This window comes from Pseudofrankia coriaricola (assembly GCF_032027725.1).
Lineage (GTDB): Bacteria > Actinomycetota > Actinomycetes > Frankiales > Frankiaceae > Pseudofrankia.
The window spans coordinates 57,672-115,342 of sequence record NZ_JASNFO010000016.1; the positions used below are offsets into that span (position 1 = coordinate 57,672).

At 69.5% G+C, this 57,671-nt stretch carries 44 protein-coding genes and 1 pseudogene (2 of these 45 cut by a window edge); 20 read left to right on the forward strand and 25 right to left on the reverse strand.

Features of this window, described 5'->3' with window-relative positions; genetic code table 11:
- From QOZ89_RS09705 to QOZ89_RS09725, 5 genes are all read right to left on the reverse strand, one after another.
- Positions 1-284: the start of an NAD(P)-dependent oxidoreductase gene (locus QOZ89_RS09705; RefSeq protein WP_312623603.1), read on the reverse strand. 523 nt of this gene lie to the left of the window's left edge; only the first 284 of its 807 coding nucleotides appear in the window; it begins with the start codon at positions 282-284; its stop codon lies off the left edge, out of view.
- A 204-nt stretch (positions 285-488) separates the two neighbouring features.
- Positions 489-1,313 carry an SDR family oxidoreductase gene (locus tag QOZ89_RS09710; RefSeq protein ID WP_071051265.1) on the reverse strand — a complete coding sequence of 275 codons (825 nt, stop codon included), beginning with the start codon at positions 1,311-1,313 and terminating at the stop codon, positions 489-491.
- The gene (locus QOZ89_RS09715; RefSeq protein WP_071051266.1) at positions 1,303-2,328 is read right to left on the reverse strand and encodes an alpha/beta hydrolase; all 1,026 of its coding nucleotides are present in this window, start codon (positions 2,326-2,328) and stop codon (positions 1,303-1,305) included. The genes QOZ89_RS09710 and QOZ89_RS09715 overlap by 11 nt, the downstream gene beginning before the upstream one ends.
- A gap of 312 nt (positions 2,329-2,640) precedes the next feature.
- Positions 2,641-3,426 (reverse strand): SDR family oxidoreductase, encoded by a 786-nt coding sequence (locus QOZ89_RS09720; RefSeq protein WP_071051267.1) that lies wholly within the window; start codon positions 3,424-3,426, stop codon positions 2,641-2,643.
- 32 nt (positions 3,427-3,458) lie between these two features.
- On the reverse strand, positions 3,459-4,130 hold the full coding sequence (locus QOZ89_RS09725; RefSeq protein ID WP_071051373.1) for a TetR/AcrR family transcriptional regulator: 672 nt from the start codon (positions 4,128-4,130) through the stop codon (positions 3,459-3,461).
- A gap of 89 nt (positions 4,131-4,219) precedes the next feature.
- On the opposite strand from QOZ89_RS09725, the gene QOZ89_RS09730 reads away from it, so the two are divergent.
- The 3 genes from QOZ89_RS09730 to QOZ89_RS09740 all read left to right on the forward strand — a co-directional run bounded on the left by QOZ89_RS09730 (position 4,220) and on the right by QOZ89_RS09740 (position 7,218).
- Positions 4,220-4,984, forward strand: coding sequence for a carboxymuconolactone decarboxylase family protein (locus tag QOZ89_RS09730; protein ID WP_071051268.1), 765 nt, complete (start codon positions 4,220-4,222; stop codon positions 4,982-4,984).
- Between the two features lie 113 nt (positions 4,985-5,097).
- Positions 5,098-5,502 (forward strand): MBL fold metallo-hydrolase, encoded by a 405-nt coding sequence (locus tag QOZ89_RS09735; protein ID WP_083419277.1) that lies wholly within the window; start codon positions 5,098-5,100, stop codon positions 5,500-5,502.
- A gap of 366 nt (positions 5,503-5,868) precedes the next feature.
- Complete coding sequence (locus QOZ89_RS09740) at positions 5,869-7,218, forward strand: ABC transporter substrate-binding protein (protein ID WP_071051270.1); 1,350 nt, start codon at positions 5,869-5,871, stop codon at positions 7,216-7,218.
- A gap of 179 nt (positions 7,219-7,397) precedes the next feature.
- Here the strand turns inward: QOZ89_RS09740 and QOZ89_RS09745 are convergent.
- The 5 genes and pseudogenes from QOZ89_RS09745 to QOZ89_RS09765 form a co-directional block, all read right to left on the reverse strand.
- Positions 7,398-7,554: pseudogene (locus tag QOZ89_RS09745) on the reverse strand (acyl-CoA dehydrogenase family protein); the annotation flags it as partial.
- Between the two features lie 286 nt (positions 7,555-7,840).
- A complete protein-coding gene (locus QOZ89_RS09750) occupies positions 7,841-8,401 on the reverse strand; it encodes a dihydrofolate reductase family protein (protein WP_071051271.1) in 561 nt (186 codons plus the stop codon).
- A 450-nt stretch (positions 8,402-8,851) separates the two neighbouring features.
- The gene (locus tag QOZ89_RS09755) at positions 8,852-9,220 is read right to left on the reverse strand and encodes a nuclear transport factor 2 family protein (protein WP_312623579.1); all 369 of its coding nucleotides are present in this window, start codon (positions 9,218-9,220) and stop codon (positions 8,852-8,854) included.
- Between the two features lie 455 nt (positions 9,221-9,675).
- The gene (locus QOZ89_RS48230) at positions 9,676-9,960 is read right to left on the reverse strand and encodes a hypothetical protein (RefSeq protein WP_071051272.1); all 285 of its coding nucleotides are present in this window, start codon (positions 9,958-9,960) and stop codon (positions 9,676-9,678) included.
- 41 nt (positions 9,961-10,001) lie between these two features.
- On the reverse strand, positions 10,002-11,198 hold the full coding sequence (locus QOZ89_RS09765) for a cytochrome P450 (RefSeq protein WP_241842024.1): 1,197 nt from the start codon (positions 11,196-11,198) through the stop codon (positions 10,002-10,004).
- Between the two features lie 439 nt (positions 11,199-11,637).
- Between QOZ89_RS09765 and QOZ89_RS09770 the strand changes: the two genes are divergently transcribed.
- Complete coding sequence (locus QOZ89_RS09770; protein WP_071051274.1) at positions 11,638-13,221, forward strand: sulfatase family protein; 1,584 nt, start codon at positions 11,638-11,640, stop codon at positions 13,219-13,221.
- 221 nt (positions 13,222-13,442) lie between these two features.
- On the opposite strand, the gene QOZ89_RS09775 is transcribed toward QOZ89_RS09770, so the two are convergent.
- Positions 13,443-13,619 (reverse strand): hypothetical protein, encoded by a 177-nt coding sequence (locus tag QOZ89_RS09775; RefSeq protein ID WP_312623581.1) that lies wholly within the window; start codon positions 13,617-13,619, stop codon positions 13,443-13,445.
- Between the two features lie 154 nt (positions 13,620-13,773).
- Here QOZ89_RS09775 and QOZ89_RS09780 point away from each other — a divergent pair, with 154 nt between their 5' ends.
- From QOZ89_RS09780 to QOZ89_RS09795, 4 genes are all read left to right on the forward strand, one after another.
- Positions 13,774-17,568, forward strand: a complete 3,795-nt coding sequence (locus QOZ89_RS09780) for a putative inorganic carbon transporter subunit DabA (RefSeq protein ID WP_312623582.1) — start codon at positions 13,774-13,776, stop codon at positions 17,566-17,568.
- A 47-nt stretch (positions 17,569-17,615) separates the two neighbouring features.
- On the forward strand, positions 17,616-19,151 hold the full coding sequence (locus QOZ89_RS09785) for a proton-conducting transporter transmembrane domain-containing protein (protein ID WP_071051276.1): 1,536 nt from the start codon (positions 17,616-17,618) through the stop codon (positions 19,149-19,151).
- Complete coding sequence (locus tag QOZ89_RS09790) at positions 19,151-20,542, forward strand: proton-conducting transporter transmembrane domain-containing protein (RefSeq protein ID WP_312623583.1); 1,392 nt, start codon at positions 19,151-19,153, stop codon at positions 20,540-20,542. Before QOZ89_RS09785 ends, QOZ89_RS09790 begins: the two co-directional genes overlap by 1 nt.
- Before the next feature lie 426 nt (positions 20,543-20,968).
- On the forward strand, positions 20,969-22,204 hold the full coding sequence (locus tag QOZ89_RS09795; RefSeq protein WP_071051278.1) for a cytochrome P450: 1,236 nt from the start codon (positions 20,969-20,971) through the stop codon (positions 22,202-22,204).
- A gap of 159 nt (positions 22,205-22,363) precedes the next feature.
- Here QOZ89_RS09795 and QOZ89_RS09800 read toward each other — a convergent pair whose 3' ends face one another.
- Both QOZ89_RS09800 and QOZ89_RS09805 read right to left on the reverse strand, forming a co-directional pair.
- Positions 22,364-23,458 (reverse strand): aminoglycoside phosphotransferase family protein, encoded by a 1,095-nt coding sequence (locus QOZ89_RS09800; RefSeq protein WP_312623585.1) that lies wholly within the window; start codon positions 23,456-23,458, stop codon positions 22,364-22,366.
- A gap of 173 nt (positions 23,459-23,631) precedes the next feature.
- A complete protein-coding gene (locus tag QOZ89_RS09805; protein ID WP_157910575.1) occupies positions 23,632-24,633 on the reverse strand; it encodes an SDR family oxidoreductase in 1,002 nt (333 codons plus the stop codon).
- A gap of 267 nt (positions 24,634-24,900) precedes the next feature.
- Here QOZ89_RS09805 and QOZ89_RS09810 point away from each other — a divergent pair, with 267 nt between their 5' ends.
- The 3 genes from QOZ89_RS09810 (at position 24,901) to hrpB (ending at position 31,245) form a co-directional block, all read left to right on the forward strand.
- Positions 24,901-25,914, forward strand: a complete 1,014-nt coding sequence (locus QOZ89_RS09810; RefSeq protein ID WP_071051280.1) for an LLM class F420-dependent oxidoreductase — start codon at positions 24,901-24,903, stop codon at positions 25,912-25,914.
- Positions 25,915-26,259: 345 nt separating this feature from the next.
- A complete protein-coding gene (locus QOZ89_RS09815) occupies positions 26,260-28,353 on the forward strand; it encodes a molybdopterin-containing oxidoreductase family protein (protein ID WP_312623586.1) in 2,094 nt (697 codons plus the stop codon).
- A gap of 183 nt (positions 28,354-28,536) precedes the next feature.
- The gene (gene hrpB, locus QOZ89_RS09820) at positions 28,537-31,245 is read left to right on the forward strand and encodes an ATP-dependent helicase HrpB (protein ID WP_071051282.1); all 2,709 of its coding nucleotides are present in this window, start codon (positions 28,537-28,539) and stop codon (positions 31,243-31,245) included.
- 490 nt (positions 31,246-31,735) lie between these two features.
- On the opposite strand, the gene QOZ89_RS09825 is transcribed toward hrpB, so the two are convergent.
- On the reverse strand, positions 31,736-32,635 hold the full coding sequence (locus QOZ89_RS09825; RefSeq protein ID WP_071051283.1) for an NmrA/HSCARG family protein: 900 nt from the start codon (positions 32,633-32,635) through the stop codon (positions 31,736-31,738).
- A 118-nt stretch (positions 32,636-32,753) separates the two neighbouring features.
- On the opposite strand from QOZ89_RS09825, the gene QOZ89_RS09830 reads away from it, so the two are divergent.
- The 3 genes from QOZ89_RS09830 (at position 32,754) to QOZ89_RS09840 (ending at position 37,511) form a co-directional block, all read left to right on the forward strand.
- Positions 32,754-33,467 carry a TetR/AcrR family transcriptional regulator gene (locus tag QOZ89_RS09830; protein ID WP_312623587.1) on the forward strand — a complete coding sequence of 238 codons (714 nt, stop codon included), beginning with the start codon at positions 32,754-32,756 and terminating at the stop codon, positions 33,465-33,467.
- A gap of 670 nt (positions 33,468-34,137) precedes the next feature.
- Positions 34,138-36,441, forward strand: a complete 2,304-nt coding sequence (locus tag QOZ89_RS09835; protein WP_071051284.1) for a molybdopterin guanine dinucleotide-containing S/N-oxide reductase — start codon at positions 34,138-34,140, stop codon at positions 36,439-36,441.
- A 470-nt stretch (positions 36,442-36,911) separates the two neighbouring features.
- Positions 36,912-37,511, forward strand: coding sequence for an ATP-binding protein (locus QOZ89_RS09840; protein WP_241842025.1), 600 nt, complete (start codon positions 36,912-36,914; stop codon positions 37,509-37,511).
- 145 nt (positions 37,512-37,656) lie between these two features.
- Here QOZ89_RS09840 and QOZ89_RS09845 read toward each other — a convergent pair whose 3' ends face one another.
- The 3 genes from QOZ89_RS09845 to QOZ89_RS09855 are packed head-to-tail and all read right to left on the reverse strand — an operon-like array spanning position 37,657 to position 39,465.
- Positions 37,657-37,902 (reverse strand): MoaD/ThiS family protein, encoded by a 246-nt coding sequence (locus QOZ89_RS09845; protein ID WP_071051286.1) that lies wholly within the window; start codon positions 37,900-37,902, stop codon positions 37,657-37,659.
- 19 nt (positions 37,903-37,921) lie between these two features.
- Positions 37,922-38,935: a GTP 3',8-cyclase MoaA gene (moaA, locus tag QOZ89_RS09850; protein ID WP_312623588.1), complete on the reverse strand. Its 1,014-nt coding sequence runs from the start codon at positions 38,933-38,935 to the stop codon at positions 37,922-37,924.
- A complete protein-coding gene (locus QOZ89_RS09855) occupies positions 38,932-39,465 on the reverse strand; it encodes a molybdenum cofactor biosynthesis protein MoaE (protein ID WP_071051287.1) in 534 nt (177 codons plus the stop codon). Before QOZ89_RS09855 ends, moaA begins: the two co-directional genes overlap by 4 nt.
- A 306-nt stretch (positions 39,466-39,771) precedes the next feature.
- On the opposite strand from QOZ89_RS09855, the gene QOZ89_RS09860 reads away from it, so the two are divergent.
- Positions 39,772-40,743 carry a helix-turn-helix domain-containing protein gene (locus QOZ89_RS09860; protein WP_071051378.1) on the forward strand — a complete coding sequence of 324 codons (972 nt, stop codon included), beginning with the start codon at positions 39,772-39,774 and terminating at the stop codon, positions 40,741-40,743.
- On the opposite strand, the gene QOZ89_RS09865 is transcribed toward QOZ89_RS09860, so the two are convergent.
- Positions 40,722-43,556: an MFS transporter gene (locus tag QOZ89_RS09865; protein WP_312623590.1), complete on the reverse strand. Its 2,835-nt coding sequence runs from the start codon at positions 43,554-43,556 to the stop codon at positions 40,722-40,724. The genes QOZ89_RS09860 and QOZ89_RS09865 overlap by 22 nt on opposite strands.
- A gap of 392 nt (positions 43,557-43,948) precedes the next feature.
- On the opposite strand from QOZ89_RS09865, the gene QOZ89_RS09870 reads away from it, so the two are divergent.
- The gene (locus tag QOZ89_RS09870; protein ID WP_312623591.1) at positions 43,949-44,416 is read left to right on the forward strand and encodes a hypothetical protein; all 468 of its coding nucleotides are present in this window, start codon (positions 43,949-43,951) and stop codon (positions 44,414-44,416) included.
- 351 nt (positions 44,417-44,767) lie between these two features.
- Here the strand turns inward: QOZ89_RS09870 and QOZ89_RS09875 are convergent, their stop codons facing one another.
- Together QOZ89_RS09875 and QOZ89_RS09880 are read right to left on the reverse strand one after the other, a co-directional pair.
- Positions 44,768-45,904 (reverse strand): Fic family protein, encoded by a 1,137-nt coding sequence (locus QOZ89_RS09875; RefSeq protein WP_312623592.1) that lies wholly within the window; start codon positions 45,902-45,904, stop codon positions 44,768-44,770.
- A gap of 652 nt (positions 45,905-46,556) precedes the next feature.
- The gene (locus QOZ89_RS09880) at positions 46,557-47,186 is read right to left on the reverse strand and encodes a TetR/AcrR family transcriptional regulator (RefSeq protein WP_071051291.1); all 630 of its coding nucleotides are present in this window, start codon (positions 47,184-47,186) and stop codon (positions 46,557-46,559) included.
- A gap of 50 nt (positions 47,187-47,236) precedes the next feature.
- On the opposite strand from QOZ89_RS09880, the gene QOZ89_RS09885 reads away from it, so the two are divergent.
- The gene (locus tag QOZ89_RS09885) at positions 47,237-48,751 is read left to right on the forward strand and encodes an MDR family MFS transporter (RefSeq protein ID WP_071051292.1); all 1,515 of its coding nucleotides are present in this window, start codon (positions 47,237-47,239) and stop codon (positions 48,749-48,751) included.
- A gap of 309 nt (positions 48,752-49,060) precedes the next feature.
- Here the strand turns inward: QOZ89_RS09885 and QOZ89_RS09890 are convergent, their stop codons facing one another.
- Entirely contained in the window at positions 49,061-49,624 is a 564-nt protein-coding gene (locus QOZ89_RS09890) for a TetR/AcrR family transcriptional regulator (RefSeq protein WP_157910576.1), read from the reverse strand.
- Positions 49,625-49,733: 109 nt separating this feature from the next.
- On the opposite strand from QOZ89_RS09890, the gene QOZ89_RS09895 reads away from it, so the two are divergent.
- A complete protein-coding gene (locus QOZ89_RS09895; RefSeq protein WP_312623593.1) occupies positions 49,734-50,564 on the forward strand; it encodes an SDR family NAD(P)-dependent oxidoreductase in 831 nt (276 codons plus the stop codon).
- Positions 50,565-51,354: 790 nt separating this feature from the next.
- Positions 51,355-52,839 (forward strand): diguanylate cyclase domain-containing protein, encoded by a 1,485-nt coding sequence (locus tag QOZ89_RS09900; RefSeq protein WP_312623594.1) that lies wholly within the window; start codon positions 51,355-51,357, stop codon positions 52,837-52,839.
- Between the two features lie 359 nt (positions 52,840-53,198).
- Here QOZ89_RS09900 and QOZ89_RS09905 read toward each other — a convergent pair whose 3' ends face one another.
- The 3 genes from QOZ89_RS09905 to QOZ89_RS09915 form a co-directional block, all read right to left on the reverse strand.
- The gene (locus tag QOZ89_RS09905) at positions 53,199-53,621 is read right to left on the reverse strand and encodes an SRPBCC family protein (protein WP_071051295.1); all 423 of its coding nucleotides are present in this window, start codon (positions 53,619-53,621) and stop codon (positions 53,199-53,201) included.
- Positions 53,622-53,949: 328 nt separating this feature from the next.
- Positions 53,950-55,239: an ABC transporter substrate-binding protein gene (locus tag QOZ89_RS09910; protein ID WP_312623595.1), complete on the reverse strand. Its 1,290-nt coding sequence runs from the start codon at positions 55,237-55,239 to the stop codon at positions 53,950-53,952.
- Positions 55,240-55,286: 47 nt separating this feature from the next.
- Positions 55,287-56,048 (reverse strand): SDR family oxidoreductase, encoded by a 762-nt coding sequence (locus tag QOZ89_RS09915; RefSeq protein ID WP_071051296.1) that lies wholly within the window; start codon positions 56,046-56,048, stop codon positions 55,287-55,289.
- Positions 56,049-56,774: 726 nt separating this feature from the next.
- On the opposite strand from QOZ89_RS09915, the gene QOZ89_RS09920 reads away from it, so the two are divergent.
- Positions 56,775-57,470, forward strand: coding sequence for a TetR/AcrR family transcriptional regulator (locus QOZ89_RS09920; protein WP_312623596.1), 696 nt, complete (start codon positions 56,775-56,777; stop codon positions 57,468-57,470).
- 61 nt (positions 57,471-57,531) lie between these two features.
- Here QOZ89_RS09920 and QOZ89_RS09925 read toward each other — a convergent pair whose 3' ends face one another.
- Positions 57,532-57,671, reverse strand: the 3' portion of a protein-coding gene (locus QOZ89_RS09925) for a hypothetical protein (protein ID WP_312623597.1). The gene runs 574 nt beyond the window's last position; 140 of the gene's 714 nt are visible here — the last part of the coding sequence; the start codon falls outside the window, past its right edge — the gene reads right to left on this strand; it ends in the stop codon at positions 57,532-57,534.

Sequence of the window (57,671 nt, forward strand, 5' to 3'; positions counted from 1 at the left end):
GTGCTGTGCACGAGCACGACGGCGCCTGGGCGCAGTGTCTCGGCCAGGCCGGCCGGCCCGAACATGACCTCCTCGACTCCCGCGGCGTCGAAGACGCACATGCCGACGGCGTCGACCGCTGCGCCCATGGCGGCCGGGGTCGCCGCGATGGTGGCGTTCGTGCCTCGGAACGGTTCGATCGAGGCAGCGCGGCGGGCGTAGACCGTGAGGTCGTGCCCCGCGGCCTGGAGCCGTTGCGCCATGGGCAGTCCCATGCTGCCGAGACCGATGAACCCGACCTTCACCATGTCCTCCTGGTCTGGGTAGCCGCTGGCCGTTCGCCGTGTTCCCACGGGGTCTGTGGCTTGTTCGGGCCGGCTGGGTCTTCAGGTGTGGCTGGTCTGGAGGCCCTGCCACCCATGATGACCGGTCGCGGCTGGCGGTGGCGGATGGCCACGTTGGTCCCCCGTGGGCATCGTGGCCGGGGGCCGTGGTGCCTCACACCTCAGTTAGCCGAGCTGTCCTGTCTGGATGGCGGCGACGGTGCCGCCGTCGACGAGCAGGTCGGTGCCGGAGAGGAAGCTGGCGGCGGGGCTGAGGAGGAACTCGGTGGCTGCGGCGATGTCGGCGGGTGTTCCGAGCCGCTTCGCGCTGGAGATGTTGATCATCATCTGCATGTGGCCGCCGTGGTCGGTCGCGAGTTCCGCGGTGCTCATCGGGGTGGCGATGACGCCGGGGCTGATGGAGTTGATCCGGGCGCCGTGGGCGCCCCAGGTGGTGCTGGCGGCCTGTACGCGGATCTGGTTCGCGCGCTTGGCGAAGGTGTATGCCTGGCCGCTGTCGGGAAACTGGTCCGGGCTCGCCGCCGGGAGTGCCAGCAGCTCGCTGGCCGGGGCCGTGGCGAGGGCGCGAGCCACGTCCGGCGCGAGGGGTGGGGCGAGGTGGCCGGCCATGCTGGCGATCACGACGCCCGCCGCGCCTGGGGCGACGACGTGGGCGAACTCCTCCAGGACCAGGGCGACGCCGAGCAGGTCGACGGCCAGGACCGCTCGTACCGGAGCCTGGGCGGGGGACAGCCCGGCGGTGTGGACCACGGACCGGACCGGGCCCAGGGAGGCCGCGTGCTTGGCGAGGGCCACCACCGACTCACGGGAGGTGACATCGACGACGGCGGTGGCCGCCGCATAGCCCTCGGCCTCCAACTGCCCGGCGACCGTGTGCAGGATCGCCTCGTTGACGTCGGCGATCAGAACCTGGGTGCCGGGACCGATACGTCGGGCGATCGCCTGTCCCATCGCCCCGATACCGATCACCACCGTGACGTCACGTTCCATTGTCTGTGTCCCTGAAGGACGTCCGGCCGCGGCCGGCGGTAGCGACTGGCAGCGTTCGGACCCACCGTGCGAGGCGGTTCCAGAGGTCGTGGCGGGTGCCGGCGGTGTTGTGGCAGTGCGCGGACCTCGGGAGCCGGAACAGGGTGATGTCGTCGGAGGAGCTGTAGGCGCGGGCTTCGTCGTGGTGGTCCGGGGTCGAGTCCCGTTCTCCGAGGCCGATGAAGACCGGGCAGCGGATTCGGCCGGCGTGGTCGGAGGCGATGTACGGGACGATCGACAGCGGCCCGGTCACGCCGGGAAGGTGGGTGCTGGTGAGGTCGTCGGCGGCGATGACGTCCGCGGGGACGTCGTCCCAGTAGAAGTGGCGGCGGATCGCGGGATCGGTGCGGTCGGACAGGAACGGTTCGTCGAAGGCACCGGCCCGGGCCGGGACCATGATGGCCTCCAGGCTGGGGATCCTGGTGCGGTCGTTTCCGACGAGATGGGCGGCGAAGGGGCCCACCGTGCCGTAGCCGAGCGGAGCGATCGCATCGAAGCTGCCATGCAGTGACTGTTGGAAGATGGCGAGCATGCCGCCCATGGAGTGACCGACCGCGACGACCGGGCCGATGTCGATCGGACCGAGGCCGGGCAGGAGCGTGCCTTTCGCCGCGCGTTCGACCAGGTCGGTCAGCGCCGCGTTGTTCGCCGCGGCAACGACGTCGGGGGTGAGCTCGGCGGCTCGCGGGTGGCGGGAGCTCTCGCCGGTGGCGAGGTGGTCGACGGCGATGACGAGCATGCCCTGGGCAGCGAGGTGCTCGCCGAAGCTGTAGCCGGTGCGGCCGGGGACGTCGAGATGCCAGTAGGCCTTCGTGTAGCCACCGCCGGGAAGGCAGAACAGCAGCGGCACCGGGCCATCCGTCGACGCCCGCGGTGGGAAGATCCACGTCGCGATGTAGTGGTCGCCGTCGATCGGCACGCGGCCGGTCACGTCGACGACGACGGTCGGCGGGGCGGACGCGGCCGGCGCGCTCATCGGGCGCCCCCTCGCGTCAGCGGCTCCATGCCCCCGGCCCGGCCCCGCACCGCCGTAGACGGCGCAGTGGCCTGCGGGCGGTGCGCCCAGGCGGTGAGCTCGTAGTCGTCCCCGACGGTCCGCGGTAATAGCCCGTCGCGCCGCATTTCGACTCCCACGTATTCGTTTCCTGCCATCGGACAACCTCCTCGGATGCTGCTGTTGCTGCGTGCGTGCAGTGGTCGTGAAAAGGCACCGCAGCTGACACCGTTCACGGTCACGCCGGGAACAGATCGACAGACGCCCGGTCCGGGTATTGGAGCAGGGCCGGCGTTAGGCGTGTTCCGCGATGATCTTGTCCAGGTAGGCGTCGATGTCGGCGGCATGTTCGCGTAGCTCGTGTGCGGCCTCGGGGGCGGTGAGGACCAGGAACCGGTTCGTCGCGACGGCGTCGGCGACCAGTTCACCGACCATGTCGGCGTCGACGACGGGGAAGCTCGGGCCGCGGGGTGGCGTGGGGGTGCCGAAGAAGCTGACCTGTTCGATGATGTTGGTGGCGACCCCCGCGGGGCACAGGCAGGTCACTCCGATGCCCCGAGGCCGCAGACTGATGGCCAGTCCCTCGGAAAGGCCGACGATGGCGTGTTTGGTCGCCGTGTAGGGGAGGCGGTCGTAGCCGTAGGGCAGCAGCCCGGCGGTGGACGCGGTGTTGACGATGTGTCCGGATCCCTGCGCGAGCAGCACCGGCAGGAACACCAGGTTGCTGCGTACGACGCTGAGAAGGTTGACGTCCACGACGCGTTGCCACGCCTCGAAGGGGATCTCCTCGACGGCGCCGACCGCGAGGATGCCCACGTTGTTCATCACGACGTCGACCCGGCCGAACCGGTCGACGGCAAGATCACGGACGGCTTCCAGGTCGCCGAGGCTGGTGACGTCGCACCGGGCGGCGGCGGCCTGGGCGCCGATCTCGGCGGCCACGGAGTCCGCGCGGTCAGCGTCGATGTCGGTGACCACCACGCGGGCGCCGCGGCGGGCGAGGGCGCGTGCCGCGGCACGTCCGATGCCGCTACCACCGCCGGTGATCACGGCCACGGCACTGCTCAGATCAACACTCACGAGTCACTCATCGCGCAGGGTCACCTGTCTCGTCAGAGGAACGGCGGCCAGATCAGGCTGGCCGGGTCGGTGTCGTCGAGGGCGGCGAGGGTCGCTGGGGACACCGGCGCCGAGAGGAAACCGACCAGGCCGTCGAGCAGGTCGGTGACCGCGACGGCAAAAGGGACCACCGGCCGGTCCGCGGCGCGCGCCAGCTCCCGGTCCGCGGCGGCCTGGACCATGAACGTCATCGCCCAGGAGATGCGATGGGGCCGCAGCGGCTCCGCGATGTGCGGAAGAATCCCCGACAGGCGCTCCTGGAAGCGCACCGCCGACTGGCGGATCTCGTCCGGCAGCTGCTCGAACACGTCCCGGCGACCGTACTGGCGGAGCATCCCGACAAAACTCAGGTAGTGGCTGCCCGGCCGTTCGCTCTGTTCCATCACCACGCGTAGCTGGCACTCCAGCCATGAGCGCAGATCGTCCGGACGGCGTTCCGCGATCAGCAGCATCCGTCGTTCATGCAGCCACGCCAGCCGGTACTCGAAGATCGCCCGGATCAGCTCGTCCTTCGAGCCGAAGTGGTACTGCACCGCCGAGTTGTTGCCACTCCCGGCCGCCGCCCCGATCTGGCGCAGCGAAACCCCCTCGATCCCGTGCAGAGCAAACAACTGCTCGGCCACGCGGACGATCTGCTCTTTCGTCGACGGAGCTACCACCGGCATGGCGCCATCGAAGCATCTGGACATCTGACAGTCAAGCGCCTTAGAGTCCAGACGTCCGTCTTAATCAGCGCTGATGTGGAGGCTCGTCCATGAGCGACTCAGTCACCGACCAGACCTACCGGGAGGTCATGACCGTCGACCCACCGGCGGCGAGCACACCCTTCGAGCAGGCGACCCGTGAGTTCGTCTTCGGCCAGGTGTGGTCGCGCCCTGCGCTTAGCCGCCGCGACCGGCGCTTAGTCACGCTGACCTGCGTCGCGGCGGCGGACGCCCCCCAGCCGATCGACGACCACGTCTACGCCGCGCTCGGCAGCGGTGATCTCACGCTGCCCGAGCTCCTGGAGTTCGTCCTGCACTTCGCCGTGTACTGCGGATGGCCCAAGGCGTCCCACGTCGAAGGGGTGATCCGCCGGCAGTGGGCCCGCCTCCAGACCGAACGCGGCGAGCCGGTGACGCCCTGGCCCGCGCTGGACAACGCCACCCTCGGCCCGAACGACTGGGATGCCCGGCTCGAACGCGGCGTCAAGGAGTTCATCGACGTCAACCTGCTCCCAGCCCCTCCGCCCGACACGCCCTACACCCACGCCGGCATCCTCAGCTACGTCTTCGGCCACCTCTGGCAGCGCCCGGGGCTGACCCGCCGCGACCGCCGGATCATCACCGTCGCCTGCGTCGCCATCGACGACTCCCCCATGCCCCTGCAGACACACGTCGGGTCGGCGCTCGGATCAGGCGACATCACCAAGCCGGAGATGAACGAGATCGCCCTGCACTTCTCCGTCTACTACGGTTTCGCCAAGGGCGAGGCCCTCCAGGCCAGCGCCGATGCCGGCTGGGCCCGGCTACAAAGCTGAACCGACCCGGCACACGTCCACCGCGGCCACCGCGGCCACCGCAAAGCAGAAGCCGCTGATTGCCTGGCGGCAGAGCAGCCGCGTCGCCCTGGCGACCGGCGTCGCCCTGATGGTTGGTCCCGTGCCGACGCCGTCGGGCACTGTCTCGTCGCACGCTGCAAGAAATCGGAGGCGGGTTCGGTGAACGTCGGTGCCGCGGTGGTGGACCGGGTGGAAGAGCAGGCGAGCCGGGCGCGGGACACACCACCGGGCACGCCATGATGCGCCTGGCGTCCGAGGGCGTACGCGCCTACTTCACCGGCGACGCCTTCCACCACCCGGTCCAGTTCACCCAGCCAGAATTGCACCTTCCGGGCTGCGACGACCTGGCCACGGCGATCGAAACCCGCAGATCCCTGGTGCGACGCCTCCAAGAAGAGGCAGCGTTCGTCCTGCCAGCCCACTTCCCGTCACCACACTACGGCCGGCTAGGTCTCGACGGCAGCGAGGTCTGCTTCCTACCCGGCGGCGCGACGTGAACCATCGCCAGTGGCCGTAACCTTGCCACCCCGTTCCGAAATCGCCCCGAATCTTCCCGCGCCAGCCTGCGACGGTCTTCTTCGCGACCCTCAAAAGGGAATCGACCGGCGCCGGGAAAACTCGCAGGAACGCGACTGCGAGCCACCTGTCGATTTCCTCGCAGACGCTCCGTGACCACAGGGCTCACCCAGCGGCCCAGGCGATCGGGAACAAACCTGCGCAGGTCCTCCGCTGCCGACCTGTGCGCGAACCGCCGCGGGTGGACAGGCATCCAGGGATGCAACACCCCAAAGAGTCGCCAGCCAACTCGGGCCAACACCACGGCCACCTCCGCAAGCACTGGCCGTCCGACGAAAGGTGACGAGATGTCGCACACCCGCCAAACGACCAGCCGACGGGCGGGAGCCCATCCGCCCTCAGCCTTCGCACGCGTACGACCATCCACCCGCACGGCCCGGTTACGGCTCGCCGGCGTCGCCGTGCTGGCCGCCAGCCTGGCCTTCGTCTCGGCCTGCGGCAGCGGCTCCGACGACAACGGCCCCACCCCCACGGCCAGCGGCTCAGCGGGCGCCACGGGCCCCGCGGACGTTCTTGGCCCGATCGACAAGGCGACCGGCGCCCCGGTCAAGATCGGTGTGATCACGGAGGGCGCCAGCCCGACCGCCGACCACACCAACGACAAACGGGTAATCCCGGCCGTCGTCGAGTACCTCAACGAGCACAAGGGCGGGATCGGCGGCCGGCCCATCGAGGTGACGGTCTGCGAGACCCTCAGCGACCTGTCCAAGGCCACCGACTGCGGCAACCAGCTGGTCGACGACGGCGTCTCCGCGGTCCTCATCGGCACGTCCGCCGTCGTCGAGGCCGCGTGGAAGCCGCTGAACGACGCCAAGATCCCCGTCATGCTCTACAGCTCGGGCGAACCAGCCCTGCTGGCCAGCCCGACGACCTTCGTCCTGGGCAACCCGACCTTCGGCTTCGTCGACCTGGCGATCCAGGTCGCCAAGGACGCGGGCAACAAGAAGGTCTCCGCGATCGTCGTCGACGTCCCAGCGGCCCTGCACTCCGCGCAGGAGGTCGCCCCGCCCCTGTTCCAGAAGGCCGGCATCGGCTACGAGCTCGTCCGCGTCGCCCCCGGCACCGCCGACATGACGCCCCAGATGCAGCAGATCGTCGCGAACGGCTCGGACCAGGTGTTCATCATCGGCAACGACGCGTTCTGCATCAGCGCCATGAACGGCCTCAAGGCCGTCGGCTTCACCGGCACCATCAGCGGCATCTCCCAGTGCATCACCGACGCCACCCGCAAGTCGGTCGACGGCGGCACCCTCAAGGGCATGGTCATCAGCGCCAGCGCGCCAGTCGGCCCCGACAGCCCCTCGATGCGGCTCTTCACCACGGTCGCCGAGACCTACGGCAAGGACATCGACCTCAGCAACCAGGACGGCATGATCATGTTCATGCTCCTCGCCGGCCTCCAGACAGCGACACAGGGCATCACCGGCGACATCACCCCGGAGACCATCACCTCGGCCATCAAGGCCATGAAGGAGACCGAGCTGCCCGGCGGAGGCGGTATCAGGTTCCGCTGCAACGGCAAGGCCGTCACCGATTCCCAGGCCGTCTGCGTCCGCGGCGGACTGTCGACCACCCTCGACGACAAGGGCCAGCCCGCCGCATACAAGGTCCTCGGCAGCACCCCCATCCCCGACTGACATCCCACGCGGGCCGGAGGGCGGGCACCACTCGACCAGCCGCCCTCCGCCCGCCGTGACCCACCATCCCCGACCGCATCACCCGCGACATTCCGGCAGCGAGACCTCAGGCTGCCCCCTTGCCAGCTCGCTCTGGCGCGAGGTGTCGAACGTGGCCTTGGTGTCGCTGCGCAACTGCATTCCTTCATCGCGTCGACGATCTGGTCAGGAAACTCGTCCTTGCGCTCGAGATCCGTCGCGTAGGGAAGGATCTCCTTGTCCACGAAACTGCGCACGCCGGGCCAGGATGTCGGCCTGAACGTCGGTCAGGCCCTCGGTCCGCGCGATCCTGCCCATGGGATCTCCGTGCCCCTCTCACCCGTGTGTCCGAACGGCGGGCGACGACGCAACGCGGCGCCCCGCGCAACCCCGCCGATCGAGAGCGCGCGCCGAACCACGGACCGTCACACCCGGCCGGCAGCCCGACCCGGCACCGGCAGCGCCGGCACCAGCCCGCGGACGGTTCAGGTGGTCAGCCGGTCGATCGAAGTTCTTGATCACGAAAAGATTTGCGACCAAGATTTCTTGGCCTCGCTCGATACAACAGTGCCGCTACGACCGAATCACCTGGATCTTCATCCACTTAGAGGCTGATCCCGTAGTGGAGGTGTACGACACCGCTCTTGAAACGGCGCTCGTTGAGCAGTCGGAGCGACACCCGCACGTTGTCTGGTAGCGCCCGCTTGCCGCCACCCACCAGGATCGGGCCGAGGAAGAGGTGGCACTCATTGACCAGGCCAGCCGCAATCGCCCTGCCAGCGAGCCCGGCACCACCGACGGAAATGTCGTGTCGTGAGTTCTCCTTGAGCCACTGGATAGCCTCAGGGTCGAACTCGCGCTCGATCCGGGTGCTCGCGCTCGAGACGGTCTCAAGAGTGCGAGAGTACACGATCTTATCGGCAGCCCGCCAGATCGTCGCGAAGTCCCTGACCGCAGCCGGCTGATCGACACCGGTATCCACGGTCTCCCAGAAGACCATCGTCTCGTACATCCGGCGTCCGTACAGATAGGTCCCGATCGGCCGTTCAAGATCATTGACGAACGCGTGCACCTCGGGATCCGGAGCCGCCCAGTCGAAACTGCCCTGTTCGTCCTCGACATAGCCGTCGAGCGAGGCGATCGCCGAATAGATCAGGCTGGCCATGTGCGCCTCCTGTCACCGTTGCGCAAGGGAGTCCTCCTGATCGGTGGTCATGGGTGGTGGCGGCCCTGGCCGCACACTCCTGAGACCGCGACACAGAGCGAAACTCATCGGTCGTGGCTCTGACCGCCCGATCACCGGATCTTGCCCGCCAGCCCCCCGCCATGGCGCCACGCCACGTGCGCGACCCGCCGCAGGGCACACCGCCCACAACCACAATCACCTCCTCGCCGAGGCAGGCCCACGGTAGAAACGACACCGTTTCGTTTACCGTGGGGCTGATCGGCGCTAGCGTTGGTCCACCAGACCGGCGCCCGCCGCGCAGCCTCCAACGTGTGCGGTCCACCCGGACATCTCACGTCCATGACCTCGCCTGCCGCGTCATCTACCGCCATCGCGGAGGTCGCATGGCCCGCCTTTGTCACTGCAGGTCACGGGCCTGGCCGTGGACCGTTAAACGATCTCCATCCGGGCGAACAGGTTCTCGCGGACGGTATAGAGGTGATGGACCTCGCGGCTGTCGAGAACGTTGCCGTCGAGGTCACGCACAGTCTGGCCGACGGTGACATCGACGCGCCCATCCGGCGAGACGCCGACCGTGCGCGGTTCGACGCGTGGGTCGATCACGGCCCACTGCCTGGCCCAGTAGTCGCGGACCGCGGCGTGCCCGACGACCTCCCCGCCTTCCCACCCGTTCGCCCACCGCACATCGTCGGTAAGCGCGGCGAGCACGCTGTCGACGTCACGAGCGTTGAATGCCGCATACAGATCACCGATCCGGGCGGCCAGCTCCGGCGTGCCTGTCGGGCCGGGCTCAGCCACGTCACGTCTCCTCACGTGTTCGTCCGCGACGCGCTCGACCCGGTCCAGCGCGACGTTCGCCAGATGCGGAAGCCAGACCCCAAGGTCATGGAGGTCACACACCAGGCTCGTCAATGTTCCCATTCGTCCCCCATCTCCGAGTCGGACGGCGCGCCGGGAGCGGAGCGCGGGTCCGCGTCGTCGGTCGCGCGACAGTCACCGGATCCTGCGGTGATTTGTCAGGGGAGCCTGATCAAGGATGGGTAGGACGTCGGCCAAGGCGGTCGTGGCAGTGGTCGTCCTGTACGTGAGAAGCGAGCACGCGTGGCGGTCCGGACGACGCTCTCCGCTGTCATGAGCGGTCGCGAGTGCCGCCGGCACGGTCGCAGATGCGCGCCGCCGGTGGCGTCGGGGGCCGCCAGCTCGGCGGGGAGCGGGAAGGCCCGATCGTCGGCCAGCACCGACACGCTTGCCCGCTACACCGGCGCGGTGCTGCAGGGCATGTCACAGCAGGCGCGCGACGGCGCCAGCGCCGAGGACCTGCTCGCGGTGGCCGAGGCCGCGATGGCGGCATGGCCCTCCGAACGGCTGCGCCCGCCTGACCTGGCCGTCTCCCGGCCGGTCAACCGGCGGTCCTCGGCGCGATCAAGTGAGGTCCGCACGCGGGCGTCCAGGCCCTGCGCGACGCCGCCCTCGGCCGTCCGGGCCACCCGACCTCCCACGATCACGGACGGGAAGGCCAGCGCACTGGCGACAATCATGGCCCGCCCGCCGGTCTCCTCGTCGTCCGGTGGCGCTCGATCTACCGTATTGGGCGTATGGCCGTCCCGAGGGAGATCGGTAGGGTCTCGTAGCCGCGTAGTACGCGGGTCGGGCGACGGCGGGGCGTTCCGGCCAGCGTCAGGTTGGGATACCGCTCGAACAGGGAACGCAGGCCGATCTCGCCTTCGAGGCGGGCGAGGGCGGCGCCGAGGCAGTAGTGGATGCCACTGGAGAAGGCAAGGTGGTCTCGAGCGTTTGGCCGTTCGATGTCGAACACGTGTGGGTCGGTGAAAAGGGCGGGGTCCCGGTTGGCGCCCGCGAGCAGGGAGACGACGAGTCTGCCGGCGGGAACCGCCGTGTCGAGGATGTAAGTGTCGGTACGGGCGACTCGGGCGGTCAGCTGCACGGGTGTCTCGTAGCGCAGGACCTCTTCGACCGCGTTCGGCCATCGGCCTGGGTCGTCCCGCAGCAGATTCAGCTGCTCGGGATGCTCGAGGAGCAGCTTTGTGCCGTTGCCGAGCAGGTTGACGGTCGTCTCGAAACCGGCCGCGAGCAGCAGCTGGGCGGTGGCGGTCAGCTCCGTCTCGGTCAGTTGGTCGCCGTCGTCGACGAGTCCGACGAGTCGGCTGAAAATGTCCTCGCCCGGATTGCGCCGCAACCGTTCGAAATGCCCGCCGAGCCACGCGTTGATGGCCCCCTGCGCGCTCTCGACCTGTCGGAAGGTGCCGTAGGGCAGTCCGACGTCGAGCGTGGCCGCGGCCGCGGTGCCCCAGGCGAGGAACTGGGCGCGCATGTCCGCGGGAACGCCGAGAACGGCGGCGATGACGGTCACCGGCAGCTGGGCCGCGTAGCAGTCGACGAGGTCGACGGTGTTCTCACCAGCCATCGCGTCGAGCAGCTCGTCGGCGGTGCGTTCCACTTGGCCGCGGAGCCCTTCGATCGCGCGGGCGGTGAACACCCTCGACACGAGCCGGCGCAGGCGCGTGTGATCTGGAGGGTCGACCGCGAGAAGCGACGGCGGGTCGATCGGTCCGTTCGCCGTGGAGTCCTGGGACAGCCGGGTCATCAGCCGCAGCGGCAGCGGCAGCCTCGACACGTCGACGGATGCGCCGAAGGCGTCGCTGCGTAGCACGGCCGCCGCGGCCGGGTGACTCGCGGTCACCAACGCCAAGCGGCCCGAGACGAATGATCCACGGGAGCGGATGTCGTCATAGGCCGGGTAGGGATCCGTCGCCATCGTCGGATGCGCCATCGCCAGCGTCGCCGTATCGCCACGTCGCTCGGCCCGCCCCAGTACCCAACGTACCGCGCCATGCCGCGCCGCCCAGCGCATTCTGCTTCGGACAGACACCGCCACCACCACCGTTGTCGTCACCTCCACGATCACGCCCATGCGACCAGACCAGCATGTGAGGCTCGTGAGAACCGCGGTGGCGGCCCCGCCCTCGACAGGCACCGCCGGCCGGCCCACGCCAGCAAACCCCGCCGGCAGTCCAGGGACTCCGGGCTCCCCGGCCGGCTATCTCGCTTCGCAGATTTCACGCATCCGGATCGCACCTCACTCACATGATCATTCGGTGTGGTTGCCGTATGTGGAAGCAGACACCGAACAGTGGTCCAAACAGTGGTCCAACCACAGCGCGTCCCATGTCCAGCGACCGGGCGGGAGATCGGTGATGGCACGGCACCGCCGTCTAAGCCCGCGGGTCCGTTTCGGTGCCGCGGGGATGGTGGGCTGCCTCGCGCTGGCCGCGATGACCGCCGCGGCGTTGACCGGCCAGGCCGAGGAGCCTACGGCGGGCCGGTCGGCCGCGGCCAACGCGGCGGGCACGGCCGAGCAACCGAACTTCGTGCTCATCCTCGCCGACGACCTCGACCAGACGACATCTCCCTACTGGGAGGCCATGCCGCAGACCGCCGCCCTGATCAAGGACTCCGGGCTGACCTTCACCGACGGGTTCGCCCCGACCCCGATCTGCTGCCCGGCCCGCGGCACGATCCTGACCGGGAAGTACGGCCACAACACCGGCGTGCTCACCAACGCCGGCGACGTCGGCGGCTGGGCGACGTTCGCCCGCAACGGCAACGAGGACCACACGTTCGCCAAGTACCTGCACGACGCCGGATACCGGACCGGCCTGGCCGGCAAGTACATGAACGGCATCGAGGACGAGCCGACACACATCCCGCCGGGCTGGTCGGAGTGGTACGGCAGCGTCGACAACAACTTCTACACCGGCTACAACTACACGCTGAACGAGAACGGCGCACTCGTCCAGTACGGGGGAACGGAAGATCCGGCCAACTACTCCACCGACGTGGTCGCCGCGAAGTCCACCGACTTCATCCGCCACGCGGCGGCGGATGACGCCCCCTTCTTCTGGTACGCGGCCTCAACAGCGCCCCACCTGCCACTCCCCCCGGCACCGCGACACGCGAACAACCCCTTCACCAACGCGACCGCGCCGCGCACACCCAACTACAACGAGACCGACGTCTCCGACAAGCCATGGTGGCTCCAGCAAAGCGCCCAGGAACGCTCCGCCCGAGTCGCGGCGATCAACGACCCGGACTACCAGGACAGAATGGGCTCGCTGTACGCGCTCGACGAGATGGTGTCAGGCATCGTGCAGACCCTGCAGGACACCGGCGAACTGGACAACACCTACCTCGTCTTCACCTCTGACAACGGTTACAACCTCGGCTCCCACCGGCTGACCCAGAAGATGGCCCCCTACGAGGAATCCATGCGGATCCCGCTGGTGGTCGCGGGACCGGGCATCGCCAAGGGCACGGACGACCACATGGTCGCACTCATCGACCTCGCACCGACCTTCCTGGACCTCGCCGGCGTACCGATCCCGGCAGACGTCGACGGCCAGTCGCTGGCGCCCCTGCTGCGCGGCGAGACCCCGACGTCCTGGCGCACCGACCTGCTGGGGCAGTACGCCGGGCCGGGAATCGACGGACAGGACGGGGTCGTCCAGGAACAGGTAGAAAACGTCACTGGCGTATTCCTGGACCTGCCGCCGTGGAGCGCCCTGCGAACCGCAGACTATCTCTACGTCCGCTGGTACGACGTCGACCGCTCTCCCCGCATCCACGAAAGGGAGCTCTACAACCTGGCCACCGACCCCTACCAGCTCACCAACCTACTGGCGACGCCCCAGGGCAAGGCCGAGAACGCCACACTCGTCACCGAGCTCGACGCGCGCCTCGACACCCTGGCCACCTGCTCCGGAGCATCCTGCCGAACCTGACGTCCAGTCCACCAGCCCGGCGGCCAGCCCCTCCAGAGGCCAGCGATGTGGACGCCGTCGAAGGTGGCGCCGCGGAACGATGAACGGACGCTCGCAGCTCCGGGAGACGAACAGTGTCGGAGATGCGGGCGCGGTGGTCCCCCCCGCCTGGTGTGGCGGTGCTGCCTACGCCAGGCGGGGGAACCACGGGATCTGCGCGAGTGCTCGCGGCGGGTCTCGGGTCAGCTGGCCTCGTCCCGTCGAGGCCGGTTGGAACGGGGGACGAGGCGGGCGACGTTTTCGGCGATCTCGCGGGCGAGTTCGGGCAGGACGTCGGCTCGGAGCGGGTATTGCTCCTGACCGGTGATGCGGCGGGTGATCTGAGCAAGTGTGATGACGGTCCCATCATGGCCCATCACCGCTGCCTCCATCGCTAGTGGCAGGTCAGCGCCGACTACTCTCGGCGGAGGACCAAGACTCGGTGTGGCCACCGTTGCGGACGATTCGTCGGCGTCCGGCTAGCGATCCGCGGTCGGGCGGACCCGTCGTGCCCGAAGGCAGGCCGCGGCAGGAATGGAGACGACGACGGAGACGACAGCGACGCCGGCGACCGCAGCGGGTCCGGCGGTACCGGTCCCCGCCCAGCCGGAGAGCGAATCGCGGACCGATCCGGAGTCCCTGGTCGCCAGCATCCTGGACGACGTCGCGCACCTTCTGCCCGAGCAGGCACCACTGAGCTTCTTCGTGCATCACAACACGCTGCATGCATTCGAGGATCTCCCCTTCCAGGACGCCGTCGTCCACGCCTCCGAGTTGCTGGGCACGCAGCCTTTCCAGACCGAGCGGGCGTTCGCCGAGCACCTGCGCAGCGGCCGGATCCGTGAGGACGACGTACGCGCCGTACTTGCCCCCCACGACGAGGTTGACGGCGACGTCGAGGTGGTGCCCGGCGGGCCGACCCTGGCCGAGTTCCGGCTTCGGCGTCTCACCACCCTGTTTGAGATCCCGCAGGGCGCCGGGCTGCGCTGGCTGCTGGAGGACGACGACGCCCGTCGTCGCTGCCACCCCTGGGTGGACGACGCCCGCCGGGCCGCGCTTCGGCGCCAGGCCGGACGGATCTTTGAGCCGCACGGCGGCGGCCAGGACACCCCCGGATTCCCCGACACCTCTGACTCCCCTGCGTCCGGCCGTCCGGATAGTCAGGCCCAGGTCCGCCGCCCCGCGACGGGTAGTCGCGGGGCGCGCCACAACAGCCCCGGCCGCCATGAAGCAGCGCGGAGCGCGTCCCGGCGAGGTGCTGCCCGGACCCCCGGGCGCGGGGGACGCCCGGGTTGGACAGGAAACGGTCGGGCCCTGTCCGGTCAGCGGACACCCAAGGCTCGGCTCCTGGCCGAGGTCTGGGAGACCCTGGAACGCCAACGCCCACCGGCACCCGCCATCGCGGTCCCGGCCCGGCGCCGCGACCAGATTCTGCGCCTGCTGGGTGTGGACACGGATGAGTTCGCGCATCCGGTGCTGATTCGGTTGTGCTCCGCTTTTCTCGATCAAGGTATCGCGTACTGGCAGATGCCGGAACGCGAGGACGGCCTGCTGGGCGTTTTCCGGCGACTGTTCGGCCTGCCCGGCGGTCGGCCCGACCCGGTCTGGCGTGGGCTCGATGTAGTTCTTCGCGAGCAGGCGGCGCAGGGATGGACGGCGACGCGGACCGTGGTGTGGGCGCTTCGTGCGTTGCAGCTACCCGAGTCGGTCTGGCCGGCGACGATCCGGGCGAACCTGCTGTCCCTGCGCGGCTGGGCGGGCATGGTACGCCAGTTCGAGATTCGCCCCGACCGGGTTCCGGTGCAGCCGTCCCCCGCACGGCTCGTCGACTTCCTCGCCGTGCAACTCCTGCTCAAGGTGTTCGCCACCCGGTACGTGCTGACCGAACGCATCGGCCCCGGGGCGGAACCGGCCGATCTCGGTCCCCTTGGCTCGGTCTCGTCGCCCGCAACGTTCGACTCGCCCACGCTGTCGGATGTGACCGGCACGCCGGCCACATACGACTCCCCCGCCGCAGTGAGCACTCCCACCGCGCCGAACGCCGCAACGGTGGCAAGCGCCTCGGCCGCTTTCGGTGCCCAACCCGGGTTCGGAGGATCCAGTAGCGAGCCGCTCGCCATCCAGCCGCGTGCTGTCCACGCCGTCGACGAGGCGAGCATCGACACGGCGTTGGTGTACGAGGCGTTCGTGCTGGCCCAGCTGGTGGACGTCGATCTTGGTCTGCTCACCGAGGACCGGTGGGCCAGCGCCTGGCTGCGGGCGGTCGCCGATTTCGACGAGCAGCGCCGACGCTGGCTCCTGCACCAGGCGTACGAGCGCCGGTATCGGATGATCATCCTGGATGCGCTGTGCGCGCACGGCCGGAACTCCGCTCCGGCCGCCGAGGTCGATGCCCCACCCACGGACTTCCTCGCGGTCTTCTGTATGGACGAGCGGGAGGAATCGCTGCGTCGGCATCTCGAGGAGCACTGCCCGGCGGTGCGCACCTACGGTGCCGCCGGCTTCTTCGGTGTGACCATGGCCTACCAGGGCCTGGACGACATCCGGCCGCGTGCGCTGTGCCCGGTCACGACGACCCCGCGACATCTCGTCATGGAGCGGGCTGTGGACGAGACCGAACATGCGGCCTACCGCCGGGCGATGCGCCGCTATGGACACGTCGGACACGCCGTGTCGAGGGCCCGCGGAACCCTCGGCCGCGGTGCGGCCCTGACCGCGCTCGCCGGCCTGGCATCGACCGTGCCGCTCGTCAGCCGGTGTCTGTTCCCGCGGACGGCCGAACACTGGGCGCGTCACGTCCACCACCGGGTGGCGCCGCGCCCGCGCACCAGACTCGTCCTCGAATGCCCCGACGACGTCGAGCATCTCGAGGACACCCCGGCCTCGGCGACGATGTCCGCAACACCGGGCACGGCATCCGGTGCGCTGGTGCCCGGGGTCGGGTCGGCGCCGCTGCGGTTGGGTTACACGGTCGCGGAGATGACCGACATCGTCGACGCGATGCTGACCAACATCGGCCTGACCGGCACCGCCGCGACAGCCGTCACAGCCGCTCCAGACGCCGTGACGTCACGGTCGACGACCGAAAGCGCCACGATGCCTGGAGCGACGACCGCTGGGCGGGCGGGTTCACGCGCCGAGCGGCTCGTTCTGATCGTCGGTCACGGATCGTCCAGCCTGAACAATCCACACGAAGCGGCCCACGACTGCGGTGCCACCGGTGGCGGCCAGGGTGGACCGAACGCCCGGGTGTTCGCCGCGATGGCGAACCACCCCCGAGTTCGCGACAGTCTCGCCCAGCGGGGCATCCGCCTGGATCCGAGCATCTGGTTCATCGGCGCCTATCACAACACGTGCGACGAGTCGATCGACTACTTCGACACCGATCTCGTGCCAGACCGCTTCCGCCCCGCGTTGGACCGGGTCCGGGCGGCCATGGACGCGGCCTGCCGGCTGGACGCGCATGAACGGTGCCGGCGGTTCGAGTCCGCGCCCACCGACCTCGACGCGGAACAGGCGTTGGCGCATGTCCAGGAGCACGCCCGGGACATCGGCCAGCCACGGCCGGAGTACGGGCACGCCACGAACGCCGTCTGTGTGATCGGACGGCGCTCCCGCACCCGCGGGTTGTATCTGGACCGCCGCGCCTTCCTCGTCTCCTACGATCCGACGACGGACCCGGACGGCGAGGTGCTCACCCGGTTGCTGCTGTCGGCCGGCCCGGTCGGCGCGGGGATCAACCTGGAGTACTACTTCAGCTTCATCGATCCGGTGGGTTACGGCAGCGGCACGAAGCTGCCCCACAACATCACCGCGCTGGTCGGCGTCATGGACGGGCATGCCTCCGACCTGCGCACCGGGTTGCCCTGGCAGATGGTAGAGATCCACGAGCCAATGCGCCTGCTCGTGATCGCCGAGGCCGAGCCGGAACTCCTCTCCCGCCTGCTGCGCGACAATCCGGGACTCGATCGGCTCGCCTCGGGCGGGTGGATTCAGCTCGCCGCCTGGGATCCGCAGGGACCCGACATCCACCTGTATGTCGACGGCACGTTCCGCCAGCACCACCCGAACGATCTCACGCTGCCGGTGGTGACCCGTTCGGTGGAGTTCTACGCCGGCCGTCGCGACCATCTCGGATGCGCCGAGGTACTCGGCACACCGCCGCCGGCCGCCGCGGACGAGACCGCCGCGGCCCGACGGCCGGGCCCAGGCCCGGACCGTGCCCGGTGGCCCACCGCCAGCCCGCCCGGAGCCGGCCTTGCGGTCGACGACCACGCGGTCAACGACCACGCTGGCGGTCAGCCGGTCAACCCGCGGCCAGCGGGATGAGGCACGCCCTCACGACCAACCTGTCCGGGAGTGCGTATGGCGGGGTGATGACCGTGTTGCTGCTGGCCCCGGTCGTGCTGCCGGCCGCCGGGGTCGCCGTGCAGGCTGTCGCCTTGTGGTTTGGTCACCACTGGTCGGAACGGGCCGCGGTCACGATCGTGGCCATCGTGTTCGGCACCGTCGTCCTCGCGACGGCCGCTCTCGGTGTCGCTCTCCTGGTGACCAGGCGCGACATGATCGACGTTCAGGTCGGTACCTGGTTCGCCACACCCGACCATGCCTGGCGCTGGCACCTGGTGGCCGATCGGCTGTCCATCCCGTTTGCGCTGTCCGCGGCGACGCTGATCGGGCTGATCGGCGCGCTGTCGAGCCGGTACCTGCACCGGGAGCCGGGGTTCTTCCGCTTCTACCTGCTGCTCACGCTGTTCGGCACCGGGGTCGAACTGGTCGTGCTCGCCGGCAGCCTGGCTGTCGTGTTCGTCGGCTGGGAGCTGGTTGGGATGTCCTCAGCCCTGCTGATCGCCTTCTTCCACGAACGGCCTGGACCGGTGCGGCACGGGCTGCGCGCGTTCCTGACCTACCGTGCCTGCGATGTCGGGCTGCTGGCCGGGACCGCTCTGCTGGCCGGCACGGCCGGATCGGTGGACCTCGTCAGCCCGCCCGCGCCGACGACCGGCTGGCCGGGCCAGGTGGGCTGGATGGACTGGGCGGACTGGGCGCAGGTCCCCGTGCCGGCCTCCGCGGTGAGCGCGACGATCGTGGCGCTGCTCCTGGTCCTGGCCGTGGTCGGCAAGTCCGCGCTGGTGCCGGCGAGTGGCTGGCTGCCACGGGCGATGGAGGGTCCCACCCCGTCCAGCGCGATCTTCTACGGCGCGATCTCGGTGCACCTCGGACCGTACCTACTGCTACGCACCCACGCCCTGTTCGACGCGACACCCGCCGCCCGGGTGGTCGTCGTCCTGATCGGTCTCGCGACCGCCCTGCACGCCACCGTGGTCGGCCGCGTGCAGTCAGACATCAAAAGCGCCCTGGCCTACGCTTCCATGACGCAGGTCGGCCTGATCGTCGCCGAGATCGGTCTGGGCCTGTACCTGCTGGCCATCCCGCACATCCTGGGACATGCGGCGGTGCGCAGCGCGCAGATCCTGCGCTCACCGAGCCTGCTGCACGACCGGCACCATCTCGAACAGGCGATGGGGCGGACGCTGCCGCACGCCGGCCGGCATCTCGAACGGCTCGTCCCGGCCCGCTGGCAGCCACGGCTGTATCGGTATGCGCTCGAACGCGGCCATCTGGACGTCTGGCTGCGAGACCTGTGCGCCCCGATCGCGCGGCTGCTGCGGGCCATCGACCACGGGCAGCGCCGCGCGGCCGACCGCATCGGCGGCGCGCGCAGCGGCACGACCCCCGACGTGGCCGCCCTCGCCCTGACCCTCGGCAACCCCACCATCAGCATCCCCGCCGTCCGCCGCGCGGCGGCGCGCGGCACGGCGGCCGGCAGCCCGGCCAGCGGGAGTGCGCCTGCCCGCGAAGGGGCCGGCCGGAATGCGCCAGCGCACGACATCGCTCCCAGGGGGCGATGATGACGGTGTCGCTAGGCCCGCTGCTGGCCGCCTGCCTCCTGCTGCTCGGCGCGGGCGATCTAGCCCGCCGACGGCTCGATGCCCGGCGAGCACGGGCGGCGGCAACGGCCTGGACAGGCACAGCGCTCGCGATGATCGTCATCTGTGTCCCGCTGGCCGGACTCGTCGACGACGCGCTGGCCGGCGTCGGCGGCGAGACGGTGACCACCCTGACGACGGGATGGGCCCGTTGGACGCCGGTGGCCACGGGGCTGGCCGGCCTGGTCGCGGTCGCGCTGGCGCCGGTGCGCACGCACACCCCGCGCACGTTCATCCACGTCCTAGTGGTGCTCGCCACCGGGCTGGCGGCCACCGCGACCGGCGAACCGGCCGTGATCGTGGCACTGTGGGCGTTGGCATCCGCCGCGATGTGGCATGACCTGCGCCATCGCCTCGGTTCGCGAGGACCGGCCCGGCTTTTCGCCCTACACCAAGCGTTCGGTGTCACGCTGGCCGCCCTCGGTGTGATGGTCCTGGCCATCGGCGATGCGTCGGGATGGGCGGGCACGATCGGCGCCGCGGCGATCATCGCCGCCGCCACGGCCCGGCTAGGCCTGCTGCCCCTGCACCTGTGGGTCTCCGGGCTGGTGGAATCAGCGCCGATGGGTCTGGTCGTTGTGTTCCTCACGGGTCCGACCGCGCCGATGCTGCTCCTCGCCGACGGCATACCGGCGCCCGGGACCGGACTGCTCGTGGTCGCAGCGGTGTCCGCCCTGCTCGGCGGCCTGCTCGGGCTCGTCCAGCCCGACGCCCGGCGCGGGCTGAGCGCCGTCACGGTCAGCGTGTCCGGGATCGTCGCGTGCGGCATCGCGGAGGCGTCACCGACCACCGTGGCCGGGGCGATACTGGCCTGGCAGGCCTACGCCATTGGGATGGCCGGCGCCCTGATGGTCCTGTCGACCACCGAGGCACGCCGGGGGCCCATCACCCTCACCGGAGCCGGTGGCAGTTTCGCCCGCACCCCGAAACTCGCCGTCGCGTTCCTGCTGCTCGGGCTGGCCGTCGTCGGATTCCCGGCCACCCTGGGATTCATCGGCGAGGATCTCCTGATCGAGGGAACCCGGGAATCGTCATCGCTGCTGATGGTGGCGCTCGCCGTCGCGACAGCGGCCAACGGGGCGACGGTCGTACGCTGGTTCTTCACCGGATTCACCGGACGGCGCGATCACGCCGGCGAGCCCGACCTCACCACACGCGAACAGTGGGCGGTCACCGCCGCCCTCGCGGTGCTGCTGGTCGGCGGCCTGACGCCGGGCCGGCTGGTACCGGACGGCCCGAACCCGGCCTTCGGGCCGCGATCAGCCGGCAGCTCGGCCCACACAGACGCGACCGCCGCTGGACACGCCCAATAGACGCGCCGACTCCACGTGCGCAGCGGGTGCAATCGGCCGGACTCACCGGTCGACATGACCAGTCGACGCGGTCAGTCAACCCGGCCAGTCGGCCACGCTGGCTCGTCCTGCCCGCGCTCGACCACGTCCCGATGCTGCCACCGGCAAGGTCGACACCCCTGCCCTGGCGCGGCTGCTCGCCCTGCGAGGCCAGCCGGTGGCCGGCTCGAAGGGCGCGGGTCAGGCCGACGGCGGCGCCAGGACCTGACGGCGGCCGGGAGGCCGCCGCGGGCGCTCGGGCCTGGGGCACCCCAGGGCTTGAGGCGCCGACCGCCGATAACGTACCTTCCGCACATCCACGAAAGAAGACATCTACATCTTTAAGAGGGCACGTCCTCGGAGGCTCCACGTAAGCCCGCCTCCGCCGGCGCGAGGTTGGGGAGAAGCATGACAGCGGCGAGCACCGCCACCGCCCCGAAGATCGACCTGCTGGACGCGGCGTCGTTCGCGAACGGCCAGCCCCACGACCAGTTCACCTGGCTGCGCGAGCACGACCCGGTGCACCGCCACGACGAGCCCGACGGCCCCGGGTTCTGGGCGGTCACCCGCTACGAGGACGTCCGACACGTCGGGCGCGACCCGGGCACGTTCTCCAACTCGCCGTCCGTGCAGATCGTCGACGTCCACGGCGACGGCGCCTCCATGGGCGACCACCAGATGATGCTGATGATGGACCCCCCGCGGCACAGCAAGTACCGCAAGCTCGTCAGCCCCGACTTCGTCCCCAGGTCGGTACGGCCACTCATCCACCGGGTCGACGCCCTCGCCCGCCAGATCGTCGACGCGGTCATCGAACGCGGCGAATGCGACCTGGTCGACGACCTCGCCGGCGAGATGCCCTCGCTCGTCATCGCCGACCTGCTCGGCATGCCACTGGAAGACGGCCGCGAACTCTACAAACTGACCGAGCAGATGCACGCGGTCCCCGACACCGTGCCGGAGGGCACCCAGCTCAACGCGGCGCTCAAGATGTTCACCTACGCGAGCGAGCTGCAGGCGGCCAAGCGCAGGAACCCGGGCGACGACCTGTCGAGCCGGCTGCTGGCCGCCGAGGTCGAGGGCCACCGCCTCGACGAGATGGACTTCAACCTCTTCTTCATGCTCCTCATCGACGCCGGCGGCGACACCACCCGCCAACTCGTCGGCGGCGGCCTGCACGCACTGTTCGAGCGCCCGGACCAGCGGGCCGCGCTGATGGCTGACCTCGACGGCCGGCTCGACACGGCGATCGAGGAGATGCTGCGCTGGGTCAGCCCGGTCGTCTACATGCGCCGGACCGTCACGACGGACACCGAGCTGCGCGGCCGGCAGATCGGCGCCGGCGACAAGGTCGTCATGTACTACGGCTCGGCCAACCGCGACGAGCGGGTGTTCGCGAACCCACAGACGTTCGACATCACCCGCTCCCCGAACGACCACATCGCCTTCGGCAGTGGCGGCCCGCACTTCTGCCTCGGCTCACACCTCGCCCGCGTCGAGATCACCGCGCTGCTGCGCGAGATCCTCACCCGGATGCCCGACATCGAGCCCGCAGGCCCCACCACCTGGCTGCAGTCGAACTTCATCTCCGGCCCCCGCCACCTACCAGTCCGTTTCACCCCCGGCCCGAAGCTCGGCTCCTGACCTTCGACACCTCGTCAGGCGGACAGGGCGCGTGGACCGCCCACGGGACGGTCCACGCGCCTGGCCACCTGTGGCTACCGGCGGGGTCGATCCGCAGACCTGAAATAGCGACGCTCTGTTGTGGACAGTGGGTCGTCGATGCCGCAGTCGCGGTCGTGGTCACCACTCCTGGTCGTTCTCGACGGCGGCGAGGGCGTCGTGGTCGGCGACCGCGGTTCCGATGCGGGTCAGGAGCAGGCTGGTGATGGCCGGATCGACCTTCAGCGTGATGCCCCACATGAAGAAGCCGTGGACCATGCCGCGGCGCACGCCGAGCCAGGCGTCGTCCCAGGAGGGGACGTCCACGCCGCCGGCGCGCAGCTGGTCGAGGTAATGGCGGACCAGGTCGCGCTCAGCGTGCCGTCGGTCGTCGACAGTCAGCGCGGACGCGATGTGGTACCCGACGTCGAGGTACCAGGGCCCGCGCTGCGCCGTCTGCCAGTCGACGAACGACGGCCGGCCGGCACCGTCGAGGTAGACGTTGCCGACGTGGGCGTCGCCGTGGATCACCGTCCATCGCGGGACCGCCTTGGCCCGCGCGGCCAGCACCCGGTAGGCGGCGGCGAGCCGTTCGGCGTCACGCACCTCGGCCGGCACGCCCGCGCCGATCGGGCCGGCGAAGTTGTCCCGGATCTCCCGGACGCCACGCACCCGCAGGTAGCCGTCCATCCGGCCGGCGAGCCAGCGGGCGTCCGCGAGTGCCGGGTCACCCCAGGCCGCCGCGTGCAGGCGGGCGAGCTCGGTGAGGCTTTCGGCCGCCTGATCCGGGGTGTAGTCGCTGCGGGCGTCGAGGAAGGTCGCCCCCTCGGCGACGACGTCCTCGGTGATGACGACCCCGTGGTGGGTCAGCGGGTCGACGTCGGCGTAGACGGCACGCAGGGTACGCATGCCGGTCGACGCGGCCACGTCCCGATAGAACCAGGCCTCGTGCTCCCCCGTCGCCCGAGCCGCGTGGCCGACCTCGGTGAAGTAGCCCTTGACGCAGAGGTTCGCCGATAGTCCCGGCGGAACGCCGCCCACGCACTCGATCCGGAACCTGGCGTTCGTCGCCACCCGGCTGATGACCGGGCCGGGCGTCACGGTGCTGACCTCCAGGCCGGGGAACCGGCGACCGAGCGCCGCGGTGAGCCACGCGGACGACAGCACGTCCTCCAGGGTGTCCGGCACTCGAAGCGAGCCGGCGTCGGCCGCATCGCGGTGTGGAGCGGAAGTCATAGCCCGGTCCCGAGGTTCCCAGGCGTGGACACGGCGGCGTCGGGCTCCGGCGCGGCGCAGGTTTGCGGTCCGCTCTCACACAGCCGCGGTGCGATCTTCGGCCGAGGTCGTAACTGCAAGGTTCTGTCCTCCGTCTCGGACTGCTGACCCAACGAGCACCCGGCCCAGCGCGGTCAAGGAGTGAAGAGGTGTCCGGCGTTCACGTCGAGCACAGCCCCGGTGATCCCCGACGCCAGGTCCGACGCGAGGAACAGGACCGCGTTCGCGACCTCGTCCTCGGTCACGGGGCGGCGCAGCGCCATCTCACTCGCATACCCGGCGAGCACGACCTCGTATTCGACCCCGCGCTGCATCGCCAGCGACCGGTAGTACCCCTCGAGCCGGGCACTCCAGATGTGGCCCGGCGCGACACAGTTCACCCGCACACCGTGCGGGCCGAGCTCCGCGGCGAGCGACTGCGCGATCTTGTGGGCCTGGGCCTTGCCGGCGCTGTACTCGCTGCGGCCGGCCAGGCCGATCCGGCTCGACATCGACGTCACGTTGACGATGGAGCCGGCACCACGCTCGACCATGTGCGGCGCCACGTACCGGCAGGTGAGCAGCGTCCCGAACCCGCCGATCTCCACCGCCCGCCGCCACTCCTCGAGCTCCGGGGCGTCCATGTCCACGACGGCGCGCTTGGCGGTGTTCGGGAAGGCCGCGTTCACGAGCACGTCGATGCGGCCGAAGCGGTCCATCACCGCCATGGCCATCCGCTCGGCGTCGGGTGGCGAGGCGATGTCCGCAGCCACGGTGAGCACCTCACCGCCAGCCGCCCGCGCCGCCTCGCCCGAGGCGTCGAGCGACGCCGTCGATCGGGCGACCAGGGCGACTGACGCACCCGCGGACGAGAAACGGCGGGCGAGCGTCGCCCCCAGCCCGGCACCCGCGCCGACCACGACGGCGACCCGACCGTGGAAGGAGAGGAGATTTTGACCTTCGCTCATGAAGCCTTCCGAGTACAGGCCGGTATCGCGCGCCGCGGCCGTCTCGAAGTAGGCCGCGCCCGGTCGGTCACCGACCTCGGCGAGCTCACGGACCGTCGACAGCGGGCATGTCTCGGCGATGAACCGCGCACTCGTGTCGAGGAGCATCTCCTGCTCGGGCGTCGCGGCCGCCACCAACCGGACGCTCATGCGCCTGGGGCCTTCCTCGTACGCCGGTGGGCGAACGCGGCGCGGTGATCGCCGGCCCGCCGCGCGGGTGCAGAGACCATCAGGGTTTCCTCCCGGATACAGTCGCCACAATATATATAGATATTTGTGTACCGTCGAGAAGTGACGCCCTTCGCGGAGCATGCGCGCGAAGGGCGAGGTGGCTGCCCACACGCTGGTCGACGATCCACGCGGCGACCGGGCACAAGCGGAAAACTGACCCAAAAGATTAGACAGTTAGGATCTGACATGCCGCCAAGGCCTTCGCTCGGACTGAGTCTCGCCGGATTCGGCGGGGACCCGCGGTCGCTCGCGGACGTCGCGCTGCGGGCTGAGCGGGCCGGATACGACTCCGTGTGGTCGGCCGAGGCGTGGGGCAGCGACGCGTTCACCCCGCTCGCGTACCTCGCCGCACGGACCAGCCGTCTGCGGCTGGGCACCGCCATCGCCCAGATGGCGGCGCGCACGCCGGCGGCGACCGCCATGACGGTCCTGACGCTGCAGCAGTTGTCCGAAGGACGCCTCGTCCTCGGGCTGGGCGCGTCGGGGCCGCAGGTTGTCGAGGGCTGGCACGGCGTGCCGTACCACGCTCCGGTGCGGATGACCCGCGAGTACCTGGCCGTGCTGCGCACGGCGCTCGCCGGCACCGAGAAGCTGGAGTTCTCCGGCTCCGTCTACCAGATCCCGAACACCGGCGCCGGCACCACCGGGCAGGGGCGCCCGCTGCGCACGACCATGCCGCCGGCGCCGGGCACTCCCATCCTGGTCGCCGCGATGGGCCCGAAGAACGTGGCCATGGCTGTCGAGAACGCCGACGGCCTGCTCCCCTACCTGTGGAGCCCGACCCGGTGGCGCGAGACCTGGGGCGAGGCCCTCGCGAAGGCGCCCGAAGGGTTCCAGGTCGCGCCCACGGTGCTCGTCTGCGTCGGCGACGACCTCGCCGCCTGCCGCGACCGGGTACGCCCCCGCATCGCGCTGCACATCGGCGGCATGGGCTCACGGACGAAGAACTTCTACGCCTCGCTGGTCTCCCGCTACGGCTACGCCGACGAGGTCGCCCGCATCCAGGACCTCTATCTGGGCGGCCAGCGCGCCGCCGCCTGCGCAGCCGTCCCCGACGAGCTCGTCGACGACCTGGCCCTCGTCGGCCCCGTCCCCCGGATCTCCGAGCAGCTCGCGGTCTGGCGCGACGGCCCGGTCACCACGATGATCCTCGAACCGACGCACCCCGACATGCTCGAGGACATCGCGAAGATCTGGTGAGGCCCGACGGGGACGGCCCGCGGCCGCCGGATACGACGGCGGCCGCGGGACCGATGACCACGAGCCGCATGTCAGACATCCTCACCCGCCGGACCGATCGGCGACCGGAGGTGGCAGACGCCGTTGACCGGGCTGTCTGCTTGCCTGGTCTCCAGGGCCGCACGCACCTGCGACCAGGCCCGTTCGGCGAGCGCGCGGCCCGACCGGTCGGTGACCAAGGAATCTGAGGCTTGTATTCCTGCCCCGCGGCTGCGGCCTCTCCCAGCCAGCCATCTCTAACATCTAGATGTTTTACGTCGTCCGTATTACGGTTCCGCCAGACTCGACGATGGGAGGGCAGGGTCCATGGCCGACTCCATCCGCACCTTCTGCCGCCTCTGCGAGGCCGGCTGCGGCCTCACGGCCACGGTGGAACACGGGCGGCTCACCCGGCTTCGGGCCGACCGGGACCACCCGGTCACCAAGGGGTTCGCCTGTGGCAAGGGCCTGCGCGCGGTGGAGGTGCATGACGATCCGGACCGGGTCCGGCGGCCGCAGCGACGGGCCGGCGACACGTTCGTCTCCGTCACCTGGGACGAGGCGTTCGCCGACATCGCCGAGCGCCTCGAGGCCGTAATCGCCAGGCACGGTCCCCGGTCCGTCGGCCTCTACCTCGGGAACCCGAACGCCTTCAACGCCCTCGGCGGCGCGATGGGGGTCTCCTTCACCGCCGCTCTCGGCTCCGACCGGCTGTTCTCGGCGACGACGCAGGACTGCGCGAACAAGTACACCGTGGCCGAGCTGCTCTACGGCACGATGAAGGCCCATCCCATCCCGGATCTCGAGCGCACCGACTTCCTGTTGTGGATCGGGTCGAACGTGCGGGTGAGCAAATCGTCGTTCCTGAGCGTCGCCAATCCGCTCCAGGCCCTGCGTCGTGTCCGGCAGCGAGGTGGCCGGGTCGTGTTCGTCGACCCGCTGCAGATCGAGCCGGACGTCGGGGAGACGCTGCAGCTGCGTCCGGACTCCGACCCCTACCTGCTCGCCGCGATGCTCCACGAGATTCATCGGACCGTCGGGTTCCGTCCCGGCGTGTTCGAGGGCCGGATCGACGGGCTGGACGAGGTCGCGGCGTTCGTGACCCCCTACTCACCCGAGGCGGTGGCCGACGTCGTCGGACTGCCGGCGGGCACCATCGCCGCGCTGGCGCGGGACTTCGCCGCCGCCGAGCGGGCCTCGATCCACGCCTCGACCGGCCTGAACATGGGCCGTCAGGGGGCGCTCGCGTACTGGCTCGTCCAGATGCTGCTCCTCGCGACGGGCAACCTCGACCAGCCGGGCGGCAACTACTTCGCCACCGGCGGACTGGCGAAGCCCAGGGCGTCGGCGGACCGCACCGCGGCGTCGTTCGAGCAGTCCACCTGGGGACCGTTCCGCCGGACCGTCGGGATGTTGCCGGGCGCGCTCCTGTCCGACCTTGTCGAGGACTCCGCCGAGCCGTTGCGCGCGCTCGTCGTCCTGGCGGGCAACCCGGTGCTGTCCATGGGCGGCGGCGAGCAGCTCGCGGACGCTATGAGGTCACTGGATCTCCTCGTCAGCATCGACCTGTACCGGAACGCGACCGGCGAGCTGGCGCACTACGTGCTCCCAGCGACGGACCAGTTCGAACGGGAGGACCTCAATACCTTCGTGCAGGGCGTGCAGGGCGTGCCGTTCGTGCAGTGGACGCCGCGAGTGGTCGAGCCCGACGCCGAGCAGCGCCAGGAATGGCAGATCTTCGGCGGTCTGCTCGAGGCGATGGGCCGCCGGCCGCCGCTCCCTCTCGACACCGCCGACCCGATGGCGTTGCTCGATGGCGCGCTCGCCCCGAGCGGCGTGAGCATCGCCGCCTTGCGCCAGGCCGGCGGCATCCTGCCGCTGGCGGAGCCGGGGCCAGGCGGGTCACTCGAACGACTCGGCGTGGAAGGCGTCCTGAACCTGGTCCCCGATGCCCTGCGCCCGGCGCTGGAGCGTGGCCATGCCCTGTTCCGTGAGCTGGACGGGGAACCGGCGGACGGGTTCAAGCTCATCACCCGCCGGACGAAGAACACGATCAACTCCTGGTTGCAGAACCTGCCGTCGGCGGTGGCGGACGATGGTGAGCCGAATCCGCTGTGGATGAACCCACGGGACGGCGACCGGCTTGGGGTGGCACCAGGCGACCGCGTGCGGATCAGCAACGACTACGGCGCCATCGAGGCCGGCATCCGTTTCGATCCTCGGCTGCGGGTCGGCGTCGTCGCCATGACGCACGGATTCGGGAACGCCTCGACGTCTGGGATGACGCGGGCGCGGGACCGACCCGGAGTGAACGTGAACGCCCTGGCCCCCCACGGACCGGGGACCTTCGACCCGGTCGGCGGCATGTCCCATGTGACCGGGATCCCGGTCGATGTCCGCCCACTGGCCAGGGCGACGTGACGGACCCTGCCGGCGCGGCCCGACGACCGTCCAGGGCCTGTCGCCGACGACCCGGCCGGCGCCGGCGCTGTCGGGTCGCGGCACCCGGCCGGCAGCGCCGGTCGTCGCCGCACCGTCAGCAGAGGAGCATTGGGCCGAATGCCGCGCCGCCCTCAGTCGCGTTGATCCGAGGAGACTGGGCGCATGTTGCCCGATCTCACGGTCGCCGGGGCGGACCTGCCCGTCCGGGCCGCCCTGCCAGCGCTCGTCGCCGCGCTGACCGCCCGCGACCAGCACGGTTCGGGCCGCGCCGGCGGGGCAGCGGTGCTGGTGGCCCCGCCCGGCACGGGCAAGACAACGCTCGTCCCGCTCGCGCTCGCCGACCACGTCCCCGGCCGGGTGCTGGTCGTCGAGCCGCGGCGGATCGCCGTCCGCGCCGCGGCACGGCGGATGGCCAGCCTCGCCGGCGGTGGCGTGGCGGGCGGTGCCGGGGCTCGTGCGGATGCGGCGGGTCGCGGCGGTGTGGGCGGCGGCGGTGTGGGCGGCGGCGAGGTGGGCGGCGCAGTCGGCTACACGATCCGCGGCGAGCGCATGGTCGGGCCGTCCACCAGGGTCGAGGTGGTCACGACGGGAGTGCTCGTCCGGCGGCTGCAACGCGACCCCGAGCTGCCCGGTACCAACGCGGTCATCCTCGACGAGTGCCACGAGCGCCACCTCGACGCCGACCTGGCGCTCGCGTTCATGCTCGACGTCCGCGCCGCGCTGCGCCCCGACCTGCTCCTGCTCGCCGCCTCCGCGACAGCCGACACCCGGCGGCTGGCCGCGATGCTGGGCGCGCCCGGCCAGCCCGCGCCGGTCATCGGGACGGACGCCTCGATGTTCGACGTCGAGGTGGTCTGGGCGCCCCCGCCCGGGGTGATCACCCCGGCGCACGGCCTGCGGGTCGACCCGAGGCTGCTCGACCACGTCGCCGCGACCGTCGGGCGCGCGCTGCGGGAGACGTCCGGGGATGTGCTCGTCTTCCTGCCCGGGGCCGGTGAGATCGCCGCCGTCGCCGGTCGGCTCGCCGGGCACCGGAACGCGGTCGACGTGCTCACCCTGCACGGCCGCCAGACCGGCGGGGCGCAGGACGCGGTGCTGCGCGCCGGCCCGCGTCGCCGGGTGGTGTTGGCGACCGCGGTCGCGGAGAGCAGCCTCACGGTGCCCGGTGTGCGGGTCGTCGTCGACGCCGGCCTGGCCCGCTCCCCGCGGATGGACCACGCCCGCGGGCTGGGCTCGCTGGTCACCGTACGGGTGTCGCGGTCGTCCGCCGGGCAGCGCGCGGGCCGGGCCGGCCGGGAGGCGCCGGGCCGGGTGTACCGCTGCTGGTCCGCTACCGAGCACGACCGGCTGCCCGCCCAGCCGGAACCGGAGATCGCCGTCGCCGACCTCACCGCCTTCGCACTGGAGCTGGCGGTCTGGGGCCATCCCGGCGGCGTGGGCCTGCCGCTGCTCAGCGACCCTCCCGCCGGCGCGATGGAGGCCGCCGGGGTCTCGCTGCGGGCCCTCGGCGCCGTCGACGAGACCGGCCGGGTCACCCCACGAGGACGTTCGATCGCCCAGGTCGGGGCCCATCCGCGGCTCGCGCGGGCGCTACTCGACGGCACCCGGGCCGTCGGCGCCCGCCGCGCGGCGGATGTCGTGGCGATGCTCTCCGGGGACGGCCCCGCGGGCGGCCCCTCCGACGACCTCGTCGCCGCGTGGCGCCGCCTGCGGGGCGACACCGACCGGGCCTCGTCCGCCCGCTGGCGGGAGGAGGCCCGCCGGCTGCGCTCGGCCGCGGAAGCCGCACCCGCCCGGCCCGGTGAACCCACCGGGCCAGCCGGGCCTGCCGGGCCCGCCGGGCCCGCGGCGCGGGGAACGGGTGGGATGACCGACGATCTTGCGGCGGGGCTGGTGGTCGGCCTCGCCTTCCCCGAGCGGCTCGCGCGGGCCCGCGACCCCGGCAGCTCGAACTACCTGATGGCCGGCGGGACAGGTGCCGAGCTCACCGCGGGCTCGGCGTTGACCGGGGCGGAATGGCTCGCCATCGCGGTCGCCGACCGCGGGTCCGGCCGGACGTCCGCCCGTGTGCGCCTGGCCGTCGCCCTCGACGCGGCCACCGCGCGGGAGGCGGGCGCGGCACTGCTGCACACCGAGGACGAGGTCGCCTGGTCCGGTGGCGACATCGTCGCCCGCCGGCTCGAGCGCCTCGGCGCGATCATCCTCGCCGAACGCCCGGTGACCAGGCCCGACCCGTCCAAGCTGCGGGCCGCCGTGCTCGACGGGCTGCGCGACGCCGGACTCCCCGTGCTGCACTGGAACGCCGACGCGCTCGCCCTGCGGGACAGACTCGCGTTCTGCCACCGGGTGCTCGGCGCCCCCTGGCCCGACGTCACCGACGCCGCCCTGCTGGCCCGCGCCCCCGACTGGCTCGGGCCGGACCTCGACGGTGTGCGGCGCCGCGCCGACCTCGAGCGCGTCGACGCCGGCCGCGCGCTGCGCCGGCTGCTGCCCTGGCCACAGGCCGCCCGGCTGGACGAGCTGGCGCCCGAGCGGGTGACGGTGCCGAGCGGCTCCCGGGTGCGCCTCGACTACAGCGGCACCAGCGGCGCGGCCGGCCCCGTCCTGGCCGTGAAGATCGCCGAGGTGTTCGGCTGGGAGCGGGTACCCGTCGTCGCCGACAGCCGCGCCCCGCTGGTGCTGCACCTGCTGTCACCGGCGGGTCGCCCGGTTGCGGTGACCAGCGACCTCGCGTCGTTCTGGCGGACGGGCTACCCGCAGGTCCGCTCGGAACTGCGCGGCCGTTACCCCCGCCACCCCTGGCCGGACGACCCGACCACAGCCCCGCCGACCCGCCGCGTCGCCCCCCGCACCCGCACCCGCGGCCGCTGACATGTCGGACGGCGCCCCCCACGGGCCGGTGTCATGGGCTGGCGGTTGTTGATGCTGGGCCACAGCTGGGAGCAGAGCACTTCACCAAACACGATCCCCGAACGCACCCCGCGCCGCATGACCAAAGAAGCCAACCGTCCCGGCCTGGCCGTCCGCTTCGAACCGATCATGGCTGCCTGAACGCGTCGGTCACCCGACCGCCAGCGAGGCCGCCCGCCAAATACACACCGCGGCCGTGTCACAGGGCGGTTCGTCGCCGAGGGTGCGCGGATGCGCGCTTCGGCACACGCGGTCAACGATCGCCCGGGCTCGTCGACGCCGGCGAGACCGCGCCCGACCGAACCGCGGATCCCGAGCTCAGCCCCGACGACGTCGCCTGCATGATCCTGTTCGCGCTCCAGCAACCCGACACCGCCGACATCAGCGAGATCGTCGTCCTGCCGACCGGCCAACAGCCCTACCGCTAAGCGCGCCGCGCGGTTCAGTGCGGTTATGCCGGCAGCCCGTCCAGTTGTGCCAGGAGGCGCGCCTTGCCCGATCGGTCCAGCCAGGTACTGAAGTCCATGAGGCCGGCCTTGGCCTTCCGCAGGGGTATGAGGTCGGTGTCGTAGTAGGTCTCGTTCGCCCAGGCGAAGACCTTCGCGGTCTCGGGGGCATGGTCCCAGAGTGCCTTGAGTGGAATCTGGGTGTGTGGAACCTGGCGACCGGCCGCCGTGCTCAGCGCGTCGGCGATCTGCGGGGCGGTCAGCCTGTCGCCGGTGATCTCCATGGCCTTGCCCAGGTAGGCGTCCGGTTGCGCGAAGGCCAGTGCCGCGAACGCCCCGATGTCATCTATGGCGACCAGCTGCATGACTAGGTCGTCGTGCCAGGGCACGTTGAGCGAACCGTTCTGGAAGAACCGTGCCGGGCTGGTGAAATCCTCCATGAACCCGGCGGGGCGCAGGATCGTCGCGGGAACACCCAGGTCGTGGATGTGCCGCTCGATCTGCCACTTGTCAATGGATCCCCAGCCGTGTTCCAGGTAGAAGCGGTTCTGGCTCTCGACGCCGCCGACCGACGAGTACACGAGGTGCTGCACATTCGCGGCCTTGGCCGCGTCCGCGACGTTCTTGCCTTGGGCGATCTCGTTGTCGTTGGCGGACTGGACGCTGTAGATGCCGTACGCGCCGCGTGCCGCCGCGTCGAGGGAGGCGCGGTCGTCCAGGTCGCCGCGGACAAGCTCGGCGCCAGCGGCGGCGAGCCTGGCGGCCGCGGGTGCGGTGTCGTCTCGGACAAGGGCGCGGACCCGCCAGCCGTCGGCGAGCAGGTGGCGGGCGGTGGACCCGCCCTGGTTCCCGGTGGCGCCGATGACGAGGACGGCCTTGTCGTGTGTGTCGATGGTGGTGTTCATGACTCGCTCCTGTCGCAGTGTCCGGCTTGCACGACATGACTGTATGACGAATTTCGAAAGTTAGTCAACCTATGGTAGAGGGATGGCCGAGTCTGATATTTGGTCATACGATGGCTACGTGAGCAGCAGCGCCGAACGACTCCGGGACCCTCGGCAGCGAGCCGAACGGGCGGCGCGGATCCTCGATGTGGCGGCGGACCTGCTGCTGCGGCACGGCTACCGGCGGGTGACCATCGACGATGTGGCCGCCGGGGTGGGTATCGGCAAGGGCACCGTCTATCTGCATTGGAAGACGCGCGAGCAGATGTTCGGCGCGGTCTTCGCGCGCGAGGTGCTCTACGCGATGGACGAGCTTCGGCAGGCACTGCGGAAGGAGCCACAGGCGTGCCTGCTGCACAACTTCGCGAGCGCCTACTTCCTGGCCGTCGCGAACCGCCCGCTCCTGCGCGGGTTCCTCCTGGACGACCCCCACCTGCTCGGCAAACTGACCAACTCCGCCGATACCGCCCGTGACGACCGGCACAGCGTCATGGCGCGCGACTACCTCGGACTACTTGCCGAGCACGGACTGCTCCGCGACGACATGCGTGTCGATGAGATCGGCTACGCCTACCAGGCGACCTTCGAGGGCTTCCTGCGAGCCGAAGGCGCCGCCACCGCGGGCGGCCAGGAACAGCGGGCGGATCTGCTCGCACGAACCATCCAGCGCGCGTTCGAGAGCGAGCAGGCGATCCCCGAGACCGCGCTGCGCGACCTCGCCGCCACCACGGTCGCCTTGATCGGCGGCCTGATCGACGCCGATCGCACCGTCTCCGGCATCCCCGAGGCCTGACGACCGCGGTCGTCGGCCAAGCCGATCGCCACGCGGCCGAGGAAGAACAGCAACAGACCGGTCAGCAAGACTGTCGAGGCACCGACGTCACCCCAGAGCGGGCCTTGACGACGAGGGCCGGGCCAGCACTCTGCGAGCGTTCTGGCGACACTCCTGGGTGGAGGACCCGCAAGGACGCCGCGGTGGTGCGCGAGGTCGCCGAGGCAGCAGGTGCGGACCTCGGGTCATCGGAACGGTGCTGGCCTCCGACGCCGTCGAGACGAAGTGCTCCGCCAGACCGGTACGCCCGCCCGGAGACCATGACCGAACCGCAGGCGCAGGTTAGGGGTGCGAAGGGCGGTTCGGATGGAACGAAGGTTCGCGGGTAGCCGACGCAAATGGTGACAGCGAGTGGACATCCGGGCTGTCGATCTTGCGGCTTCGGCCGAGTCGCTGCTTGTACCACTGTCTGCGGCGCCAGGCGGCATCCCGCCGTTGCTAGGCTGCTGGGCGCAGGTGGTTCGAGCTCACGTCTCCCCCCGCGTCCTCACCCACCGGAGTGACGAGCGGCGCCGGCCGTGCCGACCCTGGTCCACCGCCGTGGCATCCAACCGGGTCAGCGGCAGGGCGCCGCGGCGTCCCGCGGAAAATCTCTTGAACTTGATTGCCATGCCGGGAGACGCTCGATGGTATGACCGTGCACCTGACGCACTGGGGGACATTCGAGGCCGTCAGCGATGGTGAGCGGCTGACCGACGTACGTCCGTGGCGCGGGGACCCGGAGCCGACGCCACTGATCGGCAATGTCGCGTCCGCACAGCATCACCCCGCCCGCATCGCCCGGCCGCACGTGCGCAAGGGCTGGCTGGACCATGGACCCGGCGCGCCGGGGCGCGGTGACGAGCCGTTCGTGCCCGTGTCGTGGGGCACCGCGCTTGACCTCCTGTCCGGGGAGTTGCGGCGGGTCTACCGGGACCACGGGGCCGAAGCCGTGTACGGCGGCTCCTACGGCTGGGCCAGCGCGGGCCGGTTCCACCATGCGCAGAGCCAGGTGCACCGATTCCTCAACTGCCTCGGCGGCTATGTGCGGCACGTCAACAGCTACAGTCTCGGCACCTCCACCGTGCTGCTGCCCTACGTGATCGCCGACATGAACACGCTGCAGACCTACGCCACGGCGAAGTCCGTGATCGCGGAGCACAGTGAGCTGGTGGTGGCCTTCGGCGGGGTGTCACCGAAGAACGCGGCGGTGTCTCCGGGCGGGGTGTCCCGGCACCATGCCCGCGGCTGGATGAGCGCCGCCCGGGCCCGCGGCTGCCGGTTCGTCTCCGTGAGCCCGCTGCGCGACGACACGCCTCCCGAGGCGGAGGCCGAATGGATCGCGCCGCGGCCCGGCACGGACGCCGCGCTGATGCTCGCGCTCGCCCAGGTCCTCGACGCCGACGGGCTGGCCGACACCGGCTTCCTCGACCGGTACACCGTCGGGTTCGCGCGGTTCGCCCGGTACCTGCGCGGCGAGGCGGACGGGGTCGTCAAGGATCCCGCGTGGGCTTCGGCGATCACTGGGGTGCCGGCGGCGCGCATCCGGGAACTCGCCCACGAGATGGCCGCGGCCCGGACCATGGTGAGCGTCAGCTGGTCGCTGCAGCGGGCCCGGCACGGGGAGCAGCCGCTGTGGCTCGGCGTCGTGCTCGCCGCGATGCTGGGCCAGATCGGGCTGCCGGGCGGCGGCTTCGGCCACGGGTACGGGTCCGCGGCCCTGGTCGGCGAGCCTGCGCCGCAGCTTCCGGTACCGGCGCTGCGGCAGGGGCGGAACGCGGTGTCCGCGTTCATCCCTGTAGCGCGGATCGCCGACATGCTGTTGAATCCCGGTGTTTCCTATGACTACAACGGGCAGCGGCTGACCTACCCCGACATCCGGCTCGTGTACTGGGCCGGCGGCAACCCGTTCCATCACCACCAGGACCTCGCCCGGCTGCGCGAGGCGTTCACCCGCCCGGAGACGGTCGTGGTGCACGACCCGTTCTGGACGGCGACCGCCCGCCACGCCGACATCGTGCTGCCGGCAACGATGAGCATCGAGCGGGATGACTTCGGCTCGGGGCAGAATGACCGGATGTTCTTCCCGATGCCAGCCTTGACCCGGCCGCATCGCGAGGCCCGGGACGACTACGCGATCTTCTCTGACCTGGCGGAGAGGCTGGGTGTGGGGAAGGACTTCACCGAGGGCCGCACCGCGATGGAGTGGCTGCGGTACCTGTATGACGAGTGGCGGGATTCGCTCGCTTCACGGGGTTCGCTCGCGGAGCGGGGGCGGGTTTCGGTTCCGGATTTTGACTCGTTCTGGGCGGGCGACGGCATCGAACTGCCGGTGGCCAGCGAGCCACAGGTGGCGTTCACCGAGTTCCGTCTTGACCCGGAGAAGCATCCGCTCAGCACGCCCACCGGGAAGATCGAGATCTTCTCCTCGACCATCGACGGTTACGGGTACCCGGACTGCCCGGGCCACCCGGTCTGGCTTGAGCCGGAGGAGTGGCTCGGCTCGGTCGCCGCTGGGCGCTTCGGCCTGCAGCTGGTCGCCAACCAGCCGAAGGCGCGGCTACACAGCCAGCTGGATGTGGGCGCGCACAGCCAGTCGGTCAAGATCGCCGGGCGTGAGCCGGTGCGGATGCACCCTTCCGACGCGGACGCCCGCGGGCTTCGCGGCGGGGACCTCGTGCGGATCTTCAATGACCGAGGTGCCTGCCTGGCTGGGCTGGCGGTGGATGATGCGGTGCGTCCCGGGGTCGCGCAGTTGTCCACCGGGGCCTGGTACGACCCCGACCCGGCCGATCCGGGCTTCTGCCGGCACGGCAATCCGAACGTGCTCACCGCCGACCTTCCCTCGTCTCACCTCAGCCAGGGGTGCACGGGGCAGTTGGCGCTCGTGGAGGTTGAGGCGTACCGGGGTGTGCCGCCGGAGGTTGCGGTCACCCGGCCGCCTGTGACCGCCTGAAGCGCGAGCTTCGAGCGAAGCCAGAGTGGCCCACTGCCGCCGGCGGCGCTTCGTTATCGGAGGCCAACGGGATATCCGTTGAAAATTTCCTCAGTGCGACCGGAATCCCGAACTCCGCAAGGCGCTCCGGGACGCTTCCTCACACGATCTGGACAGAGATGAAGGGGACGGCCGCGTCCAGATGCCGTCCACCATTGTCGTGGCCTCGGCCGGGCACCGCCGTTCACGTGAGCCGGCAGGACCGTGAGCCGGCAGGACATGCATCGCCGACGAGATCGAGCGTGTGCGGCGCCTGCTCGATAGCGTCCTGGGCATAGGCGGCCTGCTCGTACCGCGGTGCGTGGAGACCGCCACTGCATGAAGGCCACACAGGCTGGCCGAGCCCCCGAGCCGTTCCGTCAACCGCGGGCGTCCGTCGTGGCGTGTAGTGGACGACGGTGGTCTGCCCGAGCCTGACTATTCTTCGGCTGGTGTCGACCCTCATCTGGATCAACGGTCCGAACGCCGTCGGGAAGACCCAGGTCGCCCACAACCTGCACCGCAGACTGCCCGGAAGCTTCATCAGCGACCCCGAGCACCTCGGCTTCGCCATGCGCCGGATGCTCCCGAAGCCCCGCCGCATGGACTTTCGCGACATCCCCCTGTGGCGCGATGCGGTCAGCGAGATGCTCCACCTTGCTCTCCAAGGGCCCGAGGACCCGGTGATCGCACCGATGACCATCCTCGATCCCGGCCTGCTCTCCGGCCTGACGGCCTCGGCCCGCGCCGCCGGACACCACGTCGATCACGTCACGCTCCTCGCCGACCGCACGACGATGATCCGCCGCGTCCACCGACGGTGTGAGACATCCCGCAGCTACAGCGCCCGCCACCTCGACCACGCCCTCGACGTCCTGCAAGCCCCCGAGTTCGCCCGCCATCTCCCCACCGACACCCTGTCGATCTCCGCCGTAGCGGACGACATCGCAAGCCACGCCGGGTTCACGCCCGGTCCCGACACATCAGGGCGACTGGTGCAACATGGACGCCAACTCGCCGTCCAGCTACGCCACATCCGCCTCAACGCTTGAAGATCCTTGGACTTGTCGCTGGCCGTCGACGCCGAAAGCGCGCCAGATCCGCTGGCCGGCGGCCCGGCAGGTCCTGCTCCCGCGCGCCCGGACCGTCCCGACCAGATGAGACGACCCGTGCCGTGGACGACCAGAGTTGAGCTAATCATCCGCCGCTGATCGGTGGTAGCACGGCGATTTCGTCGTCCGCGCGGCAGGGAGTGCGGCGAACGTCGCCGTGGAGTATCTCTCCGTTGATCCAGACCCGCGAGGTGGCCAGCACCCGCGCGAAATCGGCACCGAAGCGCAGGCGAGCCTCATCCAGCACCTCCCCGAGCGTGCTGCCGGGAATCACGTGCGCGGCTTGGCCCGCGGCCTCCCGCGCGGACGCGAACAGCAGGACGGTGGGCATGTCGCCCTCCTTCGTTTCGTCAGCCGCCGATGTAGGACATCTCCACACGCTCGCTGCCGGACGGGATGCGGCGCCCCCGCAATTCCGAGTAGCGATCCTCCCGGGTACTCCACAGCTCTCGGATGGCCGACAGCAGGTCTTCGTCTCCCGCTCCGGTGCGCAGCAACGCCCGTAGGTCGGTGCCTCCGGACGAGAACAGGCATGTGTGGACCCTCCCGTCGGCTGACAGCCGGGCGCGGGTGCATCCCCCGCAGAACGGTCGAGTGACCGACGCGATGACGCCGATCTCGCCCGCGCCGTCCCGGAAGCGGTACCGGGTGGCCACCTCCCCGTGGTGGTCGGGCGGGAGCGGTTCGAGCGGGTAGCGACCGTCGATCAAGCTCACGATCTCGGCGGCTGGTACGACCTCGTCCAGCTTCCACTCGTTCGTCGCGCCGACATCCATGTACTCGATGAACCGCGGGATGTGGCCAGTTCCCCGAAACAGGTCGACCATCGGCAGTACAGACAGGTCGTTGATCCCTCGTTTGATGACCATGTTCACCTTGATCGGCGACAGGCCAGCACACGACGCGGCGTCGATCCCGGCTAGCACCCGCCGCACCGGCATCTTGGTGTCGGCGAGCGCACCGAACACGTCGTCGTCGAGTGTGTCGAGGCTCACCGTCACCCGCCGCAGCCCGGCGGCGGCAAGGGGCGCCGCCTTGCTCGGCAAGAGCACACCGTTGGTCGTCATCGTGAGGTCGATCCCGGGAATCGCGGCGAGCAACCGGACGAGGTCTTCGACGCCGCGGCGCAGCAGCGGTTCACCGCCGGTGAGCCGCAGCTTGCGCACTCCCAGTGAGACGAACAACCTTCCCAGGCGGGCGATCTCGTCGAAAGTCAGCAGGTCGGCCGACTCGAGGTAGCGGTGCCCGGGGCCGAAGTGTTCCCGTGGCATGCAGTACCGGCACCGGAGGTTGCACCGGTCGGTGACGGAGATGCGGAGGTCACGCAGAGGACGGTCGCGACGGTCGATGGTCGGCGGGATCATCGGGTCACCGCTTCCGGTTCGTCCGCGGGGCGCCAACGGCGTGCCGCGGTGGTGACGTCCTCGATCAGTTGCCCGGTCGGAACCCAGGCGCTCGTGCCATCGGCTCCACGTTCGCGCTTCCATACCGGCACGCATTCCTTGATGACGTCGATGCAGAACCGACCTGCGCTGAACGCTTCGCCGCGGTGGGGCGCGGAAACCACGACCAGCACGCTCGCCTCCCCCAGCGGCACCTGCCCGACCCGGTGCAACAGTGCCAAGCGTCCCAAACTGGGCCACCGCTCACGCGCGCTGATGGCAATCTGACGAAGGCGCGGCTCGACAAGGCGGTCGAATGCCTCGTAGTCGATGTCGACAATGCCGACGCGGTCGCCGTTGTGGTCCCGGACCGTACCCGTGAACATCACGACGGCGCCGCACGTTGGAACGGTGGCCCACTCGATCATCTCGGAGACCGGGACGCGGCCATGGGTCAGGCCAACCCGGAAATCCTCGACCAGTTCTTCCGGACCGCAGATCTGACCATTCATGACGGAATCACTATCCGCTTCCCCGGCTCGGCGGGCCGGCATCGAACTTAGTCTTGGGGTGATTAAGCACCAGCATCTCGCTCCGCGCGACGAACTTTTTACAGATGGTGACGAAGGGGCATGCCCAAGCCTCCATTTACCGACGTTTTACACGAGGAAAACCATCGGCGCACCTTGGCGGCTAAAATCTCGTCCAACCAGCGTTCGCCGCCCGGTCTCAGACGGTGGGCGCGCCGCCGCGGTACGCCAAGTTCGATGTCGCACCAGCGGGACGAGACGGCACAGACACGAGTGAGGTCGGTCACCATGTCGGTGGACTCGGGCGAAGTGAGTACGAACCGGCACAACGTCTGGCGCGACCTGCTCCGGGATCACTTCGTCACCTTGGACGTTGCCACCGAACGGGACGACGCTTCGTTCGGCGGAGCGGTGCGCAGTGACCTCCTCGGCCACCTGAGGGTGTCCGACGTCAGCTCCGTTGATCAGGACATCATCCGGACCGGCGAGCTGCTGCGCCGCGACCGCGAACGGTATTTCCAGGTCGGCCTGGTCCGGCGCGGCGAAGCCCGGGTGGTGCAGGACGGCCGCGAATCGGTCCTGCGCCCCGGCGACTTCGTCGTCTACGAAACCGAACGCCCCTTTCAGTGGTGGCTCCGCTCGGACCAGCGATCGCCGCGATGGGACCTCGGCGTCTTCACCTGGCCGCGGGACACGATCCGGCTCAGCGACTGCGAATCCGCGGCGCTGACCTGCCACGCGTTGGACGGCGCCAAAGGCATCACCGGCATCCTGAGCCGGATGCTGACCGACCTGCTCTCCGCAAAACCGGTCGTCGGTGACACGAGCGCCATCCGGCTTGCGGACGAAATTGGGGAGTTGGTTGCCACCGTGGCCGCGGAGGCCTGTGGCCTCGCCGGAGACAGCGATCAGCATTCGAGCCTCCTTCGGCAGATCGACGCCTACATCGATTCGCACCTCGATGACCCTGCACTGTCCTCAACGACGATCGCGCAGGCGCATTTCGTGTCGACGCGCCAGCTCCAGCGGATGTTCGCCCGCCGGGGACTGACGGTCTCCCAGGCGATCCGGCGCCGACGGCTGGATCGCTGCCGGCGCGATCTTATGACCGGCCGGGGAAGCCAACACACCCTCACCGAGATCTGCTTCCGCTGGGGGTTCACCGATCTGGCCACCTTCAGCCGGGCCTTCCGCGACGTCTACGGGATTTCCCCCTCCGCGTACCGGCAAGCCCGATCTCAGACGGCATCACTGGAGTGATGCGGCGCCTTCTCGATCTGTACCAGGGTGTCGGAGAAGGTGGGCGCATTACCCAGGTCGGCGAAGACTGTCGGATTCACCGAGGCCACGGTGGACCACGACGTCGCGTGCTTGCGCCAGCCGCCATAGCTCGACACGGTGACGCCGGACAACACGGAGCCGTCAACCTTCGCCTGTACGACGAAAGAACCTCGATCGTTGAACACCCGCACATAATCACCCGTCACGATTCGGCGCTCGCTGGCGTCCTGCGGGCTTATGAGGATCGTCGGCTCTCCCTGCACCCGGCGTTGGAAGGGCATATTTCCACCGCTGGAGTTCAAGTAAGCGTGCGCCTTCGGCGTGAGCAGATTGAGCGGATACTTCGCAGCCAACCCACCGTTAGAACGTGTTGACTCGCGAGGCGGGATGTAGTGCGGCAGTGGATCGACGCGACCGCCTGGCTGGTAGTCGTTGGACCCCTGCCGGAACAGCGGCACCACGAAATTGCCGGCGGCCGCCGCGGAGGAGAGAAACTCGACCTTGCCCGACGCCGTGGGAAAATTGCCCTCCGCATGCGGGGCGTACTCGTCCGGGAGCGGCACATTGAGACGCTGCCAGCCCCTCTCCTTCAACGACTCGACCGTGATGCCCTGCATAGCGGGGGCCGACCAGTCGAAGGCTTCGGCGATCATCTCCGCATCTGTGCGGCGGAACACTGGATCGGTGAAGCCCATCCGCGCAGCGAGGCGCCGGAACAGTTCCGTATTCGGTACCGCCTCACCCAGCGGCTCGATCGAACGCTGATTGTACGTGGCGTACAGGTGGCCCCAGGAGAACATGATGTCGTCCTGTTCCAGCTGGGTAGTGGCCGGCAGCACGATGTCGGCGAACTCGGCCGTGTCCGTCATGAACTGCTCACTCACCACAGTGAACAGGTCCTCCCGCCGCAGGCCCTCGAGCAGCTTGCCCTGGTCCGGACACACCACCACCGGATTGGAGTTGTAGACCATCAACGCCTTAATGGGCGGATCCAGGTCGAGGCCGCCGGTGAGCGCCCGACCCAGGAGATACTGGTTGACAACCCGCTTTCCGGGCTCGAGCAACTCCGGATGCATCATGGCGCCCCAGTTCACCGGGAACGCCCACAGAGGCAGCTGGAGAATCCCACCGCCTGGCTTACGCCAAGCGCCGACCAGTGCGGGCAGGCAGGACAGCGCGCGTACGGCCTGACCGCCGCCGGCATGTCGTTCCACCGCCACGCCGATCCGGATCACCGACGGTTGCGAACCGGCGTAAGCGCGCGCGAGCCGGCGAATGTCCTCGGCGGGTACGCCGGTCTCCTCAGCCGCCCATTCCGGCGTGTACTGCTGAACCCGCGCGACCAGCTCGTCGTAGCCGACGGTGTAACGAGCGATGTAGTCCTCGTCCGTGAGCCCCTCGCTGATGATCACATGCATCATCGCGAGCGCCAGCGCGCCGTCAGTACCTGGACGGATCGGGATATGCCAGTCGGCCGCATTCGCGGTCCGGGTCTTCACCGGGTCCACCACCACGACCGTGGCGCCGCGCCTGCGTGCTTCAGCGATGAACGGCCACAGATGCAGGTTCGTGCTCATCACATTGCAAGCCCAGATCAGAATGAACTTCGAGTGGACCAGGCTTTCCGGATCTACACCCGCGCTGTCACCGATCGTCATCATGTAGGCCGTACACGAACCGGAGTCGCAGTAGGTCCGTTCCGCGATCGTCGCGCCGAGCTTGGCAAAGAACGGATCGCCGACATTGAGCCCGTTGAGGATTCCCTGAGTCCCCAGGTAGCTGCACGGCATGATCGACTCGGGACCGAACTCCGCCGAGATCGCCCGGAACCGCTCCGCGATCTCGTCCAGTGCCTCGTCCCAGCTGATCCGCTCGAACCTGCCACTGCCCTTCGGCCCCGTACGCCGCAGCGGATACAGCACCCGGTCAGGGCTGTACACCCGGTCAAGGTAGTTGTCGACCTTCACGCACAGGCCCCCACGAGTGAACGGGTGCTGGCGGTCACCGGCCACCTTCACAGCCTTGCCGTCGGTGACCGTGATCACCATCGCACACGTGTCGGGGCAGTCATGCGGACACGCACCCCGCACCACGGCAGTACCACTCGCCACGTCGGTTGCCCCCGCAGCTCCCATGAGCATCTCCTCGGATCGTGCCTGCCTCGATCGTGGAAGACCCGGGCCGAATACCGTGAGGCACCAGACGACAAGTTCTTGACCTGGCGCGACGGGACCCACCTCGGACCACCGACAACGTGCCCGAGCGCGCGCGCTGGCAGCATCGCCCTGCCCGGACACCCCAACCAGACAGACGATCACTCCGACCGGCAGGTTCATGAAAAAGATCACCCGCCAACCCAGGCCGAGCACGTTCGCGTCCAGCAGCAGTCCGCCGAGTACCTGGCCGAGCAGGCCGCTGAGCGAGGCGGTGACGGAGAACCAGGCCAGTGCTCTCGTGCGTTCCTCGACCGGAAAGACATGCGTGATCAGGGCGAGGACCTGCGGAACCATCGCCGCGGCGGTCAGTCCTTGGACCAGCCGCGCGGCGACCAGCTCACCCGGCGTCCCCGCCATACCGCACGCCACCGACGCCACCGTGAAGCCGGCCACGCCGACGAGGAACATCGTCCGGTAGCCGAACAGGTCCCCGAGTCTTCCGCCGGTGACCAGACCCGTGGCGTAGGCGAAGGCGTACCCGCCGACGATCAGTTCCAGGCTCGCCGTCCCAGCGTTCAGGTCGTGCCGGACCGACGGGATCGCCACGTTGACCACGTTGAAGTCGAAGCCGTACATGAGCCGGCTGGCCCAAGGCCATGGAATGCCTGATGTTGGGCTGATGGTCGTTTCGTAGGCGCAGCGGATCTTCGGGTGCGGCTGGATGAGATCGGCCGAACGCCGCCGCGGCTGTCCGGCGCCGCGGCCGACGGCGACGCGCGCGAGGCACTTTCCTGGATCGAGGACACGACGATCTGGAACCGGGTGGATCTCGAGGACCTGCCCCCGGGGGCACGCCGCCCTGTTCCTCGGCTGCACCGACGCCTAACGGTTCGTCGGGCCAGCGCGGGATTGGCGGGCGGGCCTGGTTGGCCGGTCGAATCCGGCGATGTCCTGCGTCCACGGATCGGGGGCGAGACGATGGACGTCAAGCATCCGAGGTTCACGGGCGTGGAGGGAGCTGGTCTGCGATGGACGTCACGGGTTCCGCGGGAGGCGGTCGGCGCGCCGAGCGGATGGCGCAGGCCCGCCGGCTGGTCGGCCGGGCCCGACAGGACCGCACCGTGCCCTGGTACCTCGCGTTCGTCTGTACCGCGGTCGGGGCCGGCGCGTCGTTCGACGCGTTCGGCGGCGCCATCGGTTTCCTCTACGCCCTCGGGCTGTCCGCCGCGTTCGCCGCGCTGTCCTGGGGGACGCTGCGGCTGGTCCCGGCCGTGCTGGCGGACCTGAGCCAGGAAGGGTACGGCGCGTCGAGGACGTGGCTGACGCTGCTGCGCGCTCCGGTCACCGCCCGGGGCTTCCTCGTCCTGGCCGCCACCATCCCGGTCGCGGTGGCGCTGCTGAAGACGGTCGGGTTCTTCTTTCTCGGCGGGGTGGCGCTGGTGCTGGTCGCCACGGGTCTGGCCCTGGCCGCCGCGTGGGCGCTCAACCGCCCCTGACGACGGCGCGCCGCTCGACCGGGAGCCCTTGTCTCTCCGGAGATCGATCAGGAGCGACCTGGTGGACGGGCGCCGCGGCCGGCCACGTGGCGTGGCGCACGCGCTCCGTCGCGACCCGGTTAGCCGTGCCAGGCCGGCAGGTCCATGTGGTGGAGGTACGAGTACGCGTTGTTGGGAGCCTTGATCGTGTAGCAGTGGGCGATGACGTGCCAGCGCCAGCATCCCGCTAACCCATGCAGAATGCCTGGTAGGGGATGGCGGCGCTGGTACAGACGAACACTTTCAAGATTGCGGGGCCACGTATGCTGGGCGGCGGGTATCGCAAACTGTCGCGGTCGCCCCTGATTCCGGTCAGTTTGTGTATGGATTCCTCAGGCTCATCGGGGTACGTGTGATGTCGAGTGCCGGCTGAGGGAAGCGGGGGCCCGCCGTGTAGTAGCGGGCCCGGGTTCGGCCGACCGGCACCAGGACTTGAGCGGTGGTGAGGTCACGAAGATCGCGTTGCGCCTGTTGCAGGCTCAGACCCTCGGCGTGCTCGTACCGTGAGCGGCGGACGCGTCCAGCCATGGCCACGTCGTGCAGGGCGGTCACCACTCGCTCGTCCAGGTCGTTGCCGTCGGCGAACTCCGAGAGCGCGCCCCATACCCGTCCGGAGCGGTCGAGTCGGCCTTGCACGGTCTGGGCCTGCTGGTGATAGGCGGTCAGGTTGAAGCGGATCCAGCTCGAGACGTCCTGGTCGGGAGCGTATTTCGGGCCCCGGTCGGCAAGTTCGCGGTAGTAGTCCCAGGTGTTGCCGGGGCGGCCGAGCCATGCCTCGATGGACGAGAACTCCGGGGCGAGGACACCTTCGCGGGCGATCATGAGTGTCTGCAGCGAGCGGGACATCCGGCCGTTCCCGTCGGTCCAAGGGTGGATGGAGACAAGGTGCAGATGCGCCATAGCTGCCCGTACCAGCAGGTGGGTGTCGTTCTCGGTGTTGAGCCAGTCGACGAGTTCTTTCATCAGCGTGGGGACGGCATCGGCGTCTGGGGCGGTGTAGGCCGCGATGCTGGGGTCGCGGGCGTCCGTGACGTAGACGGGACCCCGGCGCCACTGTCCGGATGGCTTGCGCGCGGTGTGACGGTGGCCTTGCAATATCCAGTGCAGAGCGTTAAATAGGCCCTTGCTGTAGTTGAAGTCTTGGGCATCGTGGAGCGTCTGTATGTAGGTCATCATCCGCTGGTAGGCGAGGGTCTCCTCGCGGTTTTCGTCCGAGACCTCGACATCCCGCTCGCCATCTATTAGATCCTCGACATCGATCGTGGATACCTTGAAACCCTCGATGGAGTTTGAGGCCGCGACCGCATCGGCGGTCAGGAAATTCCGGAGCCCAGCAGTCCATTTCGACGGCATGGTCTGGACTTGGTGCCGCAGCGCCTGCCGCATGGCGTCGATCTCGTCAAGCACCCGATCATCGGCAGGTGTGAGGAACGGCGTGGGGTAGAGCATGCACAGATGATACTATGACGCAGTCATCACGTCAATCAGGTTTCAGTTCGGCCCAGGTCACCCGGCGGATCTCAGGGTGTGTTCGCCGCGGTGCGAACCGCGCCCGGCGCGCCCCGGGGCTCCAACCTGCCGCACGGTCCCCACTGAGCCGCAGACGGACGCCTAGGAGGATTACCCTCCCTGCATGCGAGATCCACCACGCGGACCACCTCGAACCGGCCGTCGAACGGCCGCGATACAGAAGAGTATTCGGTACCTCACAGTGCCGCGCGACGTGCATTGATGCAGCTCAGCACACCGCTAAGCCGAATAGTCCTCATAATCCTCCGGCCGTGGGTTCGAGCCCAATTCCGCTTAGTTAGGCCAAGACCAACCGGCATCACCGCGGGTCAGCGGTTAACGTGAAGATCGCGAAGGATCCAACTAAGTGGCATTGGGTTCGATCCCCACCCGCCCCACAACCAGGTAGTTCGTCCACGCTGAGCCCTGAGCATGCTCGTACGCGGGCCGGTCCAGGCCGACTGCCTCCGCGATCGACCAGCAGTTGCCCGCAACGCCCGGCATCAGCAACCCGCGCAGGTACAACACGCCGCTAGCCCGCAGACCGCGGGTCTGGCGATCGCGTTCGTCGACCAACTGGGCAACGAGGAGGTCAACCGTCCCCACGGGAGGGGGGGTGGGTCGCGAAGCCGTGTAGGAGGAGGTCGGCGACCTGGGCGCCGAGTTGGTCGGTGTCGGCATGCAGGCTGCGGGCGAAGCGGGTGACGATGTGGAGGGTGCCGGTGATCGCCTGGGGGAGGAGCTCGGCGGGCAGGTCTGATCGCAGTGCCCCGTCGCGCTGGCCGCGGGTGACCAGGCCGAAGACGGCCTGGTGCATGCGTCGTGAGGCCGGTGGCGGAGACGGCCGGCGGGTGTCGGTCGGTAGCGGTTGCCAGTCCGTGGACACCGCGAGTAGCGGGTAGCGCTGGATGATCTCGGCCATCGCGGTGATCAGGGCTCGCAGGGCAGAGACCGGATCGAGGTCGGTCGCGAGCGCGTCGTCGATGACCTGCTGGGCTTCGGCCGCCGCGGCGTCGAAGATCGCGCGGCGCAGCGCGTCCCGGTTGCGGTATCGGCGGTAGACAGTGACCCGGACGACGCCGGCCTCGTCGGCGATGCGCTGGACCGTGGCGCGAGAGTCCTCGGCCAGTACGCGGGCGGCGGTGCGCAGGATGTGCTCGTCGTTGCGCTGCGCGTCGCTGCGGGGCCCGCGCTGCCTGGACCCGACCGGAGCCGTACTCACCGCCTAAGTGTTACACATCAGACCCACTTAGCGACCTACCGTCCGTCGGTATGACCTCCTCGTCATCGCCGGACTCGCCCGCCGGCCCACCCGCCAGCAGTGATCGGCTCGACCCCGCGCTGGTCCGCCTCGGCCTGGTCCTCGTGCTGGGCATCATCATGAGCCAGCTGGACACCACGATCGTCAACGTCGCGCTGCAGACGCTCAGCCACCGGCTGTCCGCAGGGCTCTCCACCATCCAATGGGTCGTCACCGGCTACCTGCTGGCCCTGGCCGTTGTCATCCCGACCACCGGGTGGGCCGTCGACCGGATCGGGGCCAAGCGCCTGTTCGTCACCGGCACGGCCCTGTTCGCGGCCAGCTCGGCACTGTGCGCCGCGGCCTGGAACGTCGGCAGCCTCATCGGGTTCCGGGTGCTGCAAGGCGCCGCCGGAGCGCTGCTGCTCCCCGTCGCGCAGACCGTACTGGCCCGGGCCGCGGGCCCGAAGCGCATGGGCCGCGTGATGATGGTCGTCGGCGTCCCCGCGCTGCTCGCGCCGATCTGCGGACCTATTCTTGGCGGCCTGATCGTCGACCACCTCTCCTGGCGCTGGATCTTCCTCGTCAACGTTCCCGTCGGCGCCGTCTCAGTGCTGGTCAGCCTCTGGCAGCTGCCCGCCGACCAGCCCACCACCGGCGAACGACGACCATTTGACTTCCCGGGGCTTGCGCTACTCGGCCCAGGACTCGCCCTGGTGATCTACGGTCTGTCGCGGGCCGGCGCCGCCGGAAGCTTCGCCCGACCCCAGGCCTGGACCTTCCTGCTCGCCGGGGTCCTGCTGGTCGCCGGCTTCCTGGGCTACGCCGCCCGCCGCGGCGAGAAAGCGCTGATCCCACTGGCCTTCTTCCGAGACCGCGCCTTCGCCGCCTCCTGCGTCGTCACCCCGCTCATCGGCGTCAGCGTGTTCGGCGTGATGCTGCTGCTCCCGCTCTACTACCAGGAGGTCCGGCACGAGGACGCCCTGCACGCCGGGCTGCTGCTCGCCCCGCAGGGCCTCGGAGCGGCGCTGGCGATGCCGACAGCCGGGCGGCTCACCGACCGGATCGGCGCCCGCTGGGTCGTGGTCGCCGGCATGACGCTGATCACCGCCGGTACCGCGATCCTCACACAGGCCTCCACCCACACCTCGTACGCCCTGCTCGCGGTGGCCCTGGTCGTGCGGGGGCTGGGATTCGGCGCCACGATGATGCCGACCATGGCCGCCGGCTTCCGGAACCTACCGACGTCCGCCGCCGGCCACGCCAGCTCGGTGCTACAGATCTTCTCCCGATTCGGCGGAACCTTCGGCGCCGCGCTCATGGCGGTCATCCTCGCCCAGCGCATCCTCACCGAGACCGCCCACGACGGCCACACACCCGACCAGCTCGCCAACGCCTTCGACACCACGTTCTGGTGGGCAACCGGCATCACCGCCATCGGCATCGCCGCCGCGGTCCTGCTACCCGGCCGACCCGTGAACGTCGAGGCCGACAGCGCCGATCCCCCACTCGCCCACCCACAGCCAGCACCCGAATCGTCCATCTGACCCCCGCATCTCCCAGCCAGCAGACGCGACAGCGGCCAGGCGCAGCAATGCGCCTGGCCTACCGGACTGGCTGCTCGCGCCGCCGCCGCAGCAGTTCAACGCGACGCTGCGCGTGCCCCAGTCCGCCAAACAGCCGGGCCGATCTGATCTTCTTCGGAACGCCGAACAACATTTACCACATGGGTATCTACGCGGTGCGAGGACCAGCAGGCGGCGGCTTTCGCGGGCGTAGGCGAGCGGCTCGAGAGGCCGTCCGGTGAGCGCGTCCGCGGTGGTGAGCAGCGGTAGACCGGCGGCGGGCGGAGGCGTCTAGGAATGTCGCCGCAGCGCTCGGAGGGTGAGCTCGACGTGGTGCCCGATGTCCGCAATATCCGGTTGTGGGACGAGTTGGAGTATTCGCACCGTGCCGAGGAACTGGTAGGCGATGTCGGTGGCCGTGATGTCGTCGGCAAGCGTGTGGTCGGTGCGGGAGCGTTCGACGGCGTCGTGTCCGACGCCGGTCAGGTGGGTGAGGCACCGCTGGAGGTCGGCGCCTGCGGGTTCGGCGTTCGCGAGCAGGTCGACCGCCGCCCGGTTACGGACCAGAGGGGTCAGCGCCGTGGTGAAGAACGCCCGGAGGGCCTCGATCGCGGGCTGATCCGGGGACAGACCGGACGTCGCCAGGCCGGCCAGATCGGTGCCGGTGACCTCGTGCACCAGGTCCTGGCGTGTCGGGAAGTGCCGGTAGAGCGTGCCGACGCCCACGCCCGCTTCCTTGGCGATCGCGCGCATGTCGACGTTCAGGCCGCACTCCCGCAACATCGTGGTGGCCGCGGCGACGATACGGGCCCGGTTGGCGGCCACGTCGCGTCGCGGGCCCTGCGTGCGCTCCACGACGACAAGCCTAGCGGCCCGCCACGCCGCACCGGAACGCATGTTCCGATGTGCTATCTTCGCCAAAACGGAACATTCGTTCCGATGCGGTGGGAGTGTGGGAGTGGCGATGAAGACGATCGTGATCACTGGAGGAACCGACGGGATGGGAGCGGCACTCGCGCGTCACTACCTGCGGGAGGGCGACCGGGTCGTCGTGGTGGGCCGCAGCCGAGCCAAGTTCGAGGCGCTGCTCGCCTCGTCGACTGCCGACGGCGTCGCCGCGACCGGTCGCGCGTCGTTCATCGCGGCCGATCTGTCGCTCGTCGCCGAGAGCGAACGGGTGGTCGAGCAGATAAGGCCGTCACACGAGCGCATCGATGTACTCGTGCTGGCCGCGTCGTTCATCCGCCAGAAGCGCCACGAGACCGCGGAGCGTCATGAGGCATCGTGGGTGCTGTTCTTCGTCTCCAAGTACATCTTGGTCGCCGGGCTGGCGTCGCTGCTCGCGAACAGCGATCGCCCGATAGTCGTGAACACGTCGGTGCCGGGCGCGAAGGCCGGGGCGATCGATTTCGACGATCTCGAATCCGCGCAGCGCTTCAGCTTCGCCCGGTCCAATGCCCAGCAGCGGCGGGCCAACGAGCTGCTCGGAGTCCTCGTGACCAGTAACAACCCGGCGCTCACCTACCTCACGTGGGGACCCAGGCGGCTGGTCAGGACCAGCCTCGCCGGCGACGTCGGGCGAGGGATGAAGATCGCCTCCGTCGTTCTGGGGGCTGTCGCCGGGCAACGGCCGGACGATGCGATAGCGCCGATCATCGCACTCGTCGCCGACCCGCCCGCTGGCCGCGCCGCCTACCGCGGCGCCACGCAGGTCGCGCTCGTCCAAGGCCCGGACGATACCGACGATGCTCGCCGGCTCGAGGCGCAGACCGCCGCCCTCGTCACCGGCCGCTGAGCAGTCTGCACGGAAACTGACAAACCTGGCCGAGCGGCGCGGATCGTCCGTTCGGCTTCAGCGGCGGGGCCCGCAGCGATGTAACGCTGGGTACGGCCGTGTCCGATCTCCTCGATCAATCTGGCGGCCTTGAGGCCCTGCAGGACTCGGATCGTCTGGTCGGGCATCAGACCCTCGTCGCGGGCGTAGGTCGCCCGGCGGGCGCCTTCTGGGCGGTAGCGGCACAGAGCACGGCGACCGACCGCTCCCACCCCGGCCGGACGCTCCTGCAGTTGGGCGAAGCGGCCCGAGCTAGGCTCGGGACAACCTCGACGACCTCCTGTGGGCCCGCCGGCGTACGACGACGTACTTCTCCACGGTCACGAGACCATCGCCCTCGCCGTGGAGACAGCCGAGCGCGCCTGGCCTGACCTGCCGAGCCCGACCTGGCCGACGGGCTACCGACCGGGCCGCCGGGGCTGGTCGGGGAAGCCTCACCGTGGGCACACAGCGTTCCCCGCCTGTCACCCGGTCCAGGTTCCACTCATAGTGAGTAATCAGGCCCTCATCTGGTCCCGCGCCTGCGCAGATCGTCGCGATTCGCAGTCGAAGGACTGCGGTACGCTCCAGTGAGGGTGGAGAGATGTCCGGAGTTCGCGGCGGTGCACTAGGCCCGCGGCGGCCGGCCGTTCGGGGTCGCGCGCCGCGGTCGTTTCAGTACGCGATCGTAGGATCCGCGGCCATCGTCGGTTGCGCCCTAGCTTGCGCGCTATTCCTAGACCGGCAGACGGCCGGGGCCGCCATCAACGCCATGTCTGCCGCCGCCCTGCTGGCCACGGCCGTCGCATGCTTCTGGACCGCCCGCCTGGCGCGCGGTACCGAGCGGCGCTGGCGGCTTCTCATCGGTCTCGCCGCGGCCGGCGCGGTTGGCCCCAGCATCGGAACGGCGCAGGCGATGATGGCCGGCGGCTCTACGATGGGTCGGTATTCTCCGGCGCAGGCGGGTTTTCTCGTCCTCTATGCGGTGGCGCTGGCGGGCCTGCTGTCGCTGCCCACGGACTCCAAAGAAAAAATGGCCGGAGGTGCCGGGTCGCCGCGGCGCGGCGGATATCGCTGGTACGCCGTAACCTTGCTGGACTGCGTGCTGATCGTCGGTTCGATCGTCCTGCTCGAATGGGCCACGATGCTCGGCGCGATTTTCCGCGCGGGGGCGCCCGACCTCACGCAGTTTCTGGTGGTCGCGGGTACCCCCATTGGGGGCCTGACGCTCACCACGGCTGTCGCGCTCATCGCATTCTTCCGCCGGTCTCCCTCGCCGCTGACGCTAGCGTTGCTCGGCGCGGGCCTGCTGTTTATCGCAATCTTCGGCAGCATCTTCGCCTACCTTACCGCGAGCAAAATCTACAACCCCCCGGCGGCGGCCTACGTCGGATTCACGGTCGGCGATCTGCTGTTGTTTCTTTCGGCGCTAGTGCCAGCCCGAGCAGCCACGCCGGACGACGAACTAACGTCACTGTCCGGCCCGCGATCGATGTGGGCGCATGCCGTACTACCATACGTCGCGCTCGTCGCCGCGGGCCTGGTGGTCGGTGTCAAAATGCTCGCTGACCGGTCGCTGGATTGGTTCGAGACCTACAGCATGGTGGGGCTGCTGCTGGTCGCGCTGGTCCGGCAGATGCTCACGCTCGCGGAGAACACCCAACTGCTCGCCGAGATCCGGAAAGGCGAAAAGCAGCTCCATTACCAGGCGTACCACGATCCGCTAACAGGATTAGCGAACAGGGCCCTGTTCACTCGACGGCTGCAACGGGCACTCGACCACGGGGCCAACGGCTCCAAATCACCCACCACCGGATCCGTCATTTTCATGGATCTTGACAAGTTCAAGTACGTAAACGACACTTTCGGGCATGCCGCCGGGGATGAGCTACTCAAGATCAGCGCGGAACGGATCCGGGCGGGAACCCGCGCGGGAGACACGGTCGCACGACTCGGCGGCGACGAGTTCGCCGTCATCCTGAATGGCGGCGACCCGGACACTAGGAGTATGGGTGAGCGGCTCACGAAGGCCATGCAGGAGCCGTGCCTATTAGGCGGTCAGCCTTACGTCCCCCGAGTCAGCGTCGGCTTGGTCACCCTCAATTCCTCCGCTCAGCCAGCCACTCCCGACCTTCTGCTCCACCAAGCCGACCAGGCGATGTACGCGGCCAAACGAGAGGGCACGGGCGGGCTGATCATCTACCATCCCGATTGCCCACTCTCCAAGGTCAGCGCGACCGCGGCGCACAGCGAGTGATCAGCTGAGCGTCTCTACAGGTGTGTGAGCGCGATCTCAGCGGGGGGCAAGCGCCTGCAACGGCTGCTCGCCCGGGCTGTCTGGGTACGCCGACGAGGTCCGCGACGACCTGCGCGGCTATGTCGTCGAGCGGCTCGGCACCCTCTCGCTGGCCCGGCTCCTCCCCCGCCCGCGCTGGTCGACGTTTCTCGTCACGCCGGCAACTCCGGTCCAGGCTCCGTGCGCGAACGCCTACACCGAACGCTGGGTCCGCACCGTCCGCGCCGAGTGCCTCGACTGGGCCATGATGTACTTGGACCCTGCAGGTCCGATGCTTTCGCTGTCTCCGGTCACCATGGTCGCTCGGTTGGCGCAGACGGTCAGGAGTCGGCCCCGGCACGCCCGGTGGCGTGCGCGGTCACCGCGGCGACGAGTTCGTCGAACATTACCTGGTATATCTCGGCCCGCTGCTCGGCAAGGTCGTGCGGCAGGTAGTCGGTCACCCAGATGAGGCGCGCCGCGTTGTCGCCGACGACGTCGACCCGCATCTCCGCGTGGTGATACTCGGCGTCGCTCAGCTCGGGGACCGTGTAGGAGGCCCGGCGACGCACTGGGTCCACGGTGAGGTTGCGCTCCCAGACCTCCTCTCCACCGGGAAGCGTGACGACGCGGTACTCCCCCTCCTGGCGCTCCGCGACGCAGGCCGAGAAGACGTGCACCTCGGAGCGGGTGTAACGGTCCACGAAGTCCCATACCAGCTTGGCCGGCACGTCGACCACTGCCTCGAAGTAGATGCTTCCCATCGGATCTCTCCCTGGCTCACCTAGGTGGAAATACAGCTGAACGCCGCCGCCGGCCCACGACTCGTCGCCGGGCACGTCCGGCGTGGCGGCGGGCGCGGAACTGCCGGGACGCCGTGCCGGAGGGAGCCGCGCCCGGAGCCGGCGGTGACACCGACCGGTCAGGGTCATGGACGTTGCCGCCCAGCGGCGACCGAGAAAGTCGCGGGCCACGTGCCGATCACGCCCGCGGGCCGGCGCCGTCTCGGTGGGCGCGCGAATTTCCCGGTCAGGATAGATCACGAGCCACCCCGTGACGTGACTGGTCGCGCCCGGGTCGCTGACACATCGGTCAGGACCGTTGGTTCAGGGCGGCCATCTGCTCCGGGGTGATGACGTCTCCGCAGGTGGCTGTGGAGCTGGTCGGCTCGAACCGGGAGCCGTCCCTGCTGATCTTGATGGCCGAGTAGCAGGTCGAGGTCTGTCGGAAGTTCGTGGACAGGTCGTTGCTGGCATCGGGGGTCATGCCGGCGCCGTCGTAGTCCCTGACGGCACGCAGGCCGGTGATGAAGGACTCCCGGGTGGGACATGTCCCGGCGGCTTCGAGGCCACGGAGGAACAGGTCGGCGGAGATCCAGCCATCCGCCGCTGCGTCCTGGGTGGGCGGCTGAATCTCGGGGGCGAAGTCGTTCATCGCCTGCTTGAACTTCCGCTGGTCCGCGGTGTCGAGTTCGAAGGGCTGGATGTCGGTGAAGATCGACACGCCGGCGAGTGCCCGGCCGAGCTGGGTGAGGTTGCTGTTGTCGTAGCCCAAGGGCATCAGGGCGACCTTGAGGCCGTCCCCGAGGGTGACGCCGATCTTCGCGAGTTCGGGCAGCAGCTCCGCGGCGCCCGCGGGCATCAGCACGCCCGCGAGGGCGTCGATGCCGTTCGCCTTGATCTGCTGGGCGACCGTCTGCCAGCTGGTGATCTCTCCGATGTAGAACGTCTTGACGACCCAGACGTCGTTCGCCTTCAGACTCGCCGCGGTCTGCTGGGCGAAGTCCCCGCTCGAGGCGATCGCGTCGACCGCGAAGACGGCGGCGCGGGTGCCGCCCTGGTCACGGACGTACCTCCCGGTGGTGGTGCTGGAGCCGTTCCCGAGATAGAACCAGGAGAACATGTTGTTCATCCCCAGCCAGACCGGGTCGCTGGCGATACCCGTGACCGGGACACTGCGCTCCTGCAGGAGCTTGGCGGACTGGGTGCCGGCGCCGGGAGCGTAGATGAGCCCGAAGATCTTCTCCTGGTCGAGCAGCTCCTGGACGGCGCTCAGGTTGAGCTGCTGGTCCGCCTGGTCGTCCCGCCAGGCGTAGGTGACCTTGCGGCCGTACACACCGCCATCCTCCTCGTTCGCCACGTGGAAACGGGCGTCCACCCCGGCGCGGAACGAGCGCATGGTCGCGGCCCCCGGCCCGGTGTCGCTCCAGACCATGCCCGCCTTGACCTCCGTGGGTGTGATGCCGGGCACCGTCGTCGAGCACGCCCCACCCACACCGCTGGCACCGCCTCCACCGCAGGCTACGAGCGAGACGGCCAGGCTGCTGGCGCTGGCCGCGAGCGTGACGGTTCTGGTTAATCGTCTGTTGACCGGGAACAGCACTCTGTGACTCCTTTCGGGGTCCTGGACCGGCTGCATCGCGAGAGGTCTCATCTGAAAGGGGCCGCCGCCTGGTCAAGCCAGCCGTCGAAGTCCGTCGCCTTGGCCATCAAGGCCTCCGGCCCCCAGGGAGAATCGACGATGAGGAATTTTTCGCGGTCGATGGCCTGAACGAGCCGATCGGCGACCTCGTCGGGCTTGAGCGCGGTCCGCAGCACCGGGTGGTCTTCCGGGAATTCGTCGTTCAGGAGCATAGGTGTCAGCATCGCGCCGGGGCAGAAGCAGGAGACCTTGATTCCCCGCCCGCGATACGTCATCGCCAGCCATTCGGAAAACGCGAGCGCCGCGTGCTTCGTCACCGAATAGGTCACCTTCTCCGGATGGGCCGAAAGCGCGACGATCGACGCTGTCTGGAGAAGGTAGCCGTCGCCTCGTTCGAGCATCGCCGGCAGCACCTCGCGGGCCGCATACACGTGAGCGAGCACGTGTAGTCTCCAGGCTGCCTCCCAGAGGAAGTTCTCCTGGATCTCACCGGGCTGGCTGGGGCCGGCGACGCCGGCATTGCTGAACCAGATGTCGATCTCACCGTAGGTCCGGCGAGCCAGGTTGGCCACCGCGCGCACGTTCTCTTCCACCGTGATGTCCGTCGCCAGGCCGACGCCGCCGATGGCGTTCGACACACGCTCGACACCGGCCGGGTTGATGTCCGTGACGACGACCTTTGCCCCCTCAGCGGCGAATCGATGCGCGCAGGCCTCACCGATGCCCCCGCCAGCCCCGGTGATCACGACGACCTTGTCGTTGAGTCTCATTGCCGATGATCATCCTTTCGATGGCCCACGCCGTGCGACGCTTGTCGCCCGTTCGATCTCTCGAGCCATCTCGGCTCGTGATCCCGGGCCGGGAAGCAGAGGATCTCCGGACTACCTTCCCGCCCGCTGTCCCCAACGAGAGCAGGGTTAGCCAGAGATGCCGGGGCCCGGGTGGTCGCTCTCGCGCCGGGAAAGATTCGGCCATCGGCCCAGGTGACCGTGCGCGCACCAGCCTCTTCACCGGCGTGCGGATCGGCATGGAACAGCCAGCCGCCGTCGGCCGCGCACCCGCCGCGGGGAGCGAATCGTTTCCAGGATTTCCTCGGACACCGACTCTCCCACCGCACAGCGCCCGGCCGGCCCCGCACATCTATTCCGCCGCATTCGGCCGAAGCGGCGTGCGCCTCAACCAGAAGCAGGGTCGTCGCCAGCGGCCGTCGACCCGACGGTTCAGACTCTAGACATCGTCACCGGGCGTGTCAACGACTTTTAAGTCTTGAGCCTTAAGAAGGTCCCAGTGGCGGGTAATTCACAACGCCACAACAATGAAAGCTAGATATCAACTCCGCGCTGCTCGACCTGGGCCACCCGGGCGGCTTCCGTACACCAACTCTCACCAGAAGTAATCACGCGAGCACCATCGGTACTCATTGGCGCGCCGATCGCCGACATTTTGATACACTGCATGCCGAGTCTTACGGCCCGCTGTCGACAATAGGATCGTGCATGTCGGTACGCCAGAATAGAATTTCGGGCGAGGATCACCCAGGGGGCCGAGATCGCCTCAATTCCAAGGGCTCCGCAACCCGTCAGCTCATTCTGGAGACGGCCGAGCGACTGTTCGCGGAGCGCGGCATCGCGGCCGTGCCCCTACGCGACATCAGCGTTGCTGCGGGCCAGCGGAACAACACGGCCGTCCAGTACTATTTCGGCGACCGCGAGAGCCTACTGAGAGAGATCACCTCCTATCGTGCTTCGACGAGTGAGCGGGTTCGAGCCAAAGCACTCACGGAACTCCTTGCCAGCGGCGAGCCGCGGGTCCACGACGTCGTCGGAGCATTCGTCCGGTCCCTTGCCGGCCACGTAGAGGACGGAAACTACTACCTGGCGTTCCTGTCACGCTACATAGTTGAGCACGGAGGGTACATCGGCCTGGAAGGAGCGGTGTCCTCCACCACGATGGAAACGTTCACAAGCCTGCTGTACCAGCTTCTTCCCGGCCACCAGCGATCCATCCTCGATGAGCGCTGGATGGTAATGATGACCACCACGGTCCACACGTTGTCCCGGTACCAGACCGCAAGGCGTGCGGGCGCGCTGTCCACGCCGTTCCGTGAGCTTCTCGACGATCTTATCGACTTCCTGGCGGGCGGCGTCGAAGCCACGCCCTGGCAGCACACGGCGCCCACGGCTCCAGAGTGACGAGGAGACACCCGGCATCGGGTGTGGACGAGTCAGGGCGCCACGGACGCCCGGTCGCAGGTCAGTGTCGCAGGTCGGTGTTGCCATGGCCCACGTCAAGGATGGCGACGTCCGTGCCGGTCAAACCTTCGGCGCTCACGATCTTGAGTTTCGTGCTGCGCCACGACGTCGCGGCGCTTCGCGGCCAGATCTGTCGGCGCA

What these genes read in the sequence shown, in the direction of transcription:
- QOZ89_RS09710 (WP_071051265.1), bottom strand. Translation starts at nt 1,313, where the DNA reads ATGGAACGTGACGTCACGGTGGTGATCGGTATCGGGGCGATGGGACAG.
- QOZ89_RS09715 (WP_071051266.1), bottom strand. Translation starts at nt 2,328, where the DNA reads ATGAGCGCGCCGGCCGCGTCCGCCCCGCCGACCGTCGTCGTCGACGTG.
- QOZ89_RS09725 (WP_071051373.1), bottom strand. Translation starts at nt 4,130, where the DNA reads ATGCCGGTGGTAGCTCCGTCGACGAAAGAGCAGATCGTCCGCGTGGCC.
- QOZ89_RS09730 (WP_071051268.1), top strand. Translation starts at nt 4,220, where the DNA reads ATGAGCGACTCAGTCACCGACCAGACCTACCGGGAGGTCATGACCGTC.
- QOZ89_RS09740 (WP_071051270.1), top strand. Translation starts at nt 5,869, where the DNA reads ATGTCGCACACCCGCCAAACGACCAGCCGACGGGCGGGAGCCCATCCG.
- QOZ89_RS09750 (WP_071051271.1), bottom strand. Translation starts at nt 8,401, where the DNA reads ATGGCCAGCCTGATCTATTCGGCGATCGCCTCGCTCGACGGCTATGTC.
- QOZ89_RS48230 (WP_071051272.1), bottom strand. Translation starts at nt 9,960, where the DNA reads ATGATTGTCGCCAGTGCGCTGGCCTTCCCGTCCGTGATCGTGGGAGGT.
- QOZ89_RS09765 (WP_241842024.1), bottom strand. Translation starts at nt 11,198, where the DNA reads ATGGCGACGGATCCCTACCCGGCCTATGACGACATCCGCTCCCGTGGA.
- QOZ89_RS09770 (WP_071051274.1), top strand. Translation starts at nt 11,638, where the DNA reads ATGGCACGGCACCGCCGTCTAAGCCCGCGGGTCCGTTTCGGTGCCGCG.
- QOZ89_RS09780 (WP_312623582.1), top strand. Translation starts at nt 13,774, where the DNA reads ATGGAGACGACGACGGAGACGACAGCGACGCCGGCGACCGCAGCGGGT.
- QOZ89_RS09785 (WP_071051276.1), top strand. Translation starts at nt 17,616, where the DNA reads ATGACCGTGTTGCTGCTGGCCCCGGTCGTGCTGCCGGCCGCCGGGGTC.
- QOZ89_RS09790 (WP_312623583.1), top strand. Translation starts at nt 19,151, where the DNA reads ATGACGGTGTCGCTAGGCCCGCTGCTGGCCGCCTGCCTCCTGCTGCTC.
- QOZ89_RS09795 (WP_071051278.1), top strand. Translation starts at nt 20,969, where the DNA reads ATGACAGCGGCGAGCACCGCCACCGCCCCGAAGATCGACCTGCTGGAC.
- QOZ89_RS09800 (WP_312623585.1), bottom strand. Translation starts at nt 23,458, where the DNA reads ATGACTTCCGCTCCACACCGCGATGCGGCCGACGCCGGCTCGCTTCGA.
- QOZ89_RS09805 (WP_157910575.1), bottom strand. Translation starts at nt 24,633, where the DNA reads ATGAGCGTCCGGTTGGTGGCGGCCGCGACGCCCGAGCAGGAGATGCTC.
- QOZ89_RS09810 (WP_071051280.1), top strand. Translation starts at nt 24,901, where the DNA reads ATGCCGCCAAGGCCTTCGCTCGGACTGAGTCTCGCCGGATTCGGCGGG.
- QOZ89_RS09815 (WP_312623586.1), top strand. Translation starts at nt 26,260, where the DNA reads ATGGCCGACTCCATCCGCACCTTCTGCCGCCTCTGCGAGGCCGGCTGC.
- hrpB (WP_071051282.1), top strand. Translation starts at nt 28,537, where the DNA reads ATGTTGCCCGATCTCACGGTCGCCGGGGCGGACCTGCCCGTCCGGGCC.
- QOZ89_RS09825 (WP_071051283.1), bottom strand. Translation starts at nt 32,635, where the DNA reads ATGAACACCACCATCGACACACACGACAAGGCCGTCCTCGTCATCGGC.
- QOZ89_RS09835 (WP_071051284.1), top strand. Translation starts at nt 34,138, where the DNA reads ATGACCGTGCACCTGACGCACTGGGGGACATTCGAGGCCGTCAGCGAT.
- QOZ89_RS09845 (WP_071051286.1), bottom strand. Translation starts at nt 37,902, where the DNA reads ATGCCCACCGTCCTGCTGTTCGCGTCCGCGCGGGAGGCCGCGGGCCAA.
- moaA (WP_312623588.1), bottom strand. Translation starts at nt 38,935, where the DNA reads ATGATCCCGCCGACCATCGACCGTCGCGACCGTCCTCTGCGTGACCTC.
- QOZ89_RS09855 (WP_071051287.1), bottom strand. Translation starts at nt 39,465, where the DNA reads ATGAATGGTCAGATCTGCGGTCCGGAAGAACTGGTCGAGGATTTCCGG.
- QOZ89_RS09860 (WP_071051378.1), top strand. Translation starts at nt 39,772, where the DNA reads ATGTCGGTGGACTCGGGCGAAGTGAGTACGAACCGGCACAACGTCTGG.
- QOZ89_RS09865 (WP_312623590.1), bottom strand. Translation starts at nt 43,556, where the DNA reads ATGTACGGCTTCGACTTCAACGTGGTCAACGTGGCGATCCCGTCGGTC.
- QOZ89_RS09870 (WP_312623591.1), top strand. Translation starts at nt 43,949, where the DNA reads ATGGACGTCACGGGTTCCGCGGGAGGCGGTCGGCGCGCCGAGCGGATG.
- QOZ89_RS09875 (WP_312623592.1), bottom strand. Translation starts at nt 45,904, where the DNA reads ATGCTCTACCCCACGCCGTTCCTCACACCTGCCGATGATCGGGTGCTT.
- QOZ89_RS09885 (WP_071051292.1), top strand. Translation starts at nt 47,237, where the DNA reads ATGACCTCCTCGTCATCGCCGGACTCGCCCGCCGGCCCACCCGCCAGC.
- QOZ89_RS09895 (WP_312623593.1), top strand. Translation starts at nt 49,734, where the DNA reads ATGAAGACGATCGTGATCACTGGAGGAACCGACGGGATGGGAGCGGCA.
- QOZ89_RS09900 (WP_312623594.1), top strand. Translation starts at nt 51,355, where the DNA reads ATGTCTGCCGCCGCCCTGCTGGCCACGGCCGTCGCATGCTTCTGGACC.
- QOZ89_RS09905 (WP_071051295.1), bottom strand. Translation starts at nt 53,621, where the DNA reads ATGGGAAGCATCTACTTCGAGGCAGTGGTCGACGTGCCGGCCAAGCTG.
- QOZ89_RS09915 (WP_071051296.1), bottom strand. Translation starts at nt 56,048, where the DNA reads ATGAGACTCAACGACAAGGTCGTCGTGATCACCGGGGCTGGCGGGGGC.
- QOZ89_RS09920 (WP_312623596.1), top strand. Translation starts at nt 56,775, where the DNA reads ATGTCGGTACGCCAGAATAGAATTTCGGGCGAGGATCACCCAGGGGGC.